This is a genomic window from Mesorhizobium caraganae (assembly GCF_016836705.1).
Classification (GTDB): domain Bacteria; phylum Pseudomonadota; class Alphaproteobacteria; order Rhizobiales; family Rhizobiaceae; genus Mesorhizobium; species Mesorhizobium caraganae.
Genome location: NZ_JAFCGY010000005.1, coordinates 56129 through 112703, shown reverse-complemented (window position 1 = coordinate 112703; position 56575 = coordinate 56129). Strand labels below are relative to the sequence as shown.

52 protein-coding genes and 1 tRNA gene (2 of these 53 cut by a window edge) are annotated in these 56575 nt (G+C 63.3%); 23 read left to right on the top strand and 30 right to left on the bottom strand.

Features of this window, described 5'->3' with window-relative positions; genetic code table 11:
- Together gltB and JQK88_RS13790 are read left to right on the top strand one after the other, a co-directional pair.
- A protein-coding gene (gene gltB, locus JQK88_RS13795) for a glutamate synthase large subunit (protein WP_203278583.1) crosses the window boundary here: on the top strand, positions 1–3187 show its 3' portion. 1562 nt of this gene lie to the left of the window's left edge; only the last 3187 of its 4749 coding nucleotides appear in the window; the start codon falls outside the window, past its left edge; it ends in the stop codon at positions 3185–3187.
- 141 nt (positions 3188–3328) lie between these two features.
- Positions 3329–4783: a glutamate synthase subunit beta gene (locus JQK88_RS13790; protein ID WP_203278582.1), complete on the top strand. Its 1455-nt coding sequence runs from the start codon at positions 3329–3331 to the stop codon at positions 4781–4783.
- On the opposite strand, the gene JQK88_RS13785 is transcribed toward JQK88_RS13790, so the two are convergent.
- Both JQK88_RS13785 and JQK88_RS13780 read right to left on the bottom strand, forming a co-directional pair.
- Positions 4780–5985: an SGNH/GDSL hydrolase family protein gene (locus tag JQK88_RS13785; RefSeq protein ID WP_203278581.1), complete on the bottom strand. Its 1206-nt coding sequence runs from the start codon at positions 5983–5985 to the stop codon at positions 4780–4782. The two genes, JQK88_RS13790 and JQK88_RS13785, sit on opposite strands and share 4 nt — an antisense overlap.
- A 103-nt stretch (positions 5986–6088) precedes the next feature.
- Positions 6089–7312, bottom strand: a complete 1224-nt coding sequence (locus JQK88_RS13780; RefSeq protein ID WP_192254543.1) for a lytic murein transglycosylase — start codon at positions 7310–7312, stop codon at positions 6089–6091.
- 207 nt (positions 7313–7519) lie between these two features.
- Here JQK88_RS13780 and galU point away from each other — a divergent pair, with 207 nt between their 5' ends.
- Positions 7520–8425, top strand: coding sequence for a UTP--glucose-1-phosphate uridylyltransferase GalU (galU, locus tag JQK88_RS13775; RefSeq protein ID WP_192254541.1), 906 nt, complete (start codon positions 7520–7522; stop codon positions 8423–8425).
- Here the strand turns inward: galU and JQK88_RS13770 are convergent, their stop codons facing one another.
- Positions 8426–10207 carry an outer membrane beta-barrel protein gene (locus tag JQK88_RS13770; protein ID WP_203278580.1) on the bottom strand — a complete coding sequence of 594 codons (1782 nt, stop codon included), beginning with the start codon at positions 10205–10207 and terminating at the stop codon, positions 8426–8428. It lies immediately after the preceding gene.
- Between the two features lie 150 nt (positions 10208–10357).
- Between JQK88_RS13770 and JQK88_RS13765 the strand changes: the two genes are divergently transcribed.
- On the top strand, positions 10358–11359 hold the full coding sequence (locus tag JQK88_RS13765) for a KpsF/GutQ family sugar-phosphate isomerase (protein ID WP_203278579.1): 1002 nt from the start codon (positions 10358–10360) through the stop codon (positions 11357–11359).
- A gap of 85 nt (positions 11360–11444) precedes the next feature.
- Here the strand turns inward: JQK88_RS13765 and JQK88_RS13760 are convergent, their stop codons facing one another.
- The 11 genes from JQK88_RS13760 to JQK88_RS13710 form a co-directional block, all read right to left on the bottom strand.
- Positions 11445–11909, bottom strand: a complete 465-nt coding sequence (locus JQK88_RS13760) for an NfeD family protein (protein ID WP_192254535.1) — start codon at positions 11907–11909, stop codon at positions 11445–11447.
- 35 nt (positions 11910–11944) lie between these two features.
- Positions 11945–12895, bottom strand: a complete 951-nt coding sequence (locus tag JQK88_RS13755; RefSeq protein WP_112559280.1) for an SPFH domain-containing protein — start codon at positions 12893–12895, stop codon at positions 11945–11947.
- Between the two features lie 158 nt (positions 12896–13053).
- Positions 13054–14118, bottom strand: a complete 1065-nt coding sequence (gene hemH / locus JQK88_RS13750) for a ferrochelatase (RefSeq protein ID WP_203278578.1) — start codon at positions 14116–14118, stop codon at positions 13054–13056.
- Between the two features lie 157 nt (positions 14119–14275).
- On the bottom strand, positions 14276–16297 hold the full coding sequence (locus JQK88_RS13745) for a bifunctional metallophosphatase/5'-nucleotidase (RefSeq protein ID WP_192254531.1): 2022 nt from the start codon (positions 16295–16297) through the stop codon (positions 14276–14278).
- A 202-nt stretch (positions 16298–16499) separates the two neighbouring features.
- A complete protein-coding gene (locus JQK88_RS13740; protein ID WP_192254529.1) occupies positions 16500–16877 on the bottom strand; it encodes an Omp10 family outer membrane lipoprotein in 378 nt (125 codons plus the stop codon).
- A 188-nt stretch (positions 16878–17065) separates the two neighbouring features.
- On the bottom strand, positions 17066–18511 hold the full coding sequence (locus JQK88_RS13735) for a homospermidine synthase (RefSeq protein WP_203278577.1): 1446 nt from the start codon (positions 18509–18511) through the stop codon (positions 17066–17068).
- 134 nt (positions 18512–18645) lie between these two features.
- Positions 18646–19572: a heme-dependent oxidative N-demethylase family protein gene (locus JQK88_RS13730; protein ID WP_203278576.1), complete on the bottom strand. Its 927-nt coding sequence runs from the start codon at positions 19570–19572 to the stop codon at positions 18646–18648.
- A 52-nt stretch (positions 19573–19624) separates the two neighbouring features.
- Positions 19625–20287 (bottom strand): aminotransferase class IV family protein, encoded by a 663-nt coding sequence (locus tag JQK88_RS13725; RefSeq protein ID WP_203278575.1) that lies wholly within the window; start codon positions 20285–20287, stop codon positions 19625–19627.
- The gene (locus tag JQK88_RS13720; RefSeq protein ID WP_203278574.1) at positions 20236–21378 is read right to left on the bottom strand and encodes an aminodeoxychorismate synthase component I; all 1143 of its coding nucleotides are present in this window, start codon (positions 21376–21378) and stop codon (positions 20236–20238) included. The genes JQK88_RS13725 and JQK88_RS13720 overlap by 52 nt, the downstream gene beginning before the upstream one ends.
- 165 nt (positions 21379–21543) lie before the next feature.
- The gene (locus JQK88_RS13715; RefSeq protein WP_192254519.1) at positions 21544–22281 is read right to left on the bottom strand and encodes a helix-hairpin-helix domain-containing protein; all 738 of its coding nucleotides are present in this window, start codon (positions 22279–22281) and stop codon (positions 21544–21546) included.
- Positions 22282–22700: 419 nt separating this feature from the next.
- Positions 22701–24539, bottom strand: coding sequence for a M3 family oligoendopeptidase (locus tag JQK88_RS13710; protein WP_203278573.1), 1839 nt, complete (start codon positions 24537–24539; stop codon positions 22701–22703).
- Between the two features lie 145 nt (positions 24540–24684).
- On the opposite strand from JQK88_RS13710, the gene JQK88_RS13705 reads away from it, so the two are divergent.
- The 4 genes from JQK88_RS13705 to JQK88_RS13690 all read left to right on the top strand — a co-directional run bounded on the left by JQK88_RS13705 (position 24685) and on the right by JQK88_RS13690 (position 29063).
- Positions 24685–26223: a sigma-54-dependent transcriptional regulator gene (locus JQK88_RS13705; RefSeq protein ID WP_203278572.1), complete on the top strand. Its 1539-nt coding sequence runs from the start codon at positions 24685–24687 to the stop codon at positions 26221–26223.
- A 493-nt stretch (positions 26224–26716) separates the two neighbouring features.
- Positions 26717–28546, top strand: coding sequence for a peptidoglycan L,D-endopeptidase MepK (gene mepK / locus JQK88_RS13700; RefSeq protein WP_203278652.1), 1830 nt, complete (start codon positions 26717–26719; stop codon positions 28544–28546).
- Positions 28547–28659: 113 nt separating this feature from the next.
- Positions 28660–28733: transfer RNA gene (locus tag JQK88_RS13695), tRNA-Gln, on the top strand.
- 135 nt (positions 28734–28868) lie between these two features.
- A complete protein-coding gene (locus tag JQK88_RS13690) occupies positions 28869–29063 on the top strand; it encodes a hypothetical protein (RefSeq protein ID WP_203278571.1) in 195 nt (64 codons plus the stop codon).
- 62 nt (positions 29064–29125) lie between these two features.
- Here JQK88_RS13690 and JQK88_RS13685 read toward each other — a convergent pair whose 3' ends face one another.
- Positions 29126–29764, bottom strand: a complete 639-nt coding sequence (locus JQK88_RS13685) for a 2-dehydro-3-deoxy-phosphogluconate aldolase (protein WP_203278570.1) — start codon at positions 29762–29764, stop codon at positions 29126–29128.
- Between the two features lie 168 nt (positions 29765–29932).
- Between JQK88_RS13685 and trhO the strand changes: the two genes are divergently transcribed.
- The gene (gene trhO / locus JQK88_RS13680; RefSeq protein WP_203278569.1) at positions 29933–30865 is read left to right on the top strand and encodes an oxygen-dependent tRNA uridine(34) hydroxylase TrhO; all 933 of its coding nucleotides are present in this window, start codon (positions 29933–29935) and stop codon (positions 30863–30865) included.
- Between the two features lie 24 nt (positions 30866–30889).
- Here trhO and JQK88_RS13675 read toward each other — a convergent pair whose 3' ends face one another.
- Positions 30890–31252, bottom strand: a complete 363-nt coding sequence (locus JQK88_RS13675) for a YybH family protein (RefSeq protein WP_203278568.1) — start codon at positions 31250–31252, stop codon at positions 30890–30892.
- A 202-nt stretch (positions 31253–31454) separates the two neighbouring features.
- Between JQK88_RS13675 and JQK88_RS13670 the strand changes: the two genes are divergently transcribed.
- Together JQK88_RS13670 and JQK88_RS13665 are read left to right on the top strand one after the other, a co-directional pair.
- Positions 31455–32192, top strand: a complete 738-nt coding sequence (locus tag JQK88_RS13670; RefSeq protein ID WP_203278567.1) for a tellurite resistance TerB family protein — start codon at positions 31455–31457, stop codon at positions 32190–32192.
- Positions 32193–32441: 249 nt separating this feature from the next.
- On the top strand, positions 32442–33203 hold the full coding sequence (locus tag JQK88_RS13665; protein ID WP_203278566.1) for an SDR family oxidoreductase: 762 nt from the start codon (positions 32442–32444) through the stop codon (positions 33201–33203).
- Positions 33204–33473: 270 nt separating this feature from the next.
- Here JQK88_RS13665 and JQK88_RS13660 read toward each other — a convergent pair whose 3' ends face one another.
- Complete coding sequence (locus tag JQK88_RS13660) at positions 33474–34658, bottom strand: pyridoxal phosphate-dependent aminotransferase (protein WP_192254503.1); 1185 nt, start codon at positions 34656–34658, stop codon at positions 33474–33476.
- An 83-nt stretch (positions 34659–34741) separates the two neighbouring features.
- On the opposite strand from JQK88_RS13660, the gene JQK88_RS13655 reads away from it, so the two are divergent.
- The 4 genes from JQK88_RS13655 to denD are packed head-to-tail and all read left to right on the top strand — an operon-like array spanning position 34742 to position 37684.
- Positions 34742–35428 (top strand): GNAT family N-acetyltransferase, encoded by a 687-nt coding sequence (locus tag JQK88_RS13655; protein WP_203278565.1) that lies wholly within the window; start codon positions 34742–34744, stop codon positions 35426–35428.
- A gap of 14 nt (positions 35429–35442) precedes the next feature.
- Positions 35443–36420, top strand: coding sequence for a cation diffusion facilitator family transporter (locus tag JQK88_RS13650; protein WP_203278564.1), 978 nt, complete (start codon positions 35443–35445; stop codon positions 36418–36420).
- A 59-nt stretch (positions 36421–36479) separates the two neighbouring features.
- Positions 36480–36686: a hypothetical protein gene (locus JQK88_RS13645; RefSeq protein ID WP_112559299.1), complete on the top strand. Its 207-nt coding sequence runs from the start codon at positions 36480–36482 to the stop codon at positions 36684–36686.
- A gap of 14 nt (positions 36687–36700) precedes the next feature.
- Positions 36701–37684 (top strand): D-erythronate dehydrogenase, encoded by a 984-nt coding sequence (gene denD / locus JQK88_RS13640; RefSeq protein WP_203278563.1) that lies wholly within the window; start codon positions 36701–36703, stop codon positions 37682–37684.
- Positions 37685–37694: 10 nt separating this feature from the next.
- Here denD and JQK88_RS13635 read toward each other — a convergent pair whose 3' ends face one another.
- The 4 genes from JQK88_RS13635 to JQK88_RS13620 all read right to left on the bottom strand — a co-directional run bounded on the left by JQK88_RS13635 (position 37695) and on the right by JQK88_RS13620 (position 41739).
- Positions 37695–38870, bottom strand: a complete 1176-nt coding sequence (locus tag JQK88_RS13635; protein ID WP_210388297.1) for a nickel/cobalt transporter — start codon at positions 38868–38870, stop codon at positions 37695–37697.
- 8 nt (positions 38871–38878) lie between these two features.
- The gene (locus JQK88_RS13630; protein WP_203278562.1) at positions 38879–39547 is read right to left on the bottom strand and encodes a DUF1007 family protein; all 669 of its coding nucleotides are present in this window, start codon (positions 39545–39547) and stop codon (positions 38879–38881) included.
- Between the two features lie 89 nt (positions 39548–39636).
- On the bottom strand, positions 39637–40536 hold the full coding sequence (locus tag JQK88_RS13625) for a LysR family transcriptional regulator (protein WP_203278561.1): 900 nt from the start codon (positions 40534–40536) through the stop codon (positions 39637–39639).
- Between the two features lie 3 nt (positions 40537–40539).
- Entirely contained in the window at positions 40540–41739 is a 1200-nt protein-coding gene (locus JQK88_RS13620; protein WP_203278560.1) for an amidase, read from the bottom strand.
- Between the two features lie 539 nt (positions 41740–42278).
- Between JQK88_RS13620 and odc2 the strand changes: the two genes are divergently transcribed.
- A complete protein-coding gene (gene odc2 / locus JQK88_RS13615) occupies positions 42279–43412 on the top strand; it encodes an ornithine/lysine decarboxylase (RefSeq protein ID WP_203278559.1) in 1134 nt (377 codons plus the stop codon).
- Positions 43413–43565: 153 nt separating this feature from the next.
- The gene (locus JQK88_RS13610) at positions 43566–44234 is read left to right on the top strand and encodes a GNAT family N-acetyltransferase (RefSeq protein WP_246749826.1); all 669 of its coding nucleotides are present in this window, start codon (positions 43566–43568) and stop codon (positions 44232–44234) included.
- Between the two features lie 86 nt (positions 44235–44320).
- On the opposite strand, the gene JQK88_RS13605 is transcribed toward JQK88_RS13610, so the two are convergent.
- The 4 genes from JQK88_RS13605 to JQK88_RS13590 form a co-directional block, all read right to left on the bottom strand.
- The gene (locus JQK88_RS13605; protein ID WP_192254487.1) at positions 44321–44605 is read right to left on the bottom strand and encodes an SCP2 sterol-binding domain-containing protein; all 285 of its coding nucleotides are present in this window, start codon (positions 44603–44605) and stop codon (positions 44321–44323) included.
- A 193-nt stretch (positions 44606–44798) separates the two neighbouring features.
- Entirely contained in the window at positions 44799–45347 is a 549-nt protein-coding gene (locus JQK88_RS13600; RefSeq protein ID WP_192254485.1) for a hypothetical protein, read from the bottom strand.
- Between the two features lie 28 nt (positions 45348–45375).
- Positions 45376–45792: a hypothetical protein gene (locus tag JQK88_RS13595; protein WP_192254483.1), complete on the bottom strand. Its 417-nt coding sequence runs from the start codon at positions 45790–45792 to the stop codon at positions 45376–45378.
- A gap of 13 nt (positions 45793–45805) precedes the next feature.
- Positions 45806–46378, bottom strand: coding sequence for a rod-binding protein (locus tag JQK88_RS13590; RefSeq protein WP_203278558.1), 573 nt, complete (start codon positions 46376–46378; stop codon positions 45806–45808).
- Positions 46379–46604: 226 nt separating this feature from the next.
- Here JQK88_RS13590 and JQK88_RS13585 point away from each other — a divergent pair, with 226 nt between their 5' ends.
- The 3 genes from JQK88_RS13585 to JQK88_RS13575 all read left to right on the top strand — a co-directional run bounded on the left by JQK88_RS13585 (position 46605) and on the right by JQK88_RS13575 (position 49416).
- Positions 46605–47183 carry a TetR/AcrR family transcriptional regulator gene (locus tag JQK88_RS13585; protein ID WP_192254614.1) on the top strand — a complete coding sequence of 193 codons (579 nt, stop codon included), beginning with the start codon at positions 46605–46607 and terminating at the stop codon, positions 47181–47183.
- A gap of 46 nt (positions 47184–47229) precedes the next feature.
- Positions 47230–48507 (top strand): beta-ketoacyl-ACP synthase II, encoded by a 1278-nt coding sequence (fabF, locus tag JQK88_RS13580; protein WP_203278557.1) that lies wholly within the window; start codon positions 47230–47232, stop codon positions 48505–48507.
- Between the two features lie 93 nt (positions 48508–48600).
- A complete protein-coding gene (locus JQK88_RS13575; RefSeq protein WP_203278556.1) occupies positions 48601–49416 on the top strand; it encodes an oxidoreductase in 816 nt (271 codons plus the stop codon).
- Between the two features lie 94 nt (positions 49417–49510).
- Here JQK88_RS13575 and JQK88_RS13570 read toward each other — a convergent pair whose 3' ends face one another.
- Genes JQK88_RS13570 through flhA form a run of 3 tightly spaced genes read right to left on the bottom strand, consistent with a single transcriptional unit; the run spans position 49511 to position 52732 of the window.
- Positions 49511–49894 carry a hypothetical protein gene (locus tag JQK88_RS13570; protein ID WP_203278555.1) on the bottom strand — a complete coding sequence of 128 codons (384 nt, stop codon included), beginning with the start codon at positions 49892–49894 and terminating at the stop codon, positions 49511–49513.
- Between the two features lies 1 nt (position 49895).
- On the bottom strand, positions 49896–50648 hold the full coding sequence (gene fliR / locus JQK88_RS13565; RefSeq protein ID WP_203278554.1) for a flagellar biosynthetic protein FliR: 753 nt from the start codon (positions 50646–50648) through the stop codon (positions 49896–49898).
- Complete coding sequence (gene flhA / locus JQK88_RS13560) at positions 50645–52732, bottom strand: flagellar biosynthesis protein FlhA (protein WP_192254471.1); 2088 nt, start codon at positions 52730–52732, stop codon at positions 50645–50647. Before flhA ends, fliR begins: the two co-directional genes overlap by 4 nt.
- Before the next feature lie 125 nt (positions 52733–52857).
- On the opposite strand from flhA, the gene JQK88_RS13555 reads away from it, so the two are divergent.
- Complete coding sequence (locus JQK88_RS13555) at positions 52858–53148, top strand: putative quinol monooxygenase (protein WP_203278553.1); 291 nt, start codon at positions 52858–52860, stop codon at positions 53146–53148.
- Between the two features lie 25 nt (positions 53149–53173).
- On the opposite strand, the gene JQK88_RS13550 is transcribed toward JQK88_RS13555, so the two are convergent.
- The gene (locus tag JQK88_RS13550; protein ID WP_203278552.1) at positions 53174–53482 is read right to left on the bottom strand and encodes a hypothetical protein; all 309 of its coding nucleotides are present in this window, start codon (positions 53480–53482) and stop codon (positions 53174–53176) included.
- 234 nt (positions 53483–53716) lie between these two features.
- Here JQK88_RS13550 and JQK88_RS13545 point away from each other — a divergent pair, with 234 nt between their 5' ends.
- Positions 53717–55552: a chloride channel protein gene (locus tag JQK88_RS13545; protein WP_203278551.1), complete on the top strand. Its 1836-nt coding sequence runs from the start codon at positions 53717–53719 to the stop codon at positions 55550–55552.
- A gap of 4 nt (positions 55553–55556) precedes the next feature.
- Here the strand turns inward: JQK88_RS13545 and JQK88_RS13540 are convergent, their stop codons facing one another.
- On the bottom strand, positions 55557–56168 hold the full coding sequence (locus tag JQK88_RS13540; RefSeq protein ID WP_203278550.1) for a ferric reductase-like transmembrane domain-containing protein: 612 nt from the start codon (positions 56166–56168) through the stop codon (positions 55557–55559).
- Between the two features lie 122 nt (positions 56169–56290).
- Here JQK88_RS13540 and JQK88_RS13535 point away from each other — a divergent pair, with 122 nt between their 5' ends.
- Positions 56291–56575 carry the start of a TetR/AcrR family transcriptional regulator gene (locus JQK88_RS13535; protein WP_203278549.1) on the top strand. 330 nt of this gene lie beyond the right edge of the window, so 285 of the gene's 615 nt are visible here — the first part of the coding sequence; the start codon lies at positions 56291–56293; the stop codon falls past the right edge of the window.

Here is a 56575-nt window from a genome sequence, read left to right as displayed (position 1 = left end):
GATGTCGCCGATGGCGACCACCGGCCAGGAAGCCGTGGGTTCGATGGGCACCGACACGCCGATCTCGGCGATGTCGGACAAGTCGAAGCTGCTCTACACCTATTTCAAGCAGAACTTCGCCCAGGTCACCAACCCGCCGATCGACCCGATCCGCGAGGAGTTGGTGATGAGCCTGGTGTCGTTCATCGGGCCGCGGCCGAACATCTTCGATCTGGTCGGCAATTCGCGCCGCAAGCGGCTTGAAGTGCGCCAGCCGATCCTGACCAATGGCGATCTGGAAAAGATCCGCTCCATCGGCCACACCGAGGACCGTTTCGACACCAAGACGATCGATATCACCTATGGGTCGAGCGAGGGCGCGGCCGGCATGCAGGGCGCCGTCGAACGTCTGTGCGAGCGGGCGGAAGCAGCTGTCGCCGGCGGCTACAACATCATCATTCTGTCGGACCGGCAGGTCGGTCCGGACCGCATCGCCATCCCGGCATTGCTGGCGACGGCGGCGGTGCATCACCACCTGATCCGCAAGGGCCTGCGCACCGCGGTCGGTCTGGTCGTCGAATCCGGCGAGCCGCGCGAAGTGCATCATTTCTGCTGCCTCGCCGGCTATGGCGCCGAGGCGATCAATCCGTACCTCGCCTTCGACACGCTGCTCGACATGCACAAGCGCGGCGAACTGCCGGCGGAGGTCGACGCGTACGAAGTCGTCTCGCGCTACATCAAGTCGATCGGCAAGGGCATCCTTAAGGTGATGTCCAAGATGGGCATCTCGACCTACCAGTCCTATTGCGGCGCGCAGATCTTCGACGCCATCGGGCTGAAGTCGGATTTCGTCGAGAAGTACTTCACCGGCACCGCGACGCTGATCGAAGGTGTGGGCCTGGACGAGGTCGCGGCCGAGACGCTCAGCCGCCACACCGACGGCTTCGGCAACGATCCGGTGCTGCGCAACAGTCTCGAGGTCGGCGGCGAATACATGTACCGCATGCGCGGCGAAGCCCATATGTGGTCGCCAGACGCGGTCGCCACCTTGCAGCACGCCGTGCGTCAGGGCTCATGGGATACGTTCAAGGAATACTCGGCGCAGATCGACAGCGAGACGGCCCGTGCCCAGACCATTCGCGGCCTGTTCAGGATCAAGCTGGCGGAGGAGACCGGCCGCAAGAAGGTCGCGATGGAGGACGTGATGTCGGCGGCCGACATCGTCAAGCGCTTCTCGACCGGGGCTATGTCGTTCGGCTCGATCTCGCGCGAAGCGCATACCACGCTGGCGCGCGCCATGAACCAGATCGGCGGCAAGTCGAACACCGGCGAGGGCGGCGAAGAGGCCGACCGTTATCTGCCGCTGCCCGGCGGCGGCAAGAACCCCGAACGTTCGGCGATCAAGCAGGTCGCTTCGGGGCGGTTCGGCGTGACGGCCGAGTATCTCGTCAATTCCGATGTCATGCAGATCAAGGTCGCGCAGGGCGCCAAGCCAGGCGAGGGCGGCCAGCTTCCCGGCCACAAGGTCGACGCGACAATCGCCAAGGTCCGGCACTCGACGCCCGGCGTCGGCCTGATCTCGCCGCCGCCGCATCACGACATCTATTCGATCGAGGATCTGGCGCAGCTGATCTACGACCTGAAGAACGTCAATCCGGCCGCCGACGTCTCGGTCAAACTGGTCTCGGAAGTCGGCGTCGGTACGGTTGCGGCCGGCGTCGCCAAGGCGCGCGCCGACCACATCACCATCTCGGGCTATGATGGCGGCACTGGTGCATCGCCGCTGACCTCGCTCAAGCACGCCGGCAGCCCGTGGGAAATGGGCCTTGCCGAGACGCACCAGACGCTGGTGCTGAACGGGCTGCGCTCGCGCGTCGCGCTGCAGGTTGACGGCGGCTTGCGTACCGGGCGCGACGTCATCATCGGTGCGCTGCTCGGCGCCGACGAGTTCGGCTTCTCGACCGCGCCGCTGATCGCGGCCGGCTGCATCATGATGCGCAAGTGCCATCTCAACACCTGCCCGGTCGGCGTCGCGACGCAGGACCCGGTGCTGCGCAAGCGCTTCAAGGGCACGCCCGAGCATGTCATCAACTTCTTCTTCTATGTGGCGGAAGAGGTGAGAGGGCTGCTCGCCGAGATGGGCTACACCCATATCGACCAGATCATCGGCGATAGCGACCTTCTGGAAAAGCGCGAGATGATCCAGCACTGGAAGGCGCGCGGGCTCGATTTCGGCAAGATGTTCTTCAAGCCGGACGCGCCGCATGAAGCGGTGCACTGGACCGAGCGGCAGAAGCACCCGATCGACGATGTGCTCGACCGCAAGCTGATCGAACTGGCCAAGCCCGCGCTCGAGACCAAGCAGCCGGTCAAGATCGAGGTCGACATCCGCAATGTCGACCGTTCGACCGGCGCCATGCTGTCGGGCGAAGTGGCCAAGCGTTTCAGGCACAAGGGCCTGCGCGAAGACACGATCCAGGTGAAGCTGACCGGCACTGCCGGCCAGTCCTTCGGCGCCTTCCTGGCGCGCGGCATTTCATTCGAGCTTGTCGGCGCCGCCAACGACTATGTCGGCAAGGGCCTGTCGGGCGGACGCATCGTCATCCGGCCGCCGGAAGAATCCAAGATCGTCGCGGCTGAATCGATCATCGTCGGCAATACGGTGCTCTATGGCGCCACCGAGGGCGAGGCCTATTTCGCCGGTGTCGCCGGCGAACGCTTCGCGGTGCGCAATTCGGGCGTGGCCGCCGTCGTCGAAGGTGTCGGCGACCATGGCTGCGAGTACATGACCGGCGGCATCGTCGTCGTCATCGGCCAGACCGGCCGCAACTTCGCCGCCGGCATGTCGGGCGGGGTCGCCTATGTGCTGGACGAAGCCGGCGATTTCGCCGCGCGCTGCAACATGGCGATGGTCGAGCTGGAGCCGGTGCCGGAAGAAGACGATCTGATGGAGAGGCTGCTGCACCATGGCGGCGACCTCGACCACAAGGGCCGCGTCGACGTCTCCGGCGACATGACCAGCCATGACGAGGAGCGGCTCTACCAGCTGATCTCGAACCACGTCCATTTTACGGGTTCGGTACGCGGCCGCGAGATCCTCGACGACTGGACGACATTCCGGCCGAAATTCCGCAAGATCATGCCGGTCGAATACCGCCGTGCGCTGATCGAGATGGAACGCATGCGCATGGGCGTGGCGGCGGAATAGGCTTTTGAGAACTTGCCGGGAAGCCCAGGCTTCCCGGAACTTTCAGCGACAGTTTGACCTCCGACGCAAGGTTGCCATGGCTGCCTCAAGGGGTTAACGGGTGCGGCGAACCCGCACCATCTGGACAGCAGGAACTGGACTATGGGCAAGGTAACAGGCTTTCTCGAAATCGACCGGCAGGTGCACAAGTACCAGCCGGCCTCCGACCGCATCCGGCATTTTCGCGAGTTCACGCTGCCGATGTCGGACAAGGAGGTCGAGAAACAGGCCGCGCGCTGCATGGATTGCGGCATCCCGTTCTGCCACGGGCCGACCGGTTGCCCGATCCACAACCAGATCCCGGACTGGAACGATCTCGTCTATAATGGCGACTGGGACAATGCGATCCGCAACCTGCATTCGACCAACAATTTCCCCGAATTCACCGGCCGCATCTGCCCCGCGCCTTGCGAGGAAGCCTGCACGCTGAACCTCGAGGACATTCCGGTCGCTATCAAGACGGTCGAGCAGGCAATCGCCGACAAGGCTTACGAGACCGGCCATATCCGGCCCTATCCGCCAGAGAAGAAGACCGGCAAGCGGGTCGCCGTCATCGGCTCCGGCCCGGCCGGCATGGCTGCGGCGCAGCAACTCGGCCGCGCCGGGCACGAGGTCAGTGTCTACGAGCGTGAGAGCCGCCCCGGCGGGCTGATGCGTTATGGCATTCCCGACTTCAAGATCGAGAAGCACTATATCGACCGCCGCATCGAGCAGATGCAGGGCGAGGGCGTGACCTTCCATTGCGGCGTCAATGTCGGTGTCGACAAGCCCGTGGCAGAGCTGCTCGCCGAATATGATGCGGTGCTCTATTGCGGCGGTTCGGAATCGCCGCGTCCGGCAAACATTCCGGGCGACGATCTCGGCGGCGTCTATGATGCCATGCCCTATCTGGTGCAGCAGAACCGCCGGGTCGGCGGCGAGCCGATCCAGTCGGTGGCATGGCCGTCGCATCCGATCATCGCCGGCGGCCAGCATGTCGTCGTCGTCGGCGGCGGTGATACCGCGTCCGACTGCGTCGGCACGGCCTTCCGCCAGGGCGCGGTGCGCGTCACCCAGCTCGACATCCGCCCGCAGCCGCCGGAAAAGGAAGACAAGCTCGCGGTCTGGCCCTACTGGGCGACGAAGATGCGGACGTCGTCGTCGCAGGCCGAAGGTGCGGAGCGCGAATTCCAGGTGGCGACGCTCGAATTCATCGGCGAAGATGGCCAGCTGACCGGTGTGAAGTGCTGCGAGGTCGACGAGAAGCGCAAGCCGATCGCCGGCACCGAATTCGTCATCCGCGCCGATCTCGCCTTCATCGCCATCGGCTTTGCCGGACCGGCTGCCGTGGGCGTGGCGAAGGAGCTGGACGGTCAGATGAAGATCACGACCGACAGGCGGCGTTCCAGGAATGTCGAAGCCAACGATCGCGACTACAAGACCAGCGTCGACAAGCTTTTTGCCGCCGGTGATGTGCGCCGGGGCCAGTCGTTGGTGGTGTGGGCGATCCGGGAGGGCCGCCAGGCGGCGCGCTCGATCGACGAAGCGCTGATGGGGTCGACGGTGTTGCCTCGCTAACGGTTGATCGCCGTCGTCGTATCAGTCGCGGCAGCGGCCTTCGGCGGCCAGGAGAAATCGTCGGCGCGGCCGGGTGACGCCTCGGGGGCCTTGCCTTCGAGGATCAACTTTTCGCCAGGCAGCTGCGGATTGGCCTTCGGCGTCGCCGCGGCGCCGAGAAGTTCGGTACCGCCGTCGAGCGCCGGATCGTTGAGCAGCATCGGCACCGTGCGGTCGACCACGATGGGGGCGGCGGGCAGGGACGGCGCCTCGACCGGGGCACCGGCGGGTGCGGCAGCCGTTACCACGCTTCCCGGTGCTGCCAGGCCGAGTATCTTGGCCAGCGGTTTTTCGGTGTAGAAGGCGAGCTTGCGCTTGCCGGCCTTCGAGACGTTGATGCCGTCGTCGGAGCGCAGCCGCACGGCTTGGCCGTTCATGTCGGGGCCGGTCGAGACGAAGGCGCCGTTCTCGTCGACGAACCCGTCCCAGACATCGACGAATTCGCCGCCGTTCTTCTCGGCGGCCGAATGGTAGATGTCGTTGAAGGCCAGCATGTCGGAGGTCATCTTCGGCGCCTTGAAGGCCGGCATGCCGACCCACAGATACGGCACTTTGGTCGACGCCAGCGCCTTGCCGAATGCCTCGGTCCGGCGCTCGTATTCCTTGGTCCAGTTCTCGGAACGCGGCTGCTCGCGCACGTCGTTGACGCGCATCTGCTGGCGGTCGTTGGAGCCGAGCATGACGACGACCGCTGCCGGCTTCTCCGTCTCGATCAGCGATTTGACCTGTTCGGGCCAGTTGTAGACGTCATCACGCACGAAGCCTGACGAGCCGTTGGCGCGCTCGACGATCCTGATGGCGGGGTTGGCGGCAAAGGCGGTGTCGAGGCCCTCGGCAAGGCCGCTCGCCATGAAATCGCCGATCACCAGGATGACGCGGGAATCCGGCGCCTTCTCGACAATCGGAACGGCAGGTTCAACGGGCGCACGGGGCTTTTTCTTGACCTTCGGCTTCGCCTTTCGGATATCGAGCGGCGGCTCGATGCGTTCGCTGCGGCGCGGGAACAACAGGTCGCGCAGCGACCAGCCGCGGCTCTGCGGCTGTTCCTGCGCCAAAGCCGGTGTGTGGAAAGTGCCGGCGACTCCCGTCGCCAGGACAACGATGGCCAGAACGAGGATCGGCAAGCGGAAAACGATCACACGGATACGCGCTGCCGAAACCAAGCTCCCTCTCCATCCCTTTGTGCATGACCCTCGCAGGGATCATGCGCAGATCGATGCTACAGCGTCCCTTGCGCGTCACAAATGCGCGGCACCGCAGCTGGCCCTATTTCTTTCTGAGCCATTTGAGCACTTCCATGCTCGGATACCCGTCCTGGGTCAAGCCGACCTTTGCCTGATAGGTCATGATGGCGGTTTTCGTGCCGTCACCGATCTTGCCGTCGAACTTGCCGTCGTAAAGCCCGTGCTGCGAAAGCCGTTTCTGCAACTCCTGCCTTTCCTCGAAGGACAGCTTGGTGAAAGGCCGCTTCCAGTCCTGCACCAGACCAGTAGAGCCGGCGATTTCGTCGGCAAGAAGGCCGACGGCGAGGGCATATTTGTCGGCGTTGTTGTAGGCCTTGATGACGGAGAAGTTCTTGATCATCAGGAAGGCCGGTCCGCCGCGGCCGTCCGGCACTTTCAGCGTCGCCTTGTCGGTTGCGTTCCTGAACGGCTTGCCATTGGCCCTAGCGACGCCGAGCGCCTGCCACTGCGCCAGCGTCTTCGAGCCAGCTGGCAGTTTGCCGGCCGGAATGGTGACCTCATAGCCCCAGGTCTTGCCGCCTTGCCAGCCATTCTTCTTCAGCAGATTGGCTGATGTCGCCAGCGCATCGGGGATCGAATTCCAGATGTCACGCTTGCCGTTGCCGTCCATGTCGACGGCATAATGCTGATAGCTGGTCGGGATGAACTGGGTCTGGCCCATGGCACCGGCCCAGGAGCCCATCAGGTGGCTTTCGTCGATGTCGCCGGTCTGCAGGATTTTTAGCGCGGCGACCAGTTGGGTGCGGGCGAATTTCGACCGCTTCGGGTCGCCATAGGCGAGCGTCGCCAGCGAGCGGATGACATTGCGCATGATGTCGTCGCGCTTGAGGATCTCGCCATAGTTCGATTCCATCGACCAGATGGCGAGCAGGATGTAGCGATCGACGCCGAACCTCGCTTCGATCCGGTCCAGCCACGGCTTCCATTTCTTGGCCATCTGCTGGCCTACCGCAACGGACTGATCATGGACGCGGTTGTCGAAATAGTCCCAGGCGGGCGCGCTGAACTCAGGCTGGGTACGGGCCTTTTCCAGCACCACCGGGTCGGGTTCGTTGATGCCGCGGAACGCCTGGTCGTAGACCGCGCCGGAAACACCGCCCGCCACGGCGGTGGCGCGGAAGCCGGCGACCCATTGCCGGAAACCGGCATCGGCAAAGGCCGGTCCGGCCGGCATCAGCAAGGCGAGCGAGAGGCTGGCCGCCGTCAGGACGCTGGTAAAGCGTTTTGCGGCACTGCGAACGGACATCTTTTCCTCCTTCACAATCTCAGGAAAGACCATTCATCGCCGAACCGGGTTAGGAATTAGTTTACCATAGGCGGCGCCTGGAACGAAAAGACATGTCGATGTTTTAGGCACTGGAAGTTCTCACCAGCAGCTCGTAATCCTCGATTTCGGCGTGAAAATGTCTCGAAACGGGATTGCGGAGCAGGCAATCAAACGGATAATTGACGCATGAAGCGAGTTCGCAAGGCAGTTTTCCCGGTCGCCGGTCTCGGCACGCGGTTCCTCCCGGCCACCAAGGCCATCCCGAAGGAAATGCTGACCGTCGTCGACCGGCCGGTCATCCAGTATGTCGTCGATGAGGCGCGCGAGGCCGGCATCGAACATTTCATCTTCGTCACCGGCCGCAACAAGGCGGTCATCGAGGACCATTTCGATATCCAGTTCGAGCTCTACGACACACTTGCGCAGCGCGGCAAGGACGAGCAGCTGGCCCGCCTGCAGCGGCTGCAGCCGGCGCCGGGGCAGACCTCGTTCACCCGCCAGCAGGTGCCGATGGGCCTCGGCCACGCCGTCTGGTGCGCGCGCGAACTGGTCGGCGATGAGCCGTTCGCGCTCTTGCTGCCCGACATGATCATGCAGTCGGAAAAGAGCTGCATGAAGGCCATGGTCGAACTCTATGAGGAGACCGGCAACAACATCATCGCCGTGCAGGAATGCGATCCGGCCGAAACCCACAAATATGGCATTGTCGGCCGCGGCGAGGACACGCATCACGGCTTCCGCATCACCGAGATGGTCGAAAAGCCAAAGACCGGCACCGCGCCGTCCAATCTCTACATCAACGGCCGCTACATCCTGCAGCCCGAGATCTTCACGATCCTCGAAAGCCAGGAAAAGGGCGCCGGCAATGAGATCCAGCTCACCGACGCGATGCTGAAGCTGGAAAAGCAGCAGCCGTTCTTTGGCTACCACTATCAGGGCCGCACATTCGATTGCGGCTCGCCGGAAGGATTCGTCGAAGCCAATGTCGCCTTCGCGCTGTGGCGCAGCGACATGAACGAGAACATGGCCGGCGTCATCCGCACGCTGCTCGACGAGATGAAGCCGTCCGAGCGCCGCGGCGCCGCCTTCTAGCTAACGCTGCAATTTCAGCCCCAAATAGACGCTGTTGGCGGTGTAGTTGCGCCCGGGCAGATTGCTGGTCAGCTTTTCGGTGCGGGCGCGGCTGGTGAGGCCGACATAGCGGTTCAGCCACCATGTCAGCCCGGCCTCGGCGCTCAGCGTCAGGTCATGCCCGTCGGAGCCGGTGTAGTCGCGCCAGTCGAGGCCAAGGGCGGCGTTGCCGGTCAGGTCGGCGCGGATCTGCCGTTCGCCGGTGAGGCGGCCTGAATAGAGGAGGTCGCCGCTCTCATTCGCGGTCGTCGTGTCTTCGATCATGGTCTGCGCGGTCAGGCCGATGATGGTGCCGCGTTCGGGCGACCATTTAAGGTCGGCATTCACCGACGCCCCCGAATTCGCCTCCAGCCGGTTGTCGTCGATCGCTTCCCGGAGCCAGCCGGCGGAGAATTCGCCGGCCAGTTTCTCGCCCATGTCCACTTCGACACCGGCGCGCGCGCCAAGCCGCGTCGACGACCGTTCAAAGCCGCTTGAATCGACGCGCAGATCATAGGCGCGTCGGCCGACTTCGACTTCGGCGAAAGGCGTGATGGCGGGCGAGATCTCGTAACCGGTGCGCAAGGTCGCGGTGTAAAGGGTGGAATCGCGATCCTTCTGTGACAACACGGTGCCGTCCGTCAGCTTCGCGTCGCCATAGATATCGTGGGAGACCGCGCCGGTCAGCGCGAAGCGGAGCTTGCCGACATCCTTCTTGACGGCGAGGCTGCCGTCGACGGTCTGGCGTATCGGCTGCGCGGTGACGCCGGCAATGGCGTCGGGCGAGGACGCCGATTCCGGCGCAATCTCGTAGCCGAGTTTGGCGATGGCGCGCAGTTCATTGTCGAGGTCGGCATTGAGCGTGCCTTCGATACGACCGCGCCCCTCGTTGATCTTCTGGCCCGAAATGGTGTTGCGGAAGTTGCCGTAGCCGTCGATGACAGCCGAATTCTCGCGCCAGTCGGAGGCGGCAGAGAAACGCAGCGCCGTTTCGGACAGCACCGCCGACTTGCCGCCGCTGCTGGAATCGGCGTTCGACGTGACGGTAACGCCCTGCTCCAGCGTCGGCCGGAGCAGGAAGGAGCCGACCTTGATCCCGGTTGCCGCGTACGGAGCGTCCTCTGGCTTCTTCTTCTGACCCTCGATGGCATCGGTGCGCTCGGCGCCGGGATCGAGCTTCTGCCGGTCGACGCTATCGACGGTGAGGGCACGGCGGTTGGCCGTATCCTGCTCGGTGTCGTCTGTCGTCGTGTCGGTCGGCGTTGTTCCGGTCGTGGTCGAGTCCGTGGCCTGGCCAGGCTTCTTCTTGTCGGCAGCCTTGGTTTTGTCCTTGGTCTTGTCCGCAGCGACGGCGCGCTGTTTTGCCGTCGACGGCCGGCGTGGCTGGACGGTTGGCGGTTGGTCGGCGAACGAATCGTCGGTGGCTTGCGGCGGGTCGAAAATGCTGTTTGCGCCGGCTTGTGACGGGTCGGTGTCGTCCGGCAAGGCGCCATCGCTGGCCGGCACATAGGCGGTTGGCGTGTTCTCCGTGGGGGCGGTGTTGGCAGGAACCGGCTTGACCTGCGTGTTGGCCTTGCTCAATTGCCTGGCCCGGCGCTGCTGGTCGGACAGGATCGCCGATTCCGAGACTTCACCGCGCAGCTCGGTTTCCTGGGCATGAAGCGCAGTTGGCCGCAGCAGAGCGAGCATGCTCGTCGCCAAGAGCAGAGCGCAAAAGGCTTTGCCCGTTCGACCTTTTTTCTTTTCAGGATGGGCCCGCGACATCGTCACCACTGCTTGCGCGGCGCAAGCGCGCCATACTTACCGAACCGTAAACGGGGATGGTTAACGGAGGGTTGAAGGGGTGCCTGTCAGACCTGGCCGGACGGCAATTCTGTTGGACAGGCGAACGGCAACGCGCTAATCGCATCAGCCATGCATGCGAGATCCCCAGAAAAGAAGCCTTTGGACAGTCAGGCTTCGATCGCCTCGGCGCTGAGAACGGTAGCCACGGAACAGGCCGGCGTGGCGGCATTGGCTGCCGCGCTGGAAAACGGACTGGCCGAACCCTTCGCGCACGCCGTCGACATTATCTCGCGCATCGATGGCCGCGTCATCGTTACCGGCGTCGGCAAAAGCGGCCATATCGGCACCAAGATCGCGGCGAGTCTGGCTTCGACCGGCACGCCTGCCTTCTTCGTCCATCCGGCGGAGGCGAATCACGGCGACCTCGGCATGATCGCCAGGGACGATGCCATCATCGCCATGTCATGGTCCGGCGAGAGCAAGGAATTGACGGGCATCGTCGCCTATTCCAGGCGCTTCTCGATCCCGCTGATTGCGATAACCGCAGGCGCGACTTCGGCGCTGGCGCGCGCGGCCGACGTGGTGCTGCTTCTGCCATCCGTGCCGGAAGCCTGCCCGCACGGCCTAGCGCCGACGACATCGACGCTGCTGCAACTGGTGGTCGGGGATGCGCTAGCCATCGCGCTGCTCGAAGCGCGCGGCTTCACCCCCGACCATTTCCGTACTTTTCATCCTGGCGGCCAACTCGGCGCCAATCTGATGCTGGTCTCCGAGATCATGCGGGTGGGCGATCAGATTCCGCTTGCCGTGCTGGGCACCAAGATGCCTGAAGCGGTCATGACGCTGTCGAACAAGAAAGTCGGCTGTGTCTGCGTCGTCGACGCGAAGGGCGAACTGGTCGGGATCATCACCGACGGCGATGTCGCGCGCAATTTGCATCGCAACCTGGCCGATATCGCCGTGGACGACATCATGACCCGCACACCGAAGACGGTCGATCCTCAGACTCTGGCCGGCACGGCGATCGCGCTTCTCAACGAACACAATATCGGTGCGCTGGTGGTGACCGAAAACAGGATGCCCGTGGGGGTGATTCACTTCCACGATTTGCTGCGCATCGGCGCGGCCTGAGGAAGCTCAAAGCGCGTCGCATTGGGGTGACCTACGCGACGCGCTTCGATTTTTTGCCAAAAATGCGCAGCGCGCTTTTGGGTGTTCAGACAGCCTCGACCGTCAATTCCAGATCGGTGTCGGCCGAGCTGACGACGCGCACCTGTGTGCCGGCCGGCAGGTCGGGACCGGAGACGCGCCACAGCGTGTCGCCGAGTTTTATGCGACCGCGACCATCCTTGATCGGTTCGGCAAGGGTAGCCATCTTGCCGACCATCTGTGCGCCGCGGCGGTTGAGCAGCGGCTGGTCGGTCGCGTCATGACGCCCGCCAACCAGCTTCTTGCCGGCGAAGGCCGAGACCAGCGACAGCGCCAGGAAGGCGAGGACCTGGACTTCCCAGGTCCAGAAGCTTGCGTCCCAGATCAGCAGGGAAACCACGCCGATCAACAGCGCGGCGATGCCGATCCACAGCATGAAGATGCCAGGCGCAACGACCTCCATCACCAGGAGGACAAAGCCCAGAACCATCCAGTTCCACGGGCCAAGTTCGGAAATGATGCGGTCGAACATCAGAGTGAGCTCCTATGACCTCAGTTCGCTTGATCTCAATTCTCGCTCGGGCGAACCACCGGAGGGCGGGCGGCCTGCCGTGCGGCGCCGGCGGTGCCTTCGCTGCGAAACACCTCTTTGGCGATCTCGCTAATGCCGCCGAGCGTGCCGATCAGCGCCGAGGCTTCCATCGGCATCAGCACGACCTTGCTGTTGTTGGCGGTACCGATCTTGCCCATCGCTTCGGTGTATTTCAGCGCCACGAAGTAGTTGAGCGCCTGCACGTCGCCCTTGGAGATGGCTTCCGACACAACCTGGGTGGCGCGCGCTTCGGCCTCGGCTGAGCGTTCGCGCGCCTCAGCGTCGCGGAAGGCGGCTTCCTTGCGGCCTTCGGCCTCGAGGATCTGCGACTGCTTGAGACCTTCGGCGGCAAGGATCTGCGCACGCTTGTTACGTTCGGCCGTCATCTGCCGGCCCATCGATTCGATGAGGTTGGCCGGCGGATTGATGTCCTTGATCTCGACGCGGGTGATCTTGATGCCCCACGGGTGCGCCGCTTCGTCTACGACGCGCAGCAGCCGCTCGTTGATGGCGTCGCGGTTGGACAAGAGTTCGTCGAGGTCCATAGAGCCCATCACGGTACGGATGTTGGTCATCGTCAGGTTGAGGATGGCGTTCTCCAGGCCGGCGACCTGATAGGCTGCCTGCGCGGCATTGAGGATCTGGTAGAAGGCGATGCCGTCGACACCGACTATGGCGTTGTCGCGTGTGATGATTTCCTGGCTCGGAACGTCGAGCACCTGTTCCATCATGTTCATCTTGGCGCCGATACGGTCGACGAACGGCACGATGAGGTTGAGGCCGGGGCTTAGTGTTTTGGTGTAACGACCAAAGCGCTCCACCGTATAATTGTAGCCTTGCGGGATTGTCCGGATGCCTTTGATAAGAAGCACCAACACCAGAAAGGCAAGTGCACCAATCGCAATACCGAAACCACTGAAGTCCATTTAAATCTCCCTCAGATGCCGGCCATGGGGTTGATTCCATGCAACCGACTTCACCAAACACTTAGGTGTGTTTCAATAATGTTACAATCAGGTGATCGCTGATTATTAGTGCGTAGAATACCGCAACAGTGGCGATCGATCACTACAACGTAGCGGGCTCAGGCCCAGCCCGACAGTTCGCGCCGCACCATCGCCTCGATCACCGCCATGCCTTCTGCGCTGTCGTTGAGGCATGGGATGTGGGCGAATTTCGCGCCGCCGGCGTGGTGGAAGGTCTCGGCCGCCTCGCGGCCGATTTCGTCCAGCGTCTCGATGCAGTCGACGGAAAAGCCGGGATTGACGATGGCAATCGATTTCACGCCGTCCCTGGCCAGTTTCTCGACCATCTTGTCGGTATACGGTTGCAGCCACTCCTGTGCGCCAAAGCGCGACTGGAAGGTGGTGATCAGCTTCTGTTCGCTCCAGCCGAGCTTTTCGCGCAGCAGTCGCGTCGTCTCCAGGCAATGCGCCTGGTAGGGATCGCCCTTGTCGGAATAGGGTTTGGGGATACCGTGATAGGAGGTGATGACCACCTCGGGCTGAAAGTCGAGCGTCGCCAGATGCAGCTCGATCGAACGGGCAAGTGCCTCGATATAAACCGGCTCGGCATAGTAGGGCGGCACGCTGCGGATGGCGGGCGCCGCCCGCATCTTCATCAGCGCGCGAAACAGCTGGTCGTTGGCGGTCGCTGTGGTGGTCGCCGAATATTGCGGATAGAGCGGAAAGGAAAGGATGCGGTCGCAGCCCTGCGAGACCAGCTTTTCGGCAACGCTTGCGGTCGAAGGATTGCCGTAGCGCATCGCCCAGTCGACGACGACATTGGGGAGATCGCGCAGTGCTTCGGTCAGTTTTTCGCTCTGGGCGCGGGTGTAGGTACGCAGCGGTGACTCGTCCCTCTCGCGATTCCAGATCCTGGCGTAATTGGCGCCGGACTTCTTCGGCCTCGTCGTCAGCACCAGGCCGTAGAGGATCGGATACCAGATCGCCTTGTTGAGTTCGATGACGCGCGGATCAGACAGGAATTCACGGAGGTAGCGCCACATCGGCTTGAAATCGGTGCCGTCGGGCGTGCCGAGATTGACCAGCATGACGCCGATCTTGCCGGCCTTGACCGGCGGATGTCTCGCCGGCAACGGGCCGAGCGCTTTCGCGGCTTTGGGGTCGACAGGCGTGGAAAGCGTCATGGAAGGTCTCCCGACACCGCGCGAAACCGACGATGTCGCGGCGAAACTAGCGATGCGGCGCGCGTTTTCAATGCTGCGTCTGGCCGCACCTTACCCTGAAAGCCAAAACCCCCCGTTTTTCCGGACGGGTTTTGCTGGTCGCATGCGCGAAGCGAAGTTACTTCGGCGGGATGGTCAAGGTCGCACCGACGGGAAGCCGGCGTGGCTCGTAGCCCTTGTTGGCCTCGGAGATCACCTTCCATTTGGTGCCGTCGCCATAGGCCTTCTTGGCGAGGTCCCAATAGGTATCGCCGGCGACGATGACGTGGCTGGCCTCGGCCGGCTTTGCCGGCTCGGCGGGGGCAGGCGTTGCGGGAGCTGGGGCTGCTTCAGCCGGTTTGGCCGGTTCGGTCGGCGCTGCCGGGGCCGTTTCCGCCGGCACACTCGGCGGGGTGGTGGATATGTCGCCGGAGCCTGCCGGCAACGCGGGCATCGCCGGCTCCGCCTCGGCCGGTTTTGCCGGCTCGGCCGGAGCAGGTGCCGGTTCGGCAGGTTTTGCCGGTTCAGCGGCCGGGGCAGCCGCTACGGTTGCGGCGACCTCGGTGATGCGGCCGTCGAGTTTCGGCGTATAGGGCCGGTGCGCGGCGAGATAGTCGGCGACCACCTGTTCGAGGCCGGGGCCGTAATCATAGGCGTTCTTGGCCTTGTCGGCGAAGACCTTGTAGCCGTCGCCGCCCTGGCGGACATAATTGTTGGTCGCCACCAGATAGTCCTTGTCCGGATTGATCGGCGCCCAGGCGCCGCCTTCCATTACCTCGACCGACTTGACGCGGCCGGCATTGGGCGCGACCGACTTGTCGAAGGCGTATTTGAGACCTGCCACCTGCGGGAAGCGGCCGGCGCCGTCCTCGACCTGGCTGACGCCGTTTTCCAGCCCGGCTACCAGATCCTTGCCGGAAATCTGGAAGGTCGCCAGCGTGTTCTGGAACGGCAGCACGGTCAGCACCTCGCCCATGGTCACGGTGCCCTTGTCGATCGAGGCACGCAGGCCGCCGCCATTGGAGACGACGATCTCGACGCCCTGTCCCTTGACGCGGTCGAGAATGGCGTCGGAAACGAGGTTGCCCATCGCGCATTCCTTGGTGCGGCAATTCTCGCGGCTGCCGTCGATGGCCTCGGTGGTCTCGGCTACTTCCTTGTTCTTCAGTGCCTCGATCGGCGCGCCGAGTTCCTTGATGCGGGCAAGCACGGCGGGATCAGGGGTGATCGATTTGTCGAGGAAGATCGGGTCGCCGCTGGCTTCCTTGACGACGCCATTGTCGTCGAACACGACCTTGAACTCGCCGAGATATTTCGAATAGGACGCCGCCTGCACCACCGGCACCTTGGAGCCGTCGGGGTTGTCGACCATCGTCGGGTAGGGGCCTTCGGCCTTTGGGTCGGTATTGGACAGAAGCGAATGGCTGTGGCCACCGACGACCACGTCGATGCCGGGGATCTTGGCAATGACATCGCGCTCGCGCCTGTAGCCGATATGGGTGACGGCGATGATCTTGTTGACGCCTTGCGCCTTCAGCTTCTCGACCTCCGCCGTGATCGACTTGACGTCGTCGGCGATGGTGATGTTGGGGCCAGGCGAGGCGAGTTCCGGCGTGTCATTAGTCACGGCGCCGATGATGCCGATCTTCTGGCCGCCGACCTCGACGACGATCGACGGCTTGATCTTGCCCGCGGCGCCGGACTTGTCGTTGGGCAGGACATTGGCGCTGACGACCGGGAACTGCGCCTTGTCGAGGTAAGGTACCAGCGCGCTCTCGCCATCGTCAAACTCATGATTGCCGAGCGTCACCGCGTCGGGCTTGATCTGATTGAGAAATTCCTCCTCCGCGGCGCCCTTGTAGGTGATGTAGAACAGCGATCCCTGGAAGCTGTCGCCGGCATTGAGCAGCAGCACGTTCTGGCCTTCGAGCTTCTTGCGCTCCTGCGCGATCGCGGTGACCAGCCGGCCGGCGCCGCCGATGCATTCACCCTTGGTCTCTTCCTCGGCCGAGCAGGTCGACTCATATTTGTTGTTGCCTTCGATGCGGCTGTGCCAATCGTTGAAATGCAGGATGTTCAGCGTGTAGTCGGCAAAGGATGGTGCGGCCGACAGGCTAAGCGTCGAGGCAGAAAGGGCGGCAATGGCAGCGAGCTTCTTCATCTTCGTCTCCCGGATGGATGTGGTCGAGCCGTTTAACGCTCTTACTTGACTGCAGGATAACAGCCAGCTTTTGGTCATGTTCCCATCGCGGTTGTGGCGATGCAAGAAGAATCAGGGTGGACGAAATCGGCATCGGTTTGCCGGCATAAAAAAGGCGGCGGCATCGCGCCACCGCCCTTTTAGAAGGCTATATCAGATAGGCTCAGCTGCGCCTGGTCAGGACGAAATTCTGGCCGGCGGAGCTGGTGCAATTCAGCTGGTTGATCGACACCAGCAGGCAGTTGAAGGCGATCGGCTGCTGTCGGATCAGCGAGGTGCCGTTGATCTCAACCGAGGTGGCGCCGGTCTTGGTATAGCTGCCATCAGCGAATTTCTCGCCGGTCTCTGCCGAAACGGTGGTGAAGACGCCGCCGTTCAATGTCGAGACCGCCTTGCCTTCGGCGTTCAGCCAAGAGCCCTCGACGCCTCGCGGCTGCGATGAGATCGGCGGCCCGTCGGAGCCGCCGGTGGTGCAGGCGGCAATCATCGTCGCAAGAGCGCCCGCCGCGCCCGCCGAAAGAATTTTGCGCGCAATCGTCATGTGAAATCCTCTCCTGACGCATCGGCCCAATCGCCAAACAACGTTTTGGGAAACACGATGTGCGTGGCCTCAAGTTTCCAGAGCAGTCCCTCGTGCGCCCAAATGGATGCACACTGCTCTCGTCCGCATCCCTTCAATCGCCCGATTTCCGGGCGATTGCAAGGCGGTGAGGCAGGGGTATGGAACTGCTATCGGACGAGGATGTTGCGGAATTGCCACGGGTCGTTTTTGTCGAGGTCCTCCGGGAACAGACCAGGACGGTTATCGAGCGGCGTCCAGTCGGTGTAGTAGCCCTTGACCGGCCCAAGATACGGGGACTGCACTTCCAGGCAGCGCTTGTAGTCCATCTCGTCGGCCTCGACGATGCCGGCTTCGGGGTTTTCGAGCGCCCAGACCATGCCGGCGAGAACGGCCGAGGTGACCTGCATGCCGGTGGCATTCTGGTAGGGCGCCAGCTTGCGGGCTTCGGCCAGCGACAGCTGCGAACCGTACCAGTAGGCGTTCTTGTCGTGGCCGTAGAGCAGCACGCCGAGTTCGTCTACACCATCGACCAGCTCGTTTTCGTCAAGCACATGGTGGACCGGCTGCGGCTTGCCGGCGGCGCCGAACATTTCGTCCAGCGACAGCAGCGCGTCATTGCAGGGATGATAGGCATAGTGGCAGGTCGGGCGGTATTGGACCTTGCCCTTCTTGCCGCGCACGGTGAAGAAGTCGGCGATCGAAATCGCCTCGTTGTGGGTCACCAGCAAGCCGTATTGCGCGCCCGGCGTCGGGCACCATGAACGCACGCGGGTGTTGGCGCCAGGCTGTTCAAGATAGATCGCCGCCTTGGAGCCATGTTTGTGCTCCTTGCCGTTCTTTGGCATCCATTTCTCATGCGTGCCCCAGCCGAGCTCGGCCGGCTGCAGCCCTTCCGAGATGAAGCCCTCGACCGACCAGGTGTTCCAGAACACGTTCATCGGTTTCGGCTTCTTGGTGCGCTGGGTGTCGCGCTCGGCGATGTGAATGCCCTTGACGCCGGCCTTTTTCATAAGTTTGGCCCAGCCGTCGCGGTCGTCCTGCGCCGGTTCGGAAAATTCGAGGCCGAGATCGCCGGCGAGGTTGAGCAGCGCCTGCTTGACGAACCACGAGACCATTCCAGGATTGGCGCCGCAGGTCGAAACCGCCGTCGCGCCGCCGGGCTTGTCGTGCTTCTCCTTGATCATCGCTTCGCGCAGCGCGTAGTTGGTGCGGCTGGCATTGTCGGCCTTGGTGTCGAAGTAGAAGCCAAGCCACGGCTCGACGACGGTGTCGATGTAGAGCACGCCGAGCTTGCGGCAGAGCCGCATCAGGTCGACCGAGCCGGTGTCGACCGACAGATTGACGCAAAAGCCCTGGCCGCCACCATTGGTCAGAAGCGGGGTCAAAAGCTTCTTGTAGTTCTTCTCGGTCACGTGTTCCTGGACGAAGGCGATGCCGCGCTCGTCGAGCAGCTTGCGGTCGGTATCGAGCGGGTCGATGACCGTCATGCGCGACTTGTCGAATTTGAAATGGCGCTCGATCAGCGGCAGCGTTCCCCGTCCGATCGAACCGAAGCCGATCATTACGACAGGGCCGGTGATTTCACCGTAAACGGGCCAGTTTTCATTCGCCATTTTATCGAGCACTCCTTCAAAAAACCCGGGAAATTGGGGGCAAAACACGCGCGAAAAACCGGGCATTTTGCCCGGTGGATATGCGCTACATCACAGATCATTGTCACAAACCAGTGAAAAGCGCCAACCGCCCGCTAGGCAGCATTGGCCATGTGGTTAAGGAGGAAGGCGAGCCGGTCGCGGTCCGATGTCATGCCCTTGTAGTCGAGTTGAGCCTCATCCAAGGCCAGCAATTGCGCCGCGAAAGATGCGGCAAGTGTTGCCCGGTCGGGATGCCGCGCCAGCACCTTCAGCGGGTCGAGATGGATGCGGATGGTGAACAGGATGTCGCGCGACATGGGCAGTTTGCGCAGCGTCTGGCGCTCGACGCGGATGAAGGCGTGGGCGTTGACGTCGCCATCTGGAAACCGCGACGGGCGGTTGGTGGCACGGTCGATGCGCTCGACATTGGAGAGCGGGTGATAGAGCGCGTCGTCGGCCTGGATCGACCAGTTGAAGCGCTCGACGGCCTGACCCTGCAGACCGTCGAACATGCGGTTGATTAGCTCGGCCGGCCTGGTGCCTGGGCCGAAGCCCGGCACCGGTGCGTGGATCTGCTGAAGCGGCAGCCCGAATTTTTCGAGCAGTGACCAGGACGATGGGAAGCACAGTGACCCGGCGGCGAGCCGCCAGCCGCTGTCATCGCGGCGCATCAGGATCAGGTCTTCCTGGACGAGCAGCGAGGCTGCGACCAGCGGGGCGTCGCTGAAGATATCGGCTCTGTTGCCTTCGGCGCCGATGATCTCGATGCCGGCACCGGTTTGTCGGTACGTTTCAGGAAATGTCGACAGCAAATGCGCTTCGATGAGGTCGCGCACTTCGCGCTGGGCGTCGCGCGTGCCGTTCTCCTCGACGAACACCTTGCCGGGAATTTCGGCATAGAGCCGGCGCTTCTCTGCGAGATGGTCGATGAGGTGCCCGTCGACCTCGATCCATTTGTCGAGCTCAAGCGGCTTCAGCCCGATGGTGAAGAGCTTTGAGGAGCCATCATAGGGCGTGTGAGTGGGCTGACGAGAATTCATGCTTTGCTAAAAAGTGTCCAATATCGCCGGTCATTCTCGCAGCCGCTTCGTATCAGGCCAATGTTGCCGGGATCAAGCCGCGCAGCGAATTGCCGACGAAGATCGCCTTCGCCGACTTTAACTCATCATAGCTGTAGATCGCTTCCTGGACGCGGCCTTCATCCAGAAGCTCGGCGCGCAATACGCCAGGCAGCAGGCCGCAATCGAGCCGGGGCGTCATCAGCACGCCGTCACCGAAATCGGCGAAGACATTGGTGATCGTGCCTTCGCATATTTCGCCGCGCTCATTGGCGAGCAACACCTCGTCGGCCTGGGTGACAAGATATTCAGACCGAGCATGGGTGTAGAGCTGACGTCGGCTGGTCTTGTGGCGCAGCAGCGTGTCTGTGGAGGAGAGCCGCACCCGCGCCAGTTGCAGCCGCCAGACCTTGTCGGCCGCGAGCGGCTCGTAAGGCTGAGCTGCAGCCGTAACCTCGCCATTGCGCCGCAGGACGAGACGGGTGCGCAGCGCCGTCTGCTGCGCCCCGACAGTGTTCGCCAATACCTCGCCGACCCGCTGCGGATCGCAGGCAAAGCCCAGTTCTTCCGCCGAGCCGTAGAGGCGCGCGAGGTGGCGCTCGAAACGCAGGAAGCCCTGGCTAGGCTCCCAGCGCATGGTCTCGATCAGGTCGAAGTCGGCGGTGTTCCCGTCGCGAAGCGCGCCTTCAGCAGACACTCCTGATACTCCTCCTCGGCCGTCGAATCGAAGACGACACCGCCGCCGACATTGTAGACGGCCTCGCCGCTGGAAAAGAGCGAGATGGTGCGGATCGCCACCGAAAAGCGCATCGTGCCGCCGGGCGCGATCCAGCCGATGGCGCCACAATAGACGTCACGAGGCGTGGCTTCCAGATCGTGCAGGATTTCCATGGCGCGGATTTTTGGCGCGCCGGTGATCGAGCCGCAGGGAAACAGAGCGGCGAAGATCTGGCGGATGCCTAGATCGGGCAACAGCTTCGCCCGCACACGGCTCACCATCTGGTGGACGGTCGGGTAGCTCTCGATGCGAAACAGTTCCGGCACCTCCAGCGTGCCGACTTCGCTGATCAGCGAGATGTCGTTGCGCAGGAGATCGACGATCATCCGGTTTTCGGCCTGGTTCTTTTCGTCATTGCGCAGGAACGCCTTCAGCCGCGCGTCCTCGGCCTTGGTTGCGCCGCGTGGTGCGGTGCCCTTCATCGGATGGGTTTCGATCAAGCCTTCGGTGTCGATCTCGAAGAACAGTTCGGGCGAGCGCGACAGTACGATTGGATCGCCGAGCGAAATCAGCGCGCCATACTTTACCGGCTGGCGTCCGGTCAGCGCGTCGAAGGCGGCGAGCGGATCGCCGGACCACTGCGCATGGACTGGAAAGGTCAGATTGCCCTGGTAGCAATCGCCTTTGCGGATGTGCTCGTGAAGGCGCGCGAAACGGTCAGCGTATTGCTCCTGCGACCATGACGCTCTTGCATCGAAGATCGGACCATTGGTCGCCGCGCCGCTCTGCGGCACGGCCTGCTCCAGCGGAGCATCGAAGACGCCGAGGCAGATCAACGGCGCGCGCCGGCCCCCGGGCAGCAGCGGCACCAGCTTCGGCTCGAGCAAATAACCCGCTTCATAGGAGAAATAGCCGGCCAGCCATTTGCCAGCGTCAGATGCCGCCTGCGCGGCCGCCAGAGCCGGCAGAAAATCCTTGGCCTCATAGGCGACGATGATGTCGGCCGGGCGGTCGAAGACCAACTGGCGGCCGCTTTCATCGTTGCGGAAAATGGCAGAGGGCAGGGGCATGGGGCTCGGATGCTGCGATCGATGACGCCAGAACCGCTCTATATGGGGGGCGGGCGGCGTGCAATCGAGGGAGCGGCGTCGCAGGGCGCAAAGACGGTGGCACTTGCGAAAACAAAGGCGGCGCCCGAAGGCGCCGCTTTGTCGGGCTTATTGCCGATGATCAGATCAGGTGTTGTTGGCGGTCCCGGCGGTCGGGAACTGGCGCGCGAATTCTTTCTCGTCGCCGGCGGCAAGCAGCTTGGCCTGTTCGATCCACTTTTCGCGCGCGATGCGGCCGTCGAAATTCAGCGTGTCCTCGATGCGCTTGACGTCGGCCGCCGTCCAGGCGGCGATCTGGGCGTAGGTCGTGACGCCAAGGCCCTTGAGCAGTTTGTCGTTGACCGGTCCGATGCCGATCAGGCGGCGCAGATTGTCGGCCTTCGCAGCTGTCGCTGCAGCCTTCTTCGGGGCTGCAGCCGGCTTTGAAGCGGCGGGCTTCGGAGCGGCGCTCGCCTTGGCAGCCGCAGGTCTGCTGGCAGCCGGTTTGGCGGCGGATTTGGCCGCAACTGGCTTGGCGGCGGCAGGCTTTGCCGCGGCGGGTTTCGCGGGCGCGGCCGGCTTCGCGGCCGGAGCTGACTTGGCCGTTGCGGGTGTCGAGACCAATGCGGCTGGCGCCGAGCTGGAAGGTTTGGCCGATGGAGTAGACGTTTCACGCAGCCGGCGTTCGAGATCGGCGCGGGTCTTGCCGCAGGCGTCGAGTTCGCCGGTCAGACGATCGGAATCGGCGCGCAGCCTATCGCGCTCGCTGCGGGTGCGGTTGAGGTCGCCGCGCAGGCTGTCAAGCTCACCGCGCAGCCGGCCCCAGATAAACCAGCCAACCAACACACCTACGAGGAACGCCAGGACAATGTAGAAGAAGGTCATCGTCTCTCTCCAGTCGGATCCGTCCGCCGCCGTCTCAAGTCATGACCTTGGCAGATCGGATCATCCATTGGTGGTTCGGCGGTTCAGGGAACAGCCGGTCTGTCGTCGATTGCCGGCTTTCGGCTTTCCCGCCCATTGCCAACCGTCGCTGTCGCATTCGCCGGACCGCTGCCATGGGCCGGGATGCTGTCCGGCTTAAGCCGCGTGCCCGGCTGAGCTTCAGTCGGAAAGGCTATCATACGGATTCTGGAAAGCTAACGGAAAATTTGGCCCGAGAGTTCTTCAAGAACAGATATTTAGAACAAGAACAGAGCTGCCGTCACATGCATTCCGGCTAAACTGTTCTGCGATTTCGCAAAGTCGAGACCGGCGCCGCCGAACCTGTTGCTCTGCGCTACCGGTTCAACGGCTCCGTAGCATCAACTGTCGAGCGCTTCCAACTCGTCGATCAGGCCGCCGATCACGCCAAGGCCGATCTGCCAGAAGGCGGGGTCGGTGGCGTCGAGGCCGAAGGGAGCGAGGAGTTCGGAATGATGCTTGGTGCCACCGGCACGCAGCATCTCGAAATACTTGTCCTGGAAGCCGTGCTCGGCATTCTGGTAGACCGCGTAGAGCGAGTTCACCAGGCAGTCGCCGAAGGCATAGGCGTAGACGTAGAAGGGCGAATGGACGAAGTGCGGGATGTAGGTCCAGAAGACCTCATAGCCCTCGCGCAGCTTGATCGCCGGCCCCAGGCTCTCGGCCTGTACCTCGAGCCAGAACTGGCCAAGCTTATCGGAAGTCAGTTCGCCGTTCTTGCGCTCGGCATGCACCTTGCGCTCGAACTCATAGAAGGCGATCTGGCGCACGACCGTGTTGATCATGTCCTCGACCTTCTGGGCGAGCATGGCCTTGCGTTCGCGCTTGTCGGTGGTCTGATCGAGCAGCGAACGGAAGGTCAGCATCTCGCCGAAGACGGATGCCGTTTCGGCCAAAGTCAGCGGCGTCGAGGCCATCAGCGCACCCTGGCCGCCGGCCAGCACCTGGTGCACGCCGTGGCCCAGCTCATGCGCCAGCGTCATCACATCGCGCGGCTTGCCCATGTAGTTGAGCAGCACGTAAGGGTGCGCCGAAGGCACGGTCGGATGGGCAAAGGCGCCGGGCGACTTGCCGGGCCGCACCGGCGCGTCGATCCAGTTGCGGTCGAAGAAGATGCGGGCGATCTCCGCCATGTCGGGGGAAAAGCGCTGATAGGCCGACAGCACCGTGTTCCTGGCATCGTCCCAGCGGATCACCGCTTGCGGGGTTTCGGGCAAGGGGGCGTTGCGGTCCCAGTGGTTCATCACCTCCATGCCGAGCCAGCGCGCCTTCATGGCGTAGTAGCGGTGCGACAGGCGCGGATAGGCCTCGCGCACGGCGGAGGCCAGTGCATCGACTACGCTGCGCTCGACCCGGTTGGCGAGATGGCGTGAATCGGCGATGTCCTCGAAGCCGCGCCAGCGGTCGGAAATCTCCTTGTCCTTGGCCAGCGTGTTGGTGATGAGCGTGAAGGTGCGCAGGCTCTTGCGGAAGGTGGCGGCCAGCGCCTCGGCGGCGCGGCGGCGGACTTCGCCATCGGCGTCCTGCAGGCGGTTCAGCGCCGGCTCCAGCGTCAACTCCTCGTCGTCTATGTCGAAGCGCAGATCGGTCATCGTCTCGTCGAACAGGCGGTTCCAGGCGCCGCGCCCGGTGATCGACTTTTCATGGAAAAGCTGCTCGACCCGGTCCTCGAGCTGGTATGGCTTGTCCATTCTGAGATCGAGCACCCAGGGCCGGTAGTGAGCAAAGCCGGCATCGGCGGCAAGGGCGGCTTCCAGCGCCTTGTCGTCGATCAGGTTCAGCTCCAGCGCAAAAAACAAAAGATGCGCGCTGGCGTCGGTCATCTTCTCCTGGATGTCGCCATAGAGCTTGGCGCGCTGCGGATCGGCGGTGTTGCCGGCATAGATCAGGCCGGCATAGGAGACGATGCGGCCGATCAGCTCCTCCAGCGCCTCATAGGCGCTCAGCGCCTCGCCGAGCTTGCCGGCGCTGCCGCGCTCGGCCTCCGCGGTCAGCGTGCCCTTCCAGCGGTTCTCGAAGGCGACGGCATCGGCCGCCGCCTTGGCGATGTCGCGCTTCAGCTCGGGCGCTTCCATGCCGGAATAGAGATCGGCGAGATTCCATTCCGGCAGGTCGCCGAGCTCCGCCGCGCCCTGACCGGACGCTGCCGCCGCAAGCTGCCGACCGAGAATCCTGCGCATCAACAATTACCTTCTGGAATCAAGGGGAAAGGGCAAGCCGGTCAAATCCTAAGGAATTCATTCACCGGGTTTTTTGAAACCTTGTTTAGAACCCTGTGCCAGGATGATCCATGGGGATTTCCCAGGCAGGCAACTCAAATCAGTCATGACAGGTTCCATTCTCATAGTCGATGACGATCCCGTGCAGCGCAGGCTGCTCGAGGCGGCGGTGACGAAATTCGGCCACAGTGCCATCGTCGCCGATGGCGGCGAGGCCGGCCTCGAAGCTCTCGACGGACCCAGCGCGCGCGATGTGTCGGCGGTCATCCTTGACCTTGTCATGCCCGGCCTCGACGGCATCGGCGTGCTGAAGGCGATGCGCGAACGCGGCATCACCGTTCCCGTCATCGTGCAGACCGCGCAGGGCGGCATCGAGACCGTGGTTTCGGCGATGCGCCACGGCGCTTTCGATTTTGTCGTCAAGCCGGCATCCCCCGACCGGCTGCAGACCGCGATCGGCAACGCGCTCAAGGTCGAGGCGGTCGAGGATGAGGTCAAGCGCACATCGCGGCGGCGTGGCGGCCACCTGACCTTCAAGGACATGATCACGCACAGCCCGGCGATGGACCGGGTGATCCGCCTCGGCCAGAAGGCGGCTGCCTCCAACATCCCGATCCTGATCGAGGGCGAATCGGGCGTCGGCAAGGAACTTGTGGCGCGCGCCATCCAGGGCACCGGTGATCGTCGTTCAAAACCGTTCGTCACCGTCAATTGCGGCGCCATCCCCGACAATCTGGTCGAATCGATCCTGTTCGGCCACGAGAAGGGCTCGTTCACCGGGGCCACCGACAAACACACCGGCAAGTTCGTCGAGGCGCATTCAGGCACGTTGTTCCTGGACGAAATCGGCGACCTGCCGCTCGACGTGCAGGTCAAGCTGTTGCGCGCGGTGCAGGATGGCGAGGTCGATCCGGTCGGCGGTCGCGCCACGGTCAGGGTCGACATCAGGTTGATCTCGGCCACGCACCGCAACCTTTTGCAGCAGGTCAAGGACGGCAAGTTCCGCGAGGATTTGTTCTATCGGCTGAACGTCTACCCGATCTTCGTGCCGCCGCTGCGCGACCGGCGCGACGACATCCCCTATCTGGTCAAGCATTTCATGGACAAGGTGGCGCCGGCGGGCCATCGCCTGCACGGCATTTCGGAAGCCGCATTGGCCATGCTGCAGGCCTATGACTGGCCGGGAAACATCAGGCAGCTGGAAAACGCCGTGTTCCGGGCCTCGGTGCTTGCCGAGGGCGACGTGCTGACAGCAGACGAATTCCCGCAGATCCGGGCACAAGTCGAGGGCACCGTCAATCTCGATACCGACGCGTCCCTGTTGGACCCCGTCATGATCTGGAGCAGCGAATCGCAAGGCGATAGCGCCCAGACTGATGGCGTCGGTCCCGTCGCGGCGGAGATCGAACCTCCGGCCAGGCTGCTTCAGCGTTTCGGCACGCTGAGGGCGTTGGACGAGCGCGGCAATGTGCGCGCGCTGGCCGATGTCGAGCTCGAAATGATCAAGCTCGCCATCGACCACTATAACGGCCAGATGAGCGAAGTCGCCCGCCGACTCGGCATCGGCCGCTCGACGCTCTACCGCAAGCTTAAAGAATACGGCATCGACCCGGAAACCGGCCGCCTCGACCGTCTTGCCTCCTAAAGCGCGTCGCGCTTGAACGGAATCAGGCGACGCGCTTCAGGTCTTTGCATTATGCATTTCGTTGTCTCAAAACCGGGACCACTTTTGAGCGACATGCATTGGAAACCCGAATTCCACAGCTTGTTGGCGCAAGGCCGGGACCAGCTTGCGAGGCGATATCTAGCGCTGCATAAGGGGTTGCGGCGGGAATATGGCAATGCGGAACGGCGCTGTTCACGCATTAAGGCTAACAGTAACAGATCGTGTAGCGGGAAAAGGCTGAATCTTGATCTAAACCAGCAGTTTACCAAGAAATCCTGTGTATTATTTTTGACGGGATATCGCCACCGTGTTACCGCATTTCGGCTTCAATAAGCGATGATTAACCATTAGGATCGATATTCGGATGTGAGAACCACGCATCCGTTTGGGCAAATCCGGGGACAAACGGCAGCCTGCAAGGCCTTTTGATTTGAACAAAGTCGAACGACACAGCAACGGGCGGCACTATCACATTGGCGTCTGGCCGAGATGGCTGGCAGCGGTGATTGTTGCGTTTGGTTTCCTTGCCGCAACTGCTGCCGGCGCAAGCGCCGAAACGCGCTCGCTGAAACTCTATCACCTCCACACGCACGAAAAGGCCGAGATCGTCTACAAGCGCAATGGCCGCTACGATCCGGAAGGTCTCAGGAAGATCAACATCATTCTGCGCGACTGGCGTCGCAACGAACCGACCAAGATGGACCCGCGCCTGCTCGACTTGGTGTGGGAAGCCTATCGGCAGGCCGGCGCCACAGACTACATCCAGGTCGTCTGCGGCTATCGCTCGCCGGCGACCAACTCGATGCTGCGCAGCCGCAGCCGCGGTGTCGCCAAGGAAAGCCAGCACATGCTGGGCAAGGCGATGGACTTCTACATTCCGGGTGTGCCGCTCAAGAAGCTGCGCAACATCGGCCTCAAGATGCAGGGCGGCGGCGTCGGGTATTATCCGTCGTCCGGCTCGCCCTTCGTCCATATGGACGTCGGCAATGTGCGCCATTGGCCCGGCATCAGCCGCCAGGAACTGGTCAGCCTGTTCCCCAATGGCAAGACGCTGCATGTGCCGAGCGACGGCAAGCCGCTGCCGGGCTATGACCAGGCGCTCGCCGCCTACAAGGCGCGCAAGGGCGCCGGTTCTCCGGCCATCATGATGGCCAGCGCTGGCGGCAGCACCAAGAAATCCGGTGGCTTCCTTTCCGCTTTCTTTGGCGGTGGCGGCGAAGACGAAGCCGACGACAGCGCCGATGTCGCGACCGCCGCGCCGTCGCCGAGAAGCGTGAAGCCGGTCCTGGCTGCCAGGAGCAACAACAACAGCAACCTGCCCGGCATCGCGATCGTGTCGCCGCAGAATGCGAAGCGCGCCAATATTCCGCAGCTTGCCGACGACAGCGCGGACGATTCCGAGCCGCAGCAGGATACACCAGAGACGATCATCGCGGCGCTGCCGGCCAAGGAAGTGCCGCTGCCGGATTTCGCGCCGCGGCCGAAAGCCGATATCGGCGCGCAGCAGCCTGAGACGGTGCCGTTCGGCATGGCCGACGCCACCACCGAACAGACAGTGGCGACAGCGCAGGCGCCTGCCAATGTGCCGTTCGGCATGGCCGATCCGGCTAATGCTGACCATGGGGCCGATCAAGCTGCCGCTCCGGCGCAGGTTGCCGTCAACGTCCCGTTGCCGACCTGGCGTCCCGACCGCTCTTCGCCGCCGGCTGAGCTTTCGCCGCAGGACAAGGGCGTGCTGCTGGCGCTGGCCGATACAGCCGCGCACAAGCAGACCGCAACGGATGCCTTCTCGGTGCTGCCGTCGCAGCGACCGGACGAGGTCAAGGCCGTTCTCGAACAGGCCAGTGCCGCCGATGCCGCCAGTGCTACCGACGACTATCAGGTTGCCTCGCTTGAGCCGCGCTCGGCGTTCAACGATCCGTCAGGCGTCGATGCCGCAACGCCGCGCGGCGCGATTGCTGCCCGTCCGGCCGGTACCGATCCGGCCTCCGTGATCGGCGCCGGCGTGAAGACCACGCACAAGGAAGCCAGGGCCTCGGCCCGCGACCTGAAGCCCGGCCGGAAGGCCGTCGTGGTGGCGGCCGAACCGCAGGCGGCGCGCTGGGCACTGAGCAGCGGCGACAACATTGCCACCGTTTCCAGCCCGACGACTGCGCCGCGCTATGCCTACAACATCGTGCATACGCCGCCGAGCGAGGTCTACACCGCAGGCTTCCAGGCGGACAACCAGATGGCCGATGCCAACCGCTTCACCGGCAATGCCGTGAAATTCCTTTCGGTCGCCCGCTTCCAGACAAAGTAGGGCCTCGAACGGATAGACATCGAAGCCGCGCTGGGAAGCCCGCGCGTTTTTGTTTTTGGCGAATCTCTAGCACTGGCTTCCAGCGTCCCGGAATGCTAACCAGCAAGCTGCATTCCCGCTTCGTCTAATGGTAGGACAGCGCCCTTTGAAGGCGTGAATCGTGGTTCGAGCCCATGAGCGGGAACCAACTCTCTCGATCTACGATCACAGGCAGCCATGCCAGGTCAGCCCGGCCGATCACGCTCGGCTGAACTTCTCGTGAGGCCGGAACGACTGACCTTTTTGCGGGTTAGGCTGGGTTCGTTCCAACCTGGGGATATCAATGAAAAGCATTCTTTTGGCGTCGGCCATCGCATTGGCAACGGCTTCGGCGGCAATCGCTCCGACACAGGCCGCAACCATTGTCATCAAGACCCAAGATCATATGCATATGCACAAGAAGCACTGCCGGACCAAGTGGGTCACGACCTGGCGGCATCACCACAAGATCGTCAAGAAGGTTACGGTCTGCAACTGACCGTATTTTTGCAAGCAGCAAACCCGGTCGGCGCAAGCCGGCCGGGTTTTTCGTGACTGGCGTTACTTCTTGAGCTTGCTTGCTTCTCGGGCGAGCGCCTCGATCTCGTCCCACTTGCCAGCCTTGACCAACTCGTCCGGCGCCACCCAGGAACCACCGACGCAGATGACATTGGGCAGGCTGAGATAGTCGGCGGCGTTCTTGGCCGAGATGCCGCCGGTCGGGCAGAACTTCACATCGGCCAGTGGCGAGGCGAAAGCCTTCAGCGAGGCGATGCCGCCGGACTGTTCGGCCGGGAAGAATTTCAGGAAGCGCAGGCCGGCCTCGCGGGCGGCCATGATCTCGCCGGGCGTGATGGCGCCAGGCAGCAGGGGAACGTCGCTGTCCTTGGCTGCCGCGAGCAGTTCGCGCGTGATGCCGGGGCTGACGATGAATTTCGAGCCGGCGGCTGCTGCCTCGTCGAACTGCCTGGCATCGAGAATGGTGCCGGAGCCGACGATGGCGCCCTCGACCTCTCCGGCAACGCGGCGGATCGCTTCCAGGGCGTCGGCGGTTCTCAGCGTGATCTCGATTGCCGGCAGGCCGCCGGCGGCGAGCGCCCGGGCGAGCGGCACGGCGTCTGCGACATTGGCGATCTTCAGGACCGGGATGACCGGCTGGCCGTTGAGCAGCGACAGGAGCTTTTCGGTCTTGCTGGGCATTGGCTTATCTCTCCTGGGGTTGATTTCAACCGATTAGCAGAAGGCAGATTCCGAGTCCACGAAACCCGGCCTGCCGCGATGTCACATCTGTCGGCGCCGGGCTGAAGGAAGGACGGCTTCTTCAGCACTGCCTTGAATCCGCTTTGACCACGGTTTAGTGGCTTGGCGATGACACTGTCCAACCATGAACCTGTGCGCGTCGCCGCGCTCTATAAATTTGCGGCGCTGGGCGACTTCGACGCGCTGCGGGAATTGCGCACGCCGCTCGCCGCCTTCTGCTGCGGCCGCGGCATCAAGGGCACGCTGCTCCTGGCGCAGGAAGGCATCAACGGCACGGTTGCCGGGAGCGAGACCGATATCGCCGATCTGATCGATTATCTTGAGGCTATCGAAGGCCTTGCCGATCTCGAGGTTAAATACAGCAGCGCCGCCGAAATGCCGTTCCATCGCATGAAGGTGCGGCTGAAGCGCGAGATCGTCACCATGGGCGTCGAGGATCTCGACCCGGTGACGGGTGCGGGCACCTATGTCGCGCCGGCCGACTGGAACGCGCTGATTTCGGACCCCGGCACCATCGTCATCGACACCCGCAACGCTTACGAAGTGTCGATCGGCACTTTCGAGGGTGCCATTGATCCGCGCACGTCGAGCTTTCGCGAATTCCCGGCCTGGGTCGAAAAGCATCGCGACGATCTCGATGGCCGCAAGGTCGCGATGTTCTGCACCGGCGGCATACGCTGCGAGAAGGCGACGGCCTATGTGAAGTCGCTCGGCCTTAGGGATGTGTTCCATCTCAAGGGCGGCATCCTGAGATATCTCGAAGAGGTGCCGGCCGAAGAGAGCCTGTGGCAAGGCGAGTGCTTCGTCTTCGACGAGCGAGTCTCGGTGTCGCATGGGCTGACCGAGGGCGAGGCAGAACTCTGCCGCGCCTGCCGGCATCCGCTGACGCCGGAGGATCGGCTGTCGCCGCACTATACCACCGGCGTGTCATGCCCGCATTGCTATGATGCCCGCTCGGACGAGGACCGCGTCCGCTACGCCGAGCGCCAGCGCCAGGTCGAACTGGCGCAGGCGCAGGGCAGGGAACATATCGGCAGCTAGCGTCGGGGCAACGGCCTGGCTGCATCACCACGCGACGGAATAGCGGTCGATCACCCACAGCCATGTGCCATCGGCCTGCCGGCGCGCGACCTCCGAAGTCACCGTGCCGTCGGGAAGCCGGGTCGAGGTCAGCGCAAGGTCGCCGTTGATCGCCGCCGGGCGCTGTTCGCCGCGCTGGAATTTTCGCCCGCTCGCGGTAAACGCGGCAAACAGCGCCCGGATCGCCTCGCGGCCACAGACTAGTTCTGCCTCGCCGCTGTCGATGACGGCGTCGGGTTCGAACAGCGCCACCATGCCGTCAATGTCTCCTACCCTTTGCCGGTCGATCAGCAGGCGCTCCAGATCCTGCGGGTCACGGGCCGGTTCATGGCCAGGCTGATCGGTCACGGCAGAGCTCCTCCCTCGGTAATTCGGCGGCGACACTAGCCCAAGCGAAGGCCGGTATCGACACATCGATTTCAGTTTTCGGCATTGCCGGCGGCGTTAGCAAAGCGCGTGCCCGTCATTGTAATGTCAATGTGCGGGCCCTACGTCTGCAACGTCCAAAACCCGCCCGTCCACGTTTGACTGGCCCTTTTCTGGAGGTACTATGTTCGACCCCAAGAAGCTTCTCGACGACCTGCTCGGCTCTCAGGTTCCCGGCACCACCGGCACCGTCCGTGACAAGGCCGGGCAAGCCGTGCAGATGGCCAAGGACAATCCGCTGGCCGCCGGTGCGCTGGCCGCGGTGCTGCTTGGGACCGGCACGGGACGCCAGGTGACGGGCACCGCCATCAAGCTCGGTGGACTGGCCGCGATCGGCGGTCTCGCTTACAAGGCCTACCAGAACTACAAAGCCGGCAATGCCCCCGAACAGGCGCCGGCCGCCGGCCAGCCGGAATTGCTGCCGCCGCCCGCCGACACCGGCTTCCATCCTTCACAGGCGCCGCAAGGCGAGGACGAGTTCACGCTGACGCTGGTGCGGGCGATGATCTCGGCGGCCAAGGCCGATGGTCATATCGACGACGAGGAACGCGAAAAGATCGCCGGCAAGCTCAAGCTCGCCGGCGTCGGTTCCGATGCCGAAAAATTCCTGTTGGCCGAGCTGGACAGCCCGCTCGATCTCGACACGCTGGTCGCCGGCGCCAAGACCGATGAGCAGAGGCTCGAGCTCTACACGGCGTCGCGGCTGACCATCGATCCCGATACGCGCGCCGAACGCGGCTATCTCGACCTGCTAGCCGGCCGGCTCGGCCTGCCGGATGCGCTGGTCGACCACGTCGAGGCGACCGTGTCGGCGGCCAAGGTGCCGGGCCCGGGCGGGACCGCGCCGAACCCGCGCTGGTAAGCAACGCGGCCGGGCTGGAAAATGCGTTAACATCTCGTTTACCGAGGAAGCGCATGATTCTAGCAGTCGGATCGGCTTTTCCTCCTCCCAAGCCCGGTTCAGATCAGGGCGGTCGCCAATGACCGCCCTTTTTGTTCAGCCGATCACAGGTTGTTCGGCTTGCCATGATCCCCGTCATTTGCGATGCCTCGGTGCATTCGGATGCATCCCGATCTGTGCCGGGGATGCGCGGTGCGCAGGAGCAAAATCATGACAGCCCTCACAGAGAAAACCGCGATCGTCACCGGCGCCGGCACCGGCATCGGCAAGAGCGTCGCCACGGCGCTGCTCAAGGCAGGCTGGAACACCGTGTTCTGCGGCCGCCGCAAACAGGTGCTCGACGCCGCGATCGCTGAAGCAGGCAAGTCGGACGCCAAGGCGCTGGCGGTCGCCTGCGACATCAGCAAGGCCAGCCAGGTCGACGACCTGTTCGAGACCGTGGCGGCGGCTTTCGGGCGCGTCGACCTGCTCTTCAACAATGCCGGCATGAGCTACAAGTCGACACCGATCGACGAGATCCCGGTCGAGGTCTGGAACGACATTGTCGGCGTCAATCTCACCGGATCGTTCCTGTGCGCCCGCGCTGCCTTCGGCGCCATGCGCAGACAGAAGCCGATGGGTGGCCGCATCATCAACAACGGTTCTGTGTCGGCCTATGCACCACGGCCGGGCTCTGTGCCCTACACCGCGACCAAGCACGCCATAACAGGGCTGACCAAGACGCTGGCGCTCGACGGGCGACCCTACGACATCGCCTGCGGTCAGATCGACATCGGCAATGCGCTCACCGACATGGCGCAAGCGATGACCGTTGGCGTGCCGCAGGCCAACGGCTCGATCGCCCCCGAAGCGGTGATGGACGTCCAGCGCGTCGCCGACGCCGTCGTCCACATGGCCAGCCTGCCGCTCGACGCCAATGTGCTGTTCATGACGGTGATGGCGACCAAGATGCCGTTTGTGGGACGCGGATAAAAAACTGAGCCTCGGCGCCGCCCCTCATTGCCCTGCCGGACGTTCGTCATTCGAAAAGCCAAGCAGTTGGCTTTTCGTCCGCTTCGCGGACCATTCCTCAACTCCCCGTATGTGACGGGGAGAAAGGGCTGACCGCAGCCTCGGCGCCCTTTTTGCAACGTTGGAAATTGGCGAAATCATCGATGAGAGCGCCCCTCTCCCCGTCACTATACGGGGAGAGGATGCCGGCAGGCAGGTGAGGGGCAGCGCGAACCTTAATAATTGGCCGCCCTACTTCTTCAAAAACGCCTCGATCCGCTCCAGCGCGCGCAAGATGTTCTCTTCGGAATTGGCGTAGGAGAGCCTGATATAGCCTTCGCCGAGAATGCCGAAATCGGGGCCGCCGATCAGCGCCACGCCGGCATCCTCGAGCAGCGCCGAGGCAAGTTTCTTGGCCTTCCAGCCGGTCTTGGAGACATTGGGGAAAGCATAGAAGGCGCCCTTGGGCGTGATGCAGGACACGCCGGGCAGAGCATTCAGCCCCTCGACCACGATCTTCCTGCGGTTGTCGAAAGCGCGCATCATCTTGTCGACATCGTCCTGCGGGCCGTCTATTGCCGCGATGCCGGCGAACTGGCTGGGGGCGTTGACGCAGGACCAGCAATTGACCGCCAGCTTGCGCACCTTGTCGTAGAGATGGGCGCCCTTGTCGCCGTTCGGCCAGATCGACCAGCCCATGCGCCAGCCTGTCATCGCCCAGGTCTTCGACCAGCCATTGAGCACGATCAGCCGGTCGCGGATTTCGGGGAAATTGAGCAGTGAAAAATGCGTCTCGCCGTCATAGGTCATGACGTCGTAGATCTCGTCCGACATGATGGCGACCTGTGGGTGTTTCTCCAGTCCCTTGACCAGCTTCTCGATCTCAGCGCGCGGTGTCACGCCGCCGGTCGGGTTGGCTGGCGAGTTGAGGATCAAGAGCCTGGTCTTCGACGTGATCAGCGCCAGCGTCTCCTCAGCCGAGAAGGCAAAGCCGTTCTCCTCGCGGATCGGCACGGGAATGGGTGCAGCGCCGGTGAATTCGATCATCGAGCGGTAGATCGGGAAGCCGGGATCGGGATAGAGAATTTCGGCGCCGGGTTCGCCGAACATCAGGATGGCCGCGAACATGGTCGGCTTGCCGCCGGGCAGGATCATCACATTCTCGGCCGAGACCTCGACGCCGGTGGTGGTCAGCGTGCGCCGCACCACCGCCTCGCGCGTAGCCAGCAGGCCGTTGGCCGGGGTATAGCCATGGTGGCCGTCGCGCAGCGCCTTGATTGCCGCCTCGACAATGTGTTGCGGCGTTTTGAAGTCGGGCTGACCGATGCCGAGATTGACGATGTCGCGGCCTTGCTGAGCCAGTGCGGTTGCCCGCGCGAGCACGGCAAAGGCGTTTTCCTCGCCGAGACGGTCGAAGGCCGAAATCGTGTGGAGCATTTTTCCCGTCCGTGTGGTTCTTACTGTTGGGTCGCGTTTTTGTGAGCGTCCAACCGCAAATGTCAAACGGATTGGAGTCTTTGGTGTCGGAAAAACTTGCGAATTGGCAGCCCCGCCCGCGTCCGGAACGAAAAGTTCTGGACGGACGCTATGTCCGTCTTGAGCCGTTGAGTGCTGAAAAGCATGGTGATGGCCTATACGAGGCGTCATCCGTGCCCGACATCGACGGCCGCTTTGCCTGGCTGCCCGACTATCCGCCGCAGACCCGCGCCGATTTCCAGCCATGGCTGGACAAGGTCGAGGCAAGTGAGGATCCGCTGTTCTTCACGGTCATCGACAAGGCCAGCGGCAAGGTCGCCGGGCGGCAGACGCTGATGCGCATCGATCCAGCCTATGGTGTCATCGAGATCGGCAACATCTATTGGGGTCCGCTGATCTCACGCAAACCTGCGGCAACCGAAGCGCAGTTCCTGTTCATGAAGTACATTTTCGACGGACTCGGCTATCGCCGCTACGAGTGGAAATGCAACAACCGCAACGAACCCTCGAAACGCGCGGCGGAGCGGTTCGGCTTCAAGTTCGAGGGCATTTTCCGCCAGCATCTTGTGGTCAAGGGTGAAAACCGCGATACCGCGTGGTACTCGATTATCGACAAGGAATGGCCGGCGCTTCGCAAAGCCTACGAGGCCTGGCTCGATCCGGCCAATTTCGATGGCGAAGGCCGGCAGAAGCGGCGGCTCGAGGATTTCCGCGCCGAGTTCGGCGCGTAGCAGGAGTTTAGGCGATGGCGCACAGCCATGATCACGGTTCGCACGCTGGCCACAGCCACGGCGCCGGTCACGTGCATGGCTCGACCGACAAGAAGCGCGTGCTGATCGCAGCCTGCCTGACCGCCGGCTTCATGGTTGCCGAAGTGCTGGGCGGCCTGCTGACGGGATCGCTGGCGCTGCTGGCGGATGCCGGTCATATGCTGGCCGACTCCATCGCGCTTGGCCTTGCCTGGTATGCCTTCCATCTGGGCGGACGGCCGGCGACGGTGCGCCTCACCTATGGCTTCGGCCGGGTCAAGACGCTGGTCGCCTACACCAACGGCATCGCCATCTTCGCCATCGCGCTGTGGATCATCTACGAGGCCTGGGGCCGCCTGATGACGCCAGCGCCGGTGCTGGGGGGGCCGATGCTGGTGGTGGCGATCGTCGGCCTTCTGGTCAACATCGCATCGTTCTTCGTGCTGCATGGCGGCGACCGCGACAGCCTCAACATGCGCGGCGCCATCCTGCATGTGCTGGGCGACCTGCTCGGCTCGGCGGCGGCGATCGTGGCGGCGCTGGTCATCCTGGCGACCGGCTGGACGCCGATCGATCCGATCCTGTCGGTGCTGGTCTCGGTGCTGATCCTGTCGACGGCCTGGTCGCTGATGCGCGAAGCCGCCCATGTTCTGCTCGAAGGCGTGCCGGCGAGCCTCGACCGCGACCTCATCGCCAAGGACATTGCCGGCACCGTCAAAGGCGTGCGCGAAGTGCATCATATGCATGTCTGGTCGCTTGACGGCTCCAGCAACATGGCGACGTTGCATGCCTGCCTCAACGATGGCGTCGATGCGCATCAGGCGGTCAGCGCCATCAAGAAGCGGCTCGCCGCCGAGCACGGCATCAGCCACGCCACCGTCGAGCCGGAATTCGGCCAATGCGCCGACAGCCATGACGAACACGACCACGATCATGACCATGGTGCGCGACCGCATCACGGCCATTACCACTGACAGGGAATTTTCATGGCATTGGCATCCCAGTTGACGAGTTCCCGCGACGGCGGGACGGCATGATGGATCGCGACAACAGAAACGCGCTGATTGCCGCAGCCTGGATCATGCTGCTGTTCGGCATCGCGGCGTTCTACCTGCCGACGGTGATGCTGGCGCTCGGCAATGTCTCGACCGTTCTTGCCGGCATCGTCGGCATCGGCTTCGTGCTGGCATTCTTTCTGGTGTTCTGGTTGCGGGGCCGCAGCCAGAACAAGGGCAAATAAGAGGCTTTTTCGACATGCGCATCCTGATTACTGGCGCGGCCGGCATGGTCGGCCGCAAACTCATCGCCCGGCTGGCCAAGGACGGCACGCTCAACGGCCGCAAGATCACGGCGCTCGACCTGCACGACATCGTGCCGCCGCGGGCGCCGGCGATGGAGGGTGTGAGCGTCGCCACGCATACCGGCGACCTTGCCGACGCCGGTGCCGCCGTGAGCCTGGTCGCTTCACGCCCCGACGTGATGTTCCATCTCGCCGGCATCGTGTCGGGCGAGGCGGAAGCCAATTTCGATCTCGGCTATCGCGTCAACCTCGATGGCACCAGGGCGCTGTTCGACGCCGTGCGGCTGGCAGGCTTTGCACCACGCCTCGTCTTCACCTCATCGATCGCCGTGTTCGGGGCGCCGTTCCCGGATGTCATACCGGATGACTTCCACCCGACGCCGCTGACCTCCTATGGCACCCAGAAGCAGATGAGCGAGGCGCTGCTGGCCGACTATTCCAGGCGCGGCTTCTTCGACGGCATCGGCATCCGGCTGCCGACCATCTGCGTGCGGCCCGGCAAGCCGAACAAGGCGGCTTCGGGCTTCTTCTCGGGCATCATTCGCGAGCCGCTCAGCGGTCAGGAGGCGATCCTGCCGGTACCGCGTTCGGTGCTGCACACCCATGCCAGCCCGCGCTCGGCGGTGAATTTCCTGATCCATGCCGCGGGGATCGATGGTGCCGCAGTCGGCCCGCGCCGCAATCTGACCATGCCCGGCGTTGCCGTCACCGTCGGCGAGCAGATCGCGGCGCTGGAACGTATTGCCGGCGCCGAAGTCGTGAAGCTGATCCGCGAACAGCCCGACGAAACGATCTGGGCAATCGTCAAGGGCTGGCCGACGCGCTTCGAGGCGCGGCGCTCAAGAGACCTCGGCTTCAGCGCCGAAAAAAGCTTCGATGAGATCATCCGTGCCCATATCGAGGATGAGCTGGGCGGGAAGATAGCGGGTCAGGGCTGACCCGTTAGCGTCAAACGCTGCCGGTCAGGCTCGCCGACAGGAGCAATAGTCCGAACAGGAAGACGAAGGCGGCGCCGCCGATCTCGACGAACGTATGGATGCGGTTGCCCATGCGGCCATCGCCGGCGAAATAGACGGCCCAGTTCTTGGCCGTCACCGCGATCGTTGCCAGCGCCGAGACGGTGATGGCGGTGCCGAGCGACATTGCCAGCACCGACAGCAGGCCGCCCAGCCACAGGCCGTTGAGCAGCGCGAAGCTGAGCACAATCAGCGCGCCGGAGCAGGGGCGGATGCCGACAGCGGCCACAGCCGACCACGCCGTGCGCCAGTCGAAGCGATCGCCCGACAGCAGCGCCGGATCGGGCGCATGCGAATGGCCGCATGTGTCGCAGACCTCGCCCGCCGCGTGATCATGATGGGCGTGGTCGTGATGGGCGTGGTCGTGATGGGAATGATCGTGTGTGGCGTGATCGTGATGGTTGTGGTCATGGTCGTCATGCACATGCAGGGCATGCGAATGCGCCGTATGGCTATGAGGAGCATGCGAGTGACCGGCGTGAGAATGGCCGGCATGGCCGCCATGGGAATGACCGGCATGGGCGGCCGACAGGCTGTAGGCGGGCGCCTTGCCGAACCAGCGTAGCACCGTGGGCCCGAGCTTGCGCCACAGCAGCCAGGCGCCGAACAGAGTGACGAAGATATAGCTCATGATCTCCATGAACCAGGCCGCGTCGGTCATCGAGATGGCGGTGCCGCGCAGGACGAAATAGGCAAGCAGCATCACCACCACCGCGGTCAGGCCCTGCAGCAGCGCCGAGACGAAGGACAAAAGGATGCCGCGCTTGAGCGCCACTTCATTAGCGACCATGTAGGACGAGATCACCGCCTTGCCGTGGCCGGGGCCGGCGGCGTGGAAAATGCCGTAGGCGAAGGACAGGCCTATCAGCAGCCACATCTTGCTGCCGTCCTCGCGCATCGCTTTCATCGCCATGGCCAGCGCGCGATAAAATTCCTGCTGCCTGAGATTGATCCACATCAGGATGTGCGCGAACAGTCCGGTGGTCGGCGCCATGCCGTCATTGACGCCGATGCCGAGCGAACTTTGGGCGTGGGCCTGCCCGAGAAAGTGCGTCATCACCAGGGCAGCGGCCACGAGGCCGAACGCCAAACGCAGGGACGGTTTCATCACCGGATCTATCCTTCTGGCGGGCAGTTCAATTCGAGCTTGGTGGCGAAGATCTTGCTCATGTCGGTGCCTGTCGGGTCGTTGAAGAAAGCTTCCGTCAGGGTCTTCTGGTTTTCCTTGATAGCCTCGTCCGGATCGGGCCGGATGACCTTGCTAGTGCAGTTCGAGGGCAGGCCTTCGACGGTGATGTTGGAATCCTCGGTGAAATCGATCGCCGTGTAGAAGGTCGGATCGTAGACACCGAAATCGATCTTGCCGGCGAGCTTGATCGGCTCCTTCGGCTCGGATTCGAACAGGATGATCAGCTGGTCATTGTCGAAATTGGCCATCAGGTGCGGCGGCGGCGTCATCGGCACGTCCTTGCCGTTGACGGTGACGAGCTGGAAATAGTTGAACTCGGCCAGCGAGGCATGGACGGTGTCGGCGACATCCTTCAGTTCCTTGTCGTCAAGCTTCAGGTCGGAGTTCTTGTCGAACTCCATCATCACCGTACTCGAAAACAAATCGTCGAAGCGCCAGAGGTGGCGCAGCGCTTTCACACTTTGGTGATCCGGCGAGAGGATCACGTCGAGGCGGGCCTCGGCAAAGACGTGAGGATGCGCCGCGGCCGCTCCAACGGCGGCAAAAGGCGCCGCCAAGGCCGAAGCCAGCATGATTGCGTGCTGTTTCAAGTGCATTCTCGGTCGCTGTTCCATCGGCCTCGGAGAGATTTCGAGAGGTTACCAGAAAGCGGGCGAAATTGGGACCGCGACACAGCTAAGACAGGTCAGGCGCCTTCGCGGTTCTTGAACCACTGCACCAGGAAATCGACGAAAACACGGACCTTGGCCGGCAGATAACGGCGGTGCGGATAGACGGCGAAAATGCCGCTCCCCGACTGGATGCGGTCGTCGAGCAAGGACACCAGCTTGCCCGATGCGAGGTCGGGGGCGGCGATGAAATCGGGCAGGATGGCGAAGCCCAGGCCTGACACGGCGGCAGCACGTGCGGCCATCGGACTGTTGACCTCGATCGGCCCCGACACGTTGACGCTGACCGACTCCTCGCCCTCGCCCTTGAAGCGCCAGTTGGCGAGCGAACGGCCATTGGTGTCGACGATGCATGGCATGTTGGCGAGGTCCTGCGGGCGTGTCGGCTTGCCGTGCTTGGCGATCAGTTCCGGCGATGCGCATAGCCTGACCGAAAATGGTCCAAGGCGTCGAGCGATCAGCGAGGAGTTCTCCAGCCGCGAGATGCGCACGGCAAGATCGAAGCCTTCCTCGACCAGATCGACAAAGCGGTCGTCGAGATGGATGTCGAGCACGATGTCGGGATGCTGCTTGGCGAAGTCGATCAGCGACTGGCCGATCGGCGCATCGGCGAAGGTGCGCGCCGCGGAGAGCTTGATCCGGCCGCGCACGTCGCCGGAGGATTCTCGCACGGCGTCGGCCAGGCTGTCGACCTCACGCACGATTTCGGACGCGCGGCTGTAATAGGTATGGCCGGCCTCGGTCATCGAGAACTGCCGCGTGGTGCGGTTGAGGAGCAGCGCGCCGAGTTCGTCCTCGAGTTCGCGCACATATTTCGACAGCAGCGCCTTGGAGCGGCCGATCTTGCGCGCGGCTGCCGAAAAACCTTCGGCCTCGACGACGTCTATGAAGGCGCGCATGCGGGTCAGTGTGTCCATGGATCAGGCCTTTCGTGCCGTATCGAGAAGCCGCCGGCCGAGCCGTATCAGGGCAATGTCGCTGCCGGGAGGGCCGAGAAGCGAGAGGCCGAAAGGGGCGCCGTCGACCGAGCCCAGCGGCAGGGTGATTTGCGGAAAGCCTGAAAGACCCGAAAGACACAGAAGATGCAAGGCCCTTTCGCGGTAGGCCTGAAGCTGCTGCGGCTCGCTTTTGACGAGAGGGGCGGGACCCGGAACGGTTGGCAGGACCAGAAACCCGTCCTGGCCGAGCAGGGCGGCAAGCTCGGAGCGGAAGGTCAGGCGGCGCACCGCTTCGGCCTGCGCCGTCTTGGCGTCGATCGTCCGGCCAAAGCCAAAGCGTTCCTCGACGCCCGGCCCGAGATGGCGCTCGCCCGACACGATCCAGCCGCCGTGCTGCTGCCAGGCTTCGGCGGCCTGCAGCCGGCGAAAGCACCAGTAGAGCTCGTCGGGGAAGGAAGCGAAGACGTATTCCACCGGCTTTGGTTCACCGACCACAGTGGCCGCCAGCGCTCTCATCCTGGCATATTCCGCTGCCTCGGCCGGGCCTGCCACGAAGGCGTCCAGCCAGCGGATCGAAAGCGGCCGGTTGAGCGGGTGCTTGTGCGGGTCGCGGCCGAGCAGCAATTTGCCGATCGTCTCATAGGTTTCGATGTCGTCGGCGAACCAGCCGAACGTGTCGAAGCTCGGCGCCAGCTTCATCGTGCCTTCGAACGAAATGCGGCCATGCGTGGTGCGCAGCCCGATCAGCCCGCAAAAGCTCGCCGGCGCCCGGATCGAGCCGCCGGTGTCGGAGCCGGTGGCGATGTCGGCAAGCTTGCCCGCCACTGCCGCCGCCGACCCGGAGGACGAGCCGCCGGTGACGCGATCGGGTGCTGCCGGGTTCACCGGGAACGGAAAATGCGCGTTCTGGCCCATCAGCGAGAATGCGAGCTCGTCGGTCTGCGTCTTGCCGATGAAGCGCGCGCCGGCATCGAGAATCATCTGCACGGCGGGTGCGGTGCTGGAGGCTGCGTGCGCCTCGTTGAACTTCGCCAGATTGCCGCAACCGGTACGGTAGCCGGCGACGTCGTAAATGTCCTTCACGGCCAACCTGAGCCCGGCCAGCGGCCCCAGTTCCGCATTGGCGACCGGCATTCGACGCAGATTGAGGAAAGCGTTGAGCGGGCCGTGCGTGCCTGTCATCGTTCGATATCCGGATACGGTTGGCGCAGCATTGTTCGATGCCAGAAATTTTACAACCTGGGATACGATTTTTATTGATTGTGAAATCTTTCGATCTTATATCGCGCTTGCCCAAAGTCGCACGTGCCTGTGGGTGTCCGCCGATCCTCGAATGGTGAGGGAAATCGGTAAGGTAACTGGAGCCAACCCCTCCAGTCGGTCTAGCGGCCAACCGCCAGCCCGAGGACACCTTGAAGCAACGACGGTGCGGGCCTTTCTGGTTCTCTTCCGGTTGTCCAAAGACCGGGGTTACTAAAGAGGCACACCTTCATTGCCGGCAGTGCGGACGGGTCTCCCATCCAAGCCAAGGCAGACAAAGCGAACCGAGGCCGGGCAAGGCCAAGGTTCATCGCCGCGAGACGGCGTTTCATGGTTCCGGGGTCTCCACCGGCTGGTTCCATGAATTCGACGTCCCGCCTTTGTTTGACCGCGTGTTCGCGAGGCCGACAGCCCGCGTCCGCACCCTTGTGCGCGCCGAAAGGCGCGATGGAGAGACCCCGATGGCCACCCAGCGCATCCTTGACTTCCTCGCCACCCGACGTCCGTCCGGCCCCTGCCTCGTCGTCGACCTCGATGTCGTGCGCGACAATTTCCGCGCCTTCGAAAAAGCGCTGCCCGATTCCAGGATCTACTATGCGGTGAAAGCAAACCCGGCGCCGGAAATCCTGCGCCTCCTTGCTGAGATGGGCTCGTCCTTCGACACCGCTTCCGTTGCCGAAGTCGAGATGGCGATGGACGCCGGTGCGCCGGCGGACCGCATCTCCTTCGGCAACACCATCAAGAAGGAGCGTGACATTGCACGTGCCTACCAGCTCGGCATCCGGCTGTTCGCGGTCGATTGCGTCGAGGAAGTCGACAAGATCGCTCGCGTCGCTCCCGGCGCGCGCGTGTTCTGCCGCGTCCTGACCGATGGCGAAGGCGCCGAATGGCCGCTGTCGCGCAAGTTCGGCTGTGTGCCGGCGATGGCTGTCGACGTTCTGCGCCACGCCAAGACGCTCGGCCTCGACGCCTATGGCGTGTCGTTCCATGTCGGCTCGCAGCAGACCGACCTGACGGCCTGGGACCGTGCGCTGGCCGACGCCAAGAAGGTGTTCGCCACGCTTGCCGATGAAGGCATCGTGTTGAAGATGGTCAATATGGGCGGCGGTTTCCCGACGCGCTATCTGCGTGACGTGCCGGCCGCCCAGGCCTATGGCCAGGCGATCTTCTCGGCCCTGCGCAAGCATTTCGGCAACGCCATCCCGGAGACCATCATCGAGCCGGGCCGTGGCATGGTCGGCAATGCCGGCGTCATCAAGTCGGAAGTCGTGCTGATCTCCAAGAAGGCCGACAACGACAATGTGCGCTGGGTGTTCCTCGACATCGGCAAGTTCGGCGGTCTGGCCGAGACGATGGACGAGGCGATCCGCTATCCGCTGGTGACCCGTCATGACGGTTCGGAGACGGCGCCTTGCGTGCTCGCCGGCCCGACCTGCGATTCGGCCGACGTGATGTACGAGAAGACGCCGTATCCGCTGCCCTTGTCGCTGACCATCGGCGACGAGGTGCTGATCGAAGGCACCGGCGCCTACACGACCACCTACTCGGCGGTCGCCTTCAACGGCTTCGAGCCTCTCCGATGCTACGTGATCTGACGGTTCGAAAGGACCGATCAGATCATCCCAGGTGGGCGTTTGTCGCCCACTTGGGTTCGCCTGTGGAACAAGCTCCGCTCGTGAAGGATCGCGGAAATGGACGTTGCAAATTACATTGACGGTGCCGTGGGGATCTCCCCCCTTGAGGGGGAGATGGCCGGCAGGCCAGAGGGGGTCGCCTCGGCTGCCTCGACTTCTTTTGCGATAAGGGGCGTTGGCGCTTCACGCGCGGCGACCCCCTCTGTCGCCTTCGGCGACATCTCCCCCTCAAGGGGGGAGAGTGTCCGCGCCATTGTCATCGTCGCTGAAACTGCGGCCGACATTGCATCGCGCGAAGCCTTGCTGGACGATGCCATGGGCCCGAAGCGGCGCAAGAAATCGTCGGAGAAGCTGCGGCGCGGCCGCCGGCCTTCCGAAGGCCTCGCCTTTGTCGTGCGCGATGCGGCGGGCGCGGTTGTCGGCACCGTGCGGCTGTGGGATGTGAGGGTGGGCGAGGGCGGTCCGGCAGCGCTGCTGCTCGGCCCGCTTGCCGTTGACCCGGCGCTAAAGAATGCCGGCATCGGCTCGGCGCTAATGCGCCATGCGCTGGCCGAGGCCGCGCGTCTCGGCCATGCTGCGATCCTGCTGGTCGGCGATGCGCCTTACTATGGTCGCTTCGGCTTTTCGGCCGACAAGACCGGTTCTCTCGCCATGCCCGGCCCGTATGAGCGGCACCGCCTGCTGGCGCTGGAGCTGGTCGAGGGCGCGCTCGACGGCGCGCACGGCACGGTGAAGGCGGCCGGGCGCAAGCTCAAGGCGCTGCCGCTGACCTTCGCGGCGTAAAGCCTTCGGCTTTCTAGGGCGCAAAAGCCTGGGGTCGACAAAAGCAAAACGCCGCCTGATGGGCGGCGTTTTGTTTTGCGAAGGGATCAGCCGAGCAGCTGGCTGAGCGCCATGGCGACTGTCATGTCGCCTTCGACCTTTATCTTGCCGGACATGAACGCCATGGTCGGGTTGAGGTCGCCGGCGATTAGCGAATCCAGATCGTCGAGCGACAGTTTGACGGTGCAGTCGGTCGGTGCGTCGGTGGTCGAAATGGTTGCGCCGTCGATGACGATGACGCCGTCGCTGCCGGTATCGAACTTCACCGAGTGTTCAAAACCGGCGCTCGCCACGCGCGACTTGATCTTCTCGGCAATCTCCTGAACGCCCATGCTGTTCTCCTCGTCTCGTTGCGTTTTGCCACGCGTCAGTGCCGGCCTCTGCCGAAGTCGCTGTCTCGCGCGTGCCGCGATCCTGGTCGCTTGGCGCATATAGCTTCGAGTTGACGTAAACGTCAACGCGGTGCGTCATCTCGTTTCAGTCGGAAGGGACAAAGGCGAAGGGGACATCCCTCCTGCGGCGGGGTCAGTGCTCCGCAGCCGGTTTGGCCGGCTCGCCCTGGGCCGATTCCGCCGCGGCCGGTTCGGTCGGCGTGGCCGGGTCCTTGCGGCGACGCATGGCGTTGTCGCGGATCTCGTCCTTGGTCAGGAAGTTGACCTGGTCGATCAGCACTTCGTGCACCAGGTCGGCGCCGACGCGGGCATTGACGGTGTCGCGTATGGCCTTGCGGAAGGCGTCGAGATCGATGGTTTCCTTCTTGGTGAAGTCGATCTGCGGGTTGGAATAGAGATAGGAATAGACCTGATCGGTCATCAGCGCTTCGGCCGGGATCGACATCTTCTTTATCTCGGCCGGCTCGACCGTGTAGACGAGCTTGGTGAGGAAATAGCCGTCGATCTTGGAATTGCGGATCAGCGGCACCGAGATGATGTCGGTCTTGACGTAGTCGAGACCGCCCAGCATCGGCTTCGGCGTTTCGCCGACGCCGCGCTCGCCGGCCGCCTGGAACGAATAGAACACGGCGCCCAGCGTGGCGGCGCAAATCCAGATCGCGGCGGCGATGAATTTGATCACCGGCTGTTCCCGCCTGTTGTCGAGATCATCAGCTCGCCCATCCGAATTCGCCGGCCGAGTAGGTGCCGTCGGCTTCGGCGCGCTGGATGGCGTTCTTCAACAGCGTCGCGACCTCGTTGACCGCGTTGAGGTGGGCGAGGATCGCGGCCTCGTTCTTCGCCAGCTTCTGGCGCAGCCGCGCCAGGCTGTCGCGGTGCTCTTCCAGGAACTCGAGCTCGTTGGCGCCCTTCATGGCGCGGGTCAGCTCGTAGAGGTAGCGGCTCTTGCGGGCGTTCGAGGCCTTGAGGTCATAGCTTGTGTCGTTCTTCAAACCCGCCGTCTCTTCCTCGACCGCCTCCTCGATGCGGCCGATGATGGCGGCAAGGTTGCCCGGCCGTGCAAAGGGGATCGGCGCCTCGGAAGTACGTGCCGGCAGGTTGGAAGAGAATTTTGAAAAATCGGCCATTGAAAATCCTGGTCTAGATCTTGATGTCGGTTTTGATGGTCGTCTCGTCGCCGGTCATCGACCGTGCGGCCTTGCGCTGCAATTCCTCGACCAGCGAGGTGGAGAGCCGGGTCTGCTGGTCGATCTCGGTCTTGTGCGGCCCGGTTGACACCGACCCTATAGGCAAGGTGCGCTTGCCGTCCTTGTAGTGGTCGGCGAGCAGCGATTTGGCGATGCCGATGCCGCCGCGCTCGGCCATGACGTCGGCGACGCGCTCGGCCAGCTGCGATTTCCACATGTCGCCGGCCAGCCCCTTGCCGTAAACGCCCTCGGTGTCCTTGGGCAGCATGTTCTGGATGAAGGTCTGCAGGACCATCGCCTCGAACTTCTTGAACTTGTTGGCGGGATCGGCGCCTGCAGCGGCCTTGTCGGCCGTGGCGCGCGACAGGATCGAACCGGCGTCGACCGAAGCCGCCATGTCAACAGAGAAGGCGCCGCCAACGCCGTTGGCCCGCTTGGTGAGCGCGGCACGGGCAGCCTCGATGTCCGTCGGGTCGACGGCTCGGGCAACATCGAGAACGATGTCACTGGGTGGAGAAATCGCCAAGAAGTCCGCCTCTTTGCCGGGTTTCCTGGAAGGACCATGCCGCAACAAGCTTGTGGCAGGCTTGCGCGGGAGAGGGCGGGAATGCAGGCAGGTTGGCAGCCTTTCCTCCGTCGAAACCTCATAGATCTCATCCGCAGCCGGCTTAATCGCTTGAGCCTCATTAGATTGCGTTCACACTCTATATGAGGTATAGATTATGAACGTAATCTAAAAATCGGAGATGACGATGCGCGTGAGTCGGACCCAAGCTGCGGAAAACCGCCAAGCCGTGATCAATGTGGCAAGCCGGCTTTTTCGGGAGCGAGGCTTTGACGGCATCGGCCTCAAGGATCTGATGAAGGGTGCCGGACTGACCCAAGGCGCCTTTTACAAGCAATTCGCGTCAAAGGACGACTTGGCTGCGCAGGCATCCAGGCGGGCGATGGAGAGCGCCACCCACCGGTGGTCGGCCGCAACAGCAGCAAACCCCGAGAATCCGCTCGACGCAGTGATCTCGTTCTATCTCAGCATGGATCATCGCGAAGAAAAGATGGACGGCTGCCCGGTCGTTGCACTCGGCTCGGATGCTGCCAGACAGGGTGCCGACGTGAAGGCGTCATTCGAAGCCGGGATCAAGAAGTACCTTGAGATGCTCGGCAGTTGGGTTGGCGAGGCCGACGGCGAGGAGGCCGGCGGCAAGGCCATGGCCATTCTCTCGACAATGGTCGGCGCGGTGCTGCTCTCGCGGGTCGTCAACGACCCGGGCCTCGCGCAGGCTTTTCTGGATGCGGCGACCGACCAGGTTCGCGAAGCAGTCACCGCTTGAACGGCGTGGACAGCGCTGTCGGCGCACCCAAGTGATAGGAGAATAGATGCGACGGATTGTGGTTACAGGCATGGGGGCGGTCACGCCCCTTGCTGCCGATGTTGAAGCGTCCTGGTCGCGTCTCCTGGCCGGCCGCTCGGGCATCCGGAGGCTTCCGGACGATGTGGTGGGCGACCTGCCCGCGAAGGTCGGCGGGGTGGTGCCCTCCATAGAAGAAGATCCGGACGCTGGTTTCGATCCGGATGCCGTCCTGCCGCCGAAGGATCAGCGCAAGGTAGATCGGTTCATTCTCTTTGCGCTGGCGGCGGCGGAAGAGGCGCTTGTGCAGGCAAAATGGAAGCCGGGCTCGGAAACGGACCGCCTGCGCACGGCCACGATCATCGCTTCAGGGATCGGCGGATTTCCCGCCATCACCGAGGCGGTGCGCACCGTCGACCTGCGTGGCGTCCGCCGCCTGTCGCCCTTTACGGTGCCGTCCTTCCTGGTGAATCTTGCTGCAGGCCACATCTCGATCCGCCATGGCTTCAAAGGCCCACTCGGCGCGCCGGTGACGGCGTGCGCGGCCGGCATCCAGGCGATCGGCGATGCGGCTCGTCTTATTCGCGCCAATGAAGCCGATATTGCCGTATGCGGCGGGACGGAAGCATGCATGAATATCGTCAGCCTCGGTGGGTTTGCCGCGGCACGCTCTCTTTCGACCTCCTTCAATCACCGTCCTGATGAGGCCTCCCGACCGTTCGACAAGTCGCGCGACGGCTTCGTCATGGGCGAAGGAGCCGGCATGCTGGTCATCGAGGAGTTGAGGCATGCGCTGGCGCGCGGCGCAAAACCGCTCGCCGAGCTCGTCGGCTACGGGACGACCGCGGATGCTCACCACGTCACTTCTGGTCCCGAGGACGGCGACGGTGCGCGCCGAGCCATGGAGATCGCAATTGCGCAAGCAGGGATTTCGCCGCGCGAGGTTCGTCATCTCAATGCGCATGCGACCTCCACGCCAGTAGGCGACCTGGGTGAGATCGAGGCAATCAAGAGCGTGTTCGGGCGCGATTACGCGATAGCAGTCAGCGCAACGAAATCTGCGACCGGACACCTGCTGGGCGCGGCTGGCGGGCTTGGTGCCATCTTCGCGATCCGGGCGCTCAGGGATCAGGTCGCCCCGCCGACCCTCAATCTGGGCGCGGCCGATCCGGCCGGCGACGGAATCGACTTCGTCGCAAACGAGCCCCGGCCAGTGGAGATGGAGTACGCGATCTCCAATGGATTCGGCTTTGGCGGCGTGAATGCCAGCGCCTTGTTCAGGCGCTGGAACCACCCGGTAGCCTGACGCGAGCGCCAGAGGCAGTCATGACTGACGCCCTTTGCTCAGACCTTCATGCTTCTCCAGCTCCGATCCAACGCAAAGAAGGAAATGATTTTCATGAACAAGACCAATCCTGGCGTCGCCCTCGTCACAGGGGCATCCTCCGGCATCGGGCGCGCAACCGCCAACACCCTACGGAACGCCGGCTTTCACGTATTCGGAACCAGCCGTCGCACGGCCTCCAAACAATCCGACGGCGTTACCATGCTGACCTGCGACGTGACCGACGACGCGTCCGTTGCGAAAATGGTCGATGACGTTCTGGCCAAGACCGGACGCATCGACCTGCTTGTCAACAATGCCGGTATGGGTCTGTTTGGCGGCGCGGAGGAGTCCTCAATCGCGCAGGCTCAGGCGCTGTTCGAAGTGAATGTCTTCGGCGTTTTCCGCGTGACCAACGCGGTCCTGCCGGCAATGCGACGCCAAGGAAAGGGCAGAATCGTTAATTTGAGTTCGGTCCAGGGGTTCATCCCGGCTCCCTATTTCGCGCTTTACGCGTCGACCAAACATGCCGTCGAGGGTTATTCCGAATCGCTCGATCACGAATTGCGCCCGTTCGGCATTCGCGTTTCGTTAGTCGAGCCCGCCTATACCCGTACGTCATTCGAGGACAATCTCGTCGCCCCCGATCGGTTGCTTGATATCTATGACTCTGCGCGCGCCGGCATGACTACAACCGTTCGGAAATCGATGGAAAAAGGCGACGCGCCCGAAGTGGTAGCCAAGACCATTTTGGCCGCTGCGATCGATCCCACTCCGAAGAAACGCTATGCGGCGGGAAAAATGGCGCGCCAGGTCAGTCTCCTGCGCCGTTTCGTCCCCGCGTCCGCATTCGACAAAAGCCTGCGAAAGCAGCTCGGGCTGCCGGTCTGACGAAAGGACATCAAGATCGCGGAGCCTAAAGGGTATCGAGCGGCCAGTCGGCGTGGTAAAGGCTGGTTTCGGGTCAAAGCAAAAACTCTCGCCGCTACTCCTGCCCCCGCTTCTGGGCGATAAGATCCAGCCGGTCGCGATCGGAGCGTTCGCGTTCGTCCTGGCGGCGCACATCCTTGTAGGCGCGCTCGACCATGTTGGTGCGCGCCGTCGCGGTGGCGATCAGCCCGACCTCCTGCCTGGCGCTTTCCAGGCTCGCTTCCTGCCGGATCAGCGCGTTGGCGATGCGGCGATGGTAAAGGTCGGGAAACAGGACCGCCATCGACTGGTCGGCGTCGAAATGCTGGACCAGTTCCTTGGCCTCGGTCTCGGCAGTTGCCGCTGCGGCCAGGAAGGTCGCATGGCGGGTCTCGTGCAGCGCCTTCAGCTGCTCCTGCACCTTGACCAGTTTCTTCAACCGTTCCTTGCGCGTTGTCATCTCACCTCGCCAGCGTCAGGTCGACGAAGCCGTCGACGAACAGCGACAGCATGGTGCCGATGGCGAAGTAGAAGATGATCATGCCGCCGGCGATGACGAAGGGCAGCGAGATGAAATAGACCGGGATCTGCGGCGTAAGCTTGTTGACGAAGCCGATCGTCAGGTTGACGAGGATGGCATAGGCGACGAACGGGCTGCCGAGCCGGAGGACCAGGAAGAAGGCATCCGACACCGTGTCGGTGAGATCGACCAGGGCGGCCTGCGGGTTGAAGAAGACGTTGACCGGCGCCACCGTATAGGAGGCAACCAGCGCGCGGATGATCTCGTGGTCGAAATCGAAGACGAAGAGCAGCAGCAGCGCCGAAAACGAGATGATGGCAGCGAGGGCCGCCTGCGGTTCCGGCTCCTCGATGGCGGGGCCGCCGGTGCCGCCATAGCCGATCAGCATGGCGATGGCCGAGCCCATGAAGCGCAGCGCCTCCATGTAGAGCCTGGTCATGGCGCCGATCAGCCCGCCGACGAGCAGTTCGGAAATGATCATCGGCGCCAGCACCTGCGGACGCGCATCGACGAAGGGAAAGATCTTGTCCCACAGGAAGGCGAGCAGGCCACCGGTGGCGGCGATCGACACGAACAGCCGGACCTGGACCGGTACGCGGGCGCTGGACAGGCCCGGCATCAGCATGAAGCAGGCGCCGATGCGGCAGAAGGCGAGGAAGGCGGCGATGACGACGCCTTGCGACAGTATGTTCACGAGATCGTCCCGAGCACCTTGATCTCGACGCCCTTGGCGATTTCGACATGGGAGAGCACCGGCAGGGTGGTGAACAGGCGCTCGATGATCATGCGCACATAGGGCCGGGCATCGGGCGCGGTGACGAGAACGAAACGCTCGCCTGCCTCGAGATGTTTGCGGATCGCCTTGGTCGCGTCCTGGCCGAATTCTTCCAGCTGGCGAGGGTCGATGTCGAATTCGCGCACCTCGCCCTTGGCATCGCGCTTGAGGCTCTGGTGGAAGGCGAGGTCCCAGCGGTTGCCGAGGCGCAGCACCTTGAGCATGCCGCCTTCGGAGAGATCGCCGCAGATCTGCTGGGCCATGCGGATGCGGACATGCTCGACGATCTGCTCGGTGCGGCGCACATGCGGCGCGATCTCGGCGATGGCCTCGATGATCAGGTGCAGATTGCGGATCGAGACGCGCTCGGCGAGCAGCAGTTTCAGCACCGCCTGCAGGCCGGGATAGGAGATGTGCGAGGTGCAGATCTCGTCGGCGAGCTTGCGGTATTCCGGATCCTGGCGTTCGAGCAGCGCCTTCATGTCCTTGTAGGACAGAAGCTGCGGCAGGTTGTTACGGATCACCTCGGACAGATGGGTCAGCAGCACCGACATGTTGTCGGCAAAAGTGTAGTTCTCGCGCTTCAGATCCTCGGCAAAGGTTTCGAGCACCGAGAAGGCGCGCATGCCGAAGGCCGGCTCGCGGATTTCCTCGCCGGGAACGTCGGGCAGGTCGCGGGTGCCGAGCAGCACCATGATCTCGCCGACACGCATCTGGTATTCGGCAACGACGGTGCCATGGACCTTGATCTGGTAGCTCTTCGGCGGGATGCCGAAGTCGTCGGCGACGCGCACTTCCGGCACGACGAAGCCGTATTGCGTGGCGAACTTCTTGCGCATCTTGGCCATGCGGAAGACCAGTTCCTGATGCGACACCAGCAGCCGCGTCGACAGCTGCTTGCCGATCAAAAGTTCGATCTCGGCGGTTGTGAGCGAAGCCTTGACCGAGTTCTTCTCCTCCTCGACCTTGTTGGCCTTTTCCTGGTCCTTGAGCGCTTCGACGGCGGCAGCCTCACGGTTGGCGCGCATCGGGATGACGTAGCCGAGGCCAGCCATGCCGGCGGCCAGCGTGAAGAACGGGAAGAACGGCAGGCCGGGCATCAGGCCGAGCAGCACGAGCAGCGAGGCCGCGACGTAGAGCGCGCGCGGATGGGCGCCGAGCTGGCCGAACACCGCCTGGTTGGTCGAGCCGCGCGTGCCGCCCTTGGAGACCAGCAGGCCGGCGGCGAGCGAGACGATCAGCGCCGGAATCTGGGTGACGAGGCCGTCGCCGACCGACAGCTTGATGAACACGTCGGCGGCTTCGCCCATGCCCATGCCGTGCCTGATATAGCCGATGGCGATGCCGCCGACGATGTTGATGGCGGTGATGATCAGGCCGGCGATGGCGTCGCCGCGGACGAATTTCGAGGCGCCGTCCATCGAGCCGAAGAAGGAGGATTCTTCCTCCAGTTCGCGGCGGCGCAGTTGCGCGGTCTTGTCGTCGATCATGCCGGCCGACAGATCGGCGTCGATCGACATCTGCTTGCCGGGGATGGCATCGAGGGTGAAGCGGGCGCCGACTTCGGCGATACGCGTGGCGCCCTTGGTGATGACGATGAAGTTGACCACGATAAGGATCATGAAGACGATCAGGCCGATGACGAAATCGCTGGCCATCACCAGTTTGGAAAAACCGGCGATGACATAGCCGGCGGCATGCGTACCTTCATTGCCGTGCGACAGGATCATGCGCGTGGTGGCGATGTTGAGGGATAGCCGCAGCATGGTGGCGATGAGCAGCACGGTCGGGAAGGACGAGAAATCGAGTGGCCGCTGGATCCACAGCGCCACCATCAGGATCAGCACCGACAGCGCGATCGAGAAAGCGAGTCCGATGTCGATGAGGAAGGCCGGGATCGGCAGGAACAGCACGGCCAGGATGATGACGATGCCGATGGCGAAGAAGACATCGCGGCCGTTCTTGGCCACTGTTCCCGTCGCTAAGCTTTCGCTGATCGCCATATCGTCCCCGAGCCATGGACTGCCCGAACATGAGGGCAGCCCTTCGAGCCTAACCGGCCAAGCTTGCGCGAGGGTGGGAGGACTGGTTACTTGCCGCGAAGACAGAGGCCTTGAGGAGAACGATCATGCTGGTGATCATCGGTACCATCCGACTGCCGGCGGAGAGGCTCGACGAAGCAAGGCCGGCCATGCAGCGCATGATCTTGGGCAGCCGCACTGAACCCGGCTGCATCGACTATTCCTATGCGCAGGACGTGCTCGACGCCGGGCTCATCCATGTGTGGAGCGACAGGGAAGCGCTCGACGCGCATTTCCATTCGCCGCACATCGCCGACTGGCGGGCGAGCTGGGCAGCGCTCGGCATCGGCGAGCGCAACCTCATGCTTTATGAGGCCGGCGAGCCCAAGCCGACTTGAGGACTAGGCAACAGCTGGAGATGGCCTAGCAGGCATTGACCTGTCTGCAGGACCAACCGCCGCCATCGGTATCGTGGCAATCTTCATAGCTGCCGTAGCAGGTGTTTGTCGAATTGCGATACCAAGGATAGCCGCCAGGACAGCAGACATCTTGTTGTGCAGTCTGGATAAATTCCTTTGCCGGTCGGCTTTGGTTTTCCGGATTGCCTCCCGACAAAAGAGACGTCGGGTGTGACACAGACCTAACCGGCATATCCACGCTTGAATTGCTTACGGCAGACGAGCTCAAAAAAATCATGCTAACAGCTAATGAAAAAAATCCCCGCGCACTCATGTTCTCCTCCTCGAGGGAAATATAGACGGGTAAAAATACCATCGTTGCGTCGATTGCGTAAGCGATCGCTCATATAGCCCCCAAGGGACTGAAGCGGGGCGGCGAGCCTGGCTGATCGGCAGGACGGTCAAGGTCGGCCGGCTTGCCCGCCTGAGCGAAGGAGCTGCCGTCTTTCGCGGCTCGCCGCAACGCCAAAATGGCGCCACAAGCAGTCGGCATTGCGATTGCCACGCAATGCCGCCGGGCGTATCAGGCACGGCAGCTTTCACCCCTCGCACCCGGCGAGCCGCTCCGTTGCCTAACGAACCCCAGGTCTATGCCCGTCGCCTGCGCGCGGTGCTGATCCGATCGATCCCTCTGCTCGAGGCGCGCGGCATCGTCATCGTTGCCCTGGCCGGTGTCGTCGGGGTGATCTCGGCGGTGCTGGTCACCGGCATGAGCGAGGCGGTGCAAGGCCTGCATTTCCTGTTGTTCGGCGTCCAACCCGGCGGCCGTCTCTCCGGGATGTTTTCGCTGCAAAGCCCGTTCCAGGCGCTGATTCCAGCGATCGGCGGCATCCTGCTCGGCCTGACGGTGATCTGGCTGCGGAAGCGGAAATTCCGCACCCCGGTCGACCCGATCGAGGCCAATGCGCTGTACGGCGGACGCATGTCGCTTACCGACACCTTCATCATCGCCGGGCAGACGATGATCTCCAGCGGCTTCGGCGCTTCGGTCGGCCTGGAGGCCGGCTACACGCAGGTCGGCTCCGGCTTGGCGTCGCGGCTGGCGCGTGCGCTGCGGCTGCGCCGCAACGATGTGCGCATCCTGGTCGGCTGTGGCGCGGCCGGCGCCATCGCCGCCGCCTTCGATGCGCCGCTGACCGGCGCCTTTTACGGCTTCGAGCTGATCATCGGCATCTATTCGGTCGCCAATGTCGCTCCGGTGATGACTGCCGCGATCTGCGCCTCGCTGACCGCCGAGACGTTCGGCGTCGTGCCGTTTCCGATGGAACTCTCCGGCCTGCCGGAGCTGACCGCCAGCCAGTATCTGCCGTTCCTGCTGCTCGGGTTGCTGGGCGGTGCGGCCTCCATCGCCATCATGCATCTGGTCAGCCTGGTCGAGCGTGGCTTCGCGCGTCTGGCAATCGACGGTTCGCTTCGCCCGGTCATCGGCGGCGTCGCCGTCGGGCTGCTCGGGCTGATCACGCCGCAGGTTCTGTCCTCAGGCCATGGTGCGCTGCATCGCGAATTCGCGATGAATTACGGCCTCGCCGTCGTCGCCACCGTCTTCGTGCTGAAGCTCGCGGCGTCGGCGATCTCGCTCGGCTCCGGCTTTCGCGGCGGCCTGTTCTTTGCCTCGCTGTTCCTCGGCGCGCTGCTCGGCAAGGCCTTTGCGGGCGTGATGGCGATCATCTCGCCGGCGACCGGCATCGACTCTTCCGTCGCCGCCGTTGTCGGCATGACGTCGCTTGCCGTGGGCGTCGTCGGCGGGCCACTGACCATGACCTTCCTGGCGCTGGAATCGACCCGCGACCTGACGTTGACCGGCGTCGTGCTGGCGGCCTCGCTGATGGCGGCGATCCTGGTGCGCGAAACCTTCGGCTACTCCTTCTCTACCTGGCGTTTTCACCTGCGCGGCGAGACCATCCGCAGCGCTCATGATGTCGGCTGGATGCGCAATCTGACGGTTGGGAAAATGATGCGCCAGGATGTTCGCACCGTCGATGCCGCAAAGACGCTTGCCGCGTTCCGCAAGGATGTGCCGCTGGGCTCGGCGCAGCGCGTCATCGCCGTCGATGAGGACCAGCATTATGTCGGCGTGCTGATCGTCGCCGAACTGCATAGCGACCCGTCCGACGGCGAGACGCCGGTGTTGGCGCTGGCCAAATTCACGGATGCGGTGCTGGTGCCGACCATGAACGTCCAGTCCGCCGCCGAAACCTTTCAGCGCGCCGGCGCCGAGGAACTGGCGGTGGTCGAGGACTTCGACAACCGCGTCGTGCTCGGCCTGCTCACCGAAAGCCATCTGATGCGGCGCTATGCCGAAGAACTCGACAAGGCGCGGCGCGACCTGTCGGGCGAGGGCTAGGTGCCTACCGACTGCCTTTTCCCGCCCACCAGCGAATGGCCATGACGGCGATGAGAAGAGCCACATAGGGCCAATAGTAGACGTCGTGGACTGCGCGTTTGCCCTCGGCAATCAGAAATGTGAGCCATATGTCGTAGCCGCCGACGGTGTGAAGGATGCGCCACGCGCGTGGTCCGAGCCACGCAGCCGTGCGATCGAAGGACGTCGCGGCCATGGCAATGATGAACAGATAGGCAAGGCCGCCGAAGACGAACATCGCCGTATCGGTGGCGTCGTCGAATTGATCCGGACTCGTCTGCGCGAAAACGAACAGGGCGACCGCATGGACGCCGTGCGAAAAAGCAAAGGCCAGTCCGGTCTGGCGCCGATGGCGGCGCAGGAACAGCGTGGATGCACTCGGCAGGTGGCGCGCGAGCGCCGATGCCGAAAAGGCGATGCAGAAAAGGATGAGCGACGTCTGGGCGGTGAGCCGCACGACCCCACGGACGGCTTCGACCGAGAAATCGCCGCGAAATGCGACAAGCCCGGACAGGGCAAGAATGATCGCGGCCAAAAGCCAGAACAGCCACCAGCGGCTCGTTGCCTTGGTTGCAAGGGTTGGTACGACGGTGTCCATAGTGTCCTCCCGATCAGATTATGTAATCACTACTTACATAAATCGGCTGCCGTTGCAATCCGAAGTAAGTCGTGCTTGCATTAATCGCGGGATTGTGATGACGGGAAGGCTGGGGACGGGGCATGACGACGCAACGCAAGACCTATCATCACGGCAGTCTGCGGCAGGCGTTGATTGACGCCGCCCTTGCCATTGCCAGGGAGGATGGCGTCGATCAGGTGACAGTGCGTGAAGCCGGCAAGCGGGCCGGCGTGTCATCAGGAGCGCCGTTCCGGCATTTTCCGACCAAGACCGCGCTGATGACCGCTGTGGCCGAAGAGGCGATGCGCCGGTTTCGCGCCAGGATTTCGGTCGAGCTCGACAAAGCAGAACGGCTTGACCCGCTGTCGCGCTTTCGGGCGCTGGGG

What these genes read in the sequence shown, in the direction of transcription:
- JQK88_RS13790 (WP_203278582.1), top strand. Translation starts at nt 3,329, where the DNA reads ATGGGCAAGGTAACAGGCTTTCTCGAAATCGACCGGCAGGTGCACAAG.
- JQK88_RS13780 (WP_192254543.1), bottom strand. Translation starts at nt 7,312, where the DNA reads ATGTCCGTTCGCAGTGCCGCAAAACGCTTTACCAGCGTCCTGACGGCG.
- galU (WP_192254541.1), top strand. Translation starts at nt 7,520, where the DNA reads ATGAAGCGAGTTCGCAAGGCAGTTTTCCCGGTCGCCGGTCTCGGCACG.
- JQK88_RS13770 (WP_203278580.1), bottom strand. Translation starts at nt 10,207, where the DNA reads ATGTCGCGGGCCCATCCTGAAAAGAAAAAAGGTCGAACGGGCAAAGCC.
- JQK88_RS13765 (WP_203278579.1), top strand. Translation starts at nt 10,358, where the DNA reads ATGCATGCGAGATCCCCAGAAAAGAAGCCTTTGGACAGTCAGGCTTCG.
- JQK88_RS13760 (WP_192254535.1), bottom strand. Translation starts at nt 11,909, where the DNA reads ATGTTCGACCGCATCATTTCCGAACTTGGCCCGTGGAACTGGATGGTT.
- JQK88_RS13755 (WP_112559280.1), bottom strand. Translation starts at nt 12,895, where the DNA reads ATGGACTTCAGTGGTTTCGGTATTGCGATTGGTGCACTTGCCTTTCTG.
- hemH (WP_203278578.1), bottom strand. Translation starts at nt 14,118, where the DNA reads ATGACGCTTTCCACGCCTGTCGACCCCAAAGCCGCGAAAGCGCTCGGC.
- JQK88_RS13745 (WP_192254531.1), bottom strand. Translation starts at nt 16,297, where the DNA reads ATGAAGAAGCTCGCTGCCATTGCCGCCCTTTCTGCCTCGACGCTTAGC.
- JQK88_RS13740 (WP_192254529.1), bottom strand. Translation starts at nt 16,877, where the DNA reads ATGACGATTGCGCGCAAAATTCTTTCGGCGGGCGCGGCGGGCGCTCTT.
- JQK88_RS13735 (WP_203278577.1), bottom strand. Translation starts at nt 18,511, where the DNA reads ATGGCGAATGAAAACTGGCCCGTTTACGGTGAAATCACCGGCCCTGTC.
- JQK88_RS13730 (WP_203278576.1), bottom strand. Translation starts at nt 19,572, where the DNA reads ATGAATTCTCGTCAGCCCACTCACACGCCCTATGATGGCTCCTCAAAG.
- JQK88_RS13720 (WP_203278574.1), bottom strand. Translation starts at nt 21,378, where the DNA reads ATGCCCCTGCCCTCTGCCATTTTCCGCAACGATGAAAGCGGCCGCCAG.
- JQK88_RS13715 (WP_192254519.1), bottom strand. Translation starts at nt 22,281, where the DNA reads ATGACCTTCTTCTACATTGTCCTGGCGTTCCTCGTAGGTGTGTTGGTT.
- JQK88_RS13710 (WP_203278573.1), bottom strand. Translation starts at nt 24,539, where the DNA reads ATGCGCAGGATTCTCGGTCGGCAGCTTGCGGCGGCAGCGTCCGGTCAG.
- JQK88_RS13705 (WP_203278572.1), top strand. Translation starts at nt 24,685, where the DNA reads ATGACAGGTTCCATTCTCATAGTCGATGACGATCCCGTGCAGCGCAGG.
- JQK88_RS13690 (WP_203278571.1), top strand. Translation starts at nt 28,869, where the DNA reads ATGAAAAGCATTCTTTTGGCGTCGGCCATCGCATTGGCAACGGCTTCG.
- JQK88_RS13685 (WP_203278570.1), bottom strand. Translation starts at nt 29,764, where the DNA reads ATGCCCAGCAAGACCGAAAAGCTCCTGTCGCTGCTCAACGGCCAGCCG.
- trhO (WP_203278569.1), top strand. Translation starts at nt 29,933, where the DNA reads ATGACACTGTCCAACCATGAACCTGTGCGCGTCGCCGCGCTCTATAAA.
- JQK88_RS13670 (WP_203278567.1), top strand. Translation starts at nt 31,455, where the DNA reads ATGTTCGACCCCAAGAAGCTTCTCGACGACCTGCTCGGCTCTCAGGTT.
- JQK88_RS13665 (WP_203278566.1), top strand. Translation starts at nt 32,442, where the DNA reads ATGACAGCCCTCACAGAGAAAACCGCGATCGTCACCGGCGCCGGCACC.
- JQK88_RS13660 (WP_192254503.1), bottom strand. Translation starts at nt 34,658, where the DNA reads ATGCTCCACACGATTTCGGCCTTCGACCGTCTCGGCGAGGAAAACGCC.
- JQK88_RS13650 (WP_203278564.1), top strand. Translation starts at nt 35,443, where the DNA reads ATGGCGCACAGCCATGATCACGGTTCGCACGCTGGCCACAGCCACGGC.
- JQK88_RS13645 (WP_112559299.1), top strand. Translation starts at nt 36,480, where the DNA reads ATGATGGATCGCGACAACAGAAACGCGCTGATTGCCGCAGCCTGGATC.
- denD (WP_203278563.1), top strand. Translation starts at nt 36,701, where the DNA reads ATGCGCATCCTGATTACTGGCGCGGCCGGCATGGTCGGCCGCAAACTC.
- JQK88_RS13635 (WP_210388297.1), bottom strand. Translation starts at nt 38,870, where the DNA reads ATGAAACCGTCCCTGCGTTTGGCGTTCGGCCTCGTGGCCGCTGCCCTG.
- JQK88_RS13630 (WP_203278562.1), bottom strand. Translation starts at nt 39,547, where the DNA reads ATGCACTTGAAACAGCACGCAATCATGCTGGCTTCGGCCTTGGCGGCG.
- JQK88_RS13625 (WP_203278561.1), bottom strand. Translation starts at nt 40,536, where the DNA reads ATGGACACACTGACCCGCATGCGCGCCTTCATAGACGTCGTCGAGGCC.
- JQK88_RS13620 (WP_203278560.1), bottom strand. Translation starts at nt 41,739, where the DNA reads ATGACAGGCACGCACGGCCCGCTCAACGCTTTCCTCAATCTGCGTCGA.
- odc2 (WP_203278559.1), top strand. Translation starts at nt 42,279, where the DNA reads ATGGCCACCCAGCGCATCCTTGACTTCCTCGCCACCCGACGTCCGTCC.
- JQK88_RS13610 (WP_246749826.1), top strand. Translation starts at nt 43,566, where the DNA reads ATGGCCGGCAGGCCAGAGGGGGTCGCCTCGGCTGCCTCGACTTCTTTT.
- JQK88_RS13605 (WP_192254487.1), bottom strand. Translation starts at nt 44,605, where the DNA reads ATGGGCGTTCAGGAGATTGCCGAGAAGATCAAGTCGCGCGTGGCGAGC.
- JQK88_RS13595 (WP_192254483.1), bottom strand. Translation starts at nt 45,792, where the DNA reads ATGGCCGATTTTTCAAAATTCTCTTCCAACCTGCCGGCACGTACTTCC.
- JQK88_RS13585 (WP_192254614.1), top strand. Translation starts at nt 46,605, where the DNA reads ATGCGCGTGAGTCGGACCCAAGCTGCGGAAAACCGCCAAGCCGTGATC.
- fabF (WP_203278557.1), top strand. Translation starts at nt 47,230, where the DNA reads ATGCGACGGATTGTGGTTACAGGCATGGGGGCGGTCACGCCCCTTGCT.
- JQK88_RS13575 (WP_203278556.1), top strand. Translation starts at nt 48,601, where the DNA reads ATGAACAAGACCAATCCTGGCGTCGCCCTCGTCACAGGGGCATCCTCC.
- JQK88_RS13570 (WP_203278555.1), bottom strand. Translation starts at nt 49,894, where the DNA reads ATGACAACGCGCAAGGAACGGTTGAAGAAACTGGTCAAGGTGCAGGAG.
- flhA (WP_192254471.1), bottom strand. Translation starts at nt 52,732, where the DNA reads ATGGCGATCAGCGAAAGCTTAGCGACGGGAACAGTGGCCAAGAACGGC.
- JQK88_RS13555 (WP_203278553.1), top strand. Translation starts at nt 52,858, where the DNA reads ATGCTGGTGATCATCGGTACCATCCGACTGCCGGCGGAGAGGCTCGAC.
- JQK88_RS13550 (WP_203278552.1), bottom strand. Translation starts at nt 53,482, where the DNA reads ATGAGTGCGCGGGGATTTTTTTCATTAGCTGTTAGCATGATTTTTTTG.
- JQK88_RS13545 (WP_203278551.1), top strand. Translation starts at nt 53,717, where the DNA reads ATGCCGCCGGGCGTATCAGGCACGGCAGCTTTCACCCCTCGCACCCGG.
- JQK88_RS13540 (WP_203278550.1), bottom strand. Translation starts at nt 56,168, where the DNA reads ATGGACACCGTCGTACCAACCCTTGCAACCAAGGCAACGAGCCGCTGG.